Genomic DNA, 57,671 nt, shown 5'->3' on the forward strand with positions numbered 1-57,671 from the left:
CTGACCATCGCCTTTCTGGTCTGGCACGACCCCAGTGCCGCCCCCAAGGGGCAGGCCTATAGCATGGCACAGAAATTCGGATCGCTGAAACGGGTGGGTCCGGTTCTGATCCTGTTCTTTGCCGTCACCGGCACGATCTATTCCGGCATCGCCACCCCGACCGAGGCGGCAGGCATCGGCGCCTTCTGCGCCATGCTGATCGCTGCATGGGAACGCAAGCTGACCATTGCAAATAGCTGGCTGGCGTTGCGGTCTGCCGCGCAAACCACATGTATGATCCTGTTCATCATTCTGGGGGCGCATGTCTTTGGCTACTATTTCACCCTGACCCGCGTCACCAATGATCTGGCCGATTGGGTGGGGGCGCTGGAAGCCTCGCGCTGGGTTATTCTGGCGGTGATCCTGTTTGGCTATCTGATCCTTGGGTTTTTCATGGACCAAATCGCCATCCTGATCCTGACCGTTCCCGTGGTGCTGCCGCTGGTCTATCAACTGGGGTTTGATCCGGTGTGGTTCGGGGTTCTGATCGTCGTCACCGCCGAGGTGGGCATGGTCACGCCACCGATGGGGATGAATGTGTTCGTCGTCGCCCGATACACCCGCCGCCCGCTGGGCGAGCTGTTCCGGGGCGTCATGCCCCATGTCTGGGCGCATCTGATCGTTATTGCACTGCTGGCGGCCTTTCCGGCCATCATCCTGTGGCTGCCATCCACCATGCAGTGACAGTGTTCCAATAGGAGGAGGAGACTAAAATGAAACATACCAAACTGGGCCTTATTACCGGGCTTATGCTGAGCGTCAGCGCAGGCGCGGCTGTGGCCAAGGACGTCAGCCTGCGCGTGGCCGACAGCCTGCCGGTCGGCCACTATATCGCCGAAAACCTGCTAAAGCCGTTTCTGGCGGATGTAGAAAAATCCACCGATGGCGCGGTGGGGTTTGATTATTTCCCCGCACAGCAGTTGGGCAAGGCAAAGGACATGCTGTCGCTGACACAAACCGGCGTGGCCGACATTGGCTATATCGGGGCGTCCTATCTGGCGGATAAACTGCCGCTTAGTTCCGTGGCGCAGCTTCCCGGCACGTTCAACAGCGCCTGCGAAGGCACGATGGCCTATTGGGAAATCGCCAAACCCGGCGGTGTGCTGGATCAGGCCGAATACGCCCCCGAAGGTGTGCGCGCCCTGATGGCGCTGGCATTGCCGCCCTATCAGTTGTTTTCAGCCAAGGAAATTTCCGGCGTAGACAGCTTTCAGGGGCAGAAAATCCGCACCAGCGGCGGCTCGCAGGCGCTGGCGATGACCAAGCTGGGCAGCGTTCCGGTGCAAATGTCCGCCCCCGAAGCCCGCGAGGCCCTGTCGCGCGGCACCGTGGACGGGATCGTGTTCCCCTATGGGTCGGTCATGCCGTATGATCTGGCCCCGCATCTGAAAACCGCCACGCAGGGGCTAAACCTTGGGTCTTTCGTGCTGGCCTATATGATCAGCCAGTCGAAATACGACAGCCTGTCGCCCGAAATGCAGAAAACCCTGACCGAGGCGGGCGAACGCGCCACCAAACACGCCTGTGCCGTGATCGACGATATGGTTGGATCGGACAAGCAAAAGATCACGGATGCTGGCGTGACCTTTGTCACCCTGCCGGAAGCGGATGTGGCGAAAATCCGCGAAACGCTGAAATCCGTGGGCGATGAATGGGCCGCCGATCTGGATGGCCGGGGCCGTCCGGCGACCGAAGTCATGAAGGCCTTCATGGCGGCACTGCAATAAGCCCCTTGAATGCAAAAGGCCCCGGATGGTTCCGGGGCCTTTTTTTGCTGTATGGTGCGCGGCTTATTCCAACCGCATCAACAATCCGGCAATCAGTTTCGCGCGTTCCGCCAGACTGGACACGTCAATCTGTTCGCCCAGCGTATGCAGCCCCCTGCCCCGGACCCCAAGCGAATCCAGCGTCGGAATGCCCATATAGCCGGTGAAATTGCCATCCGATCCGCCGCCTGCGCTGGCGCTGGTCAGATCAAATCCCAATTCCGCGCACAGTTCCTTGGCCAGATCGAACATTGCCATCGTTCCCGGTTGATCGGGTTCCCAAACCGGGCGGGTGACACCGCGCGTCACCTCGAAGATCACGCCGTTTTCTTCGCCTTGCAGGGCCATCATCGCCGCCACGCCGCGATCCAGATCTTCCTGTGTCTTGGCCATGGTCAACGCCTGCGCCTCGCAACTGGAGGACACGCAATTCACCCATTGCCCGGCATGGATCACCCCAACGGAAAACGTGCAATCGTCCGAGGTCATCGCCTCGATTTCCAGTATCTTTTTCGCCATCGCGGCAATCGCAGATCGCCCATCCGCCAGCGCCGCCCCGGCATGGGACGGCTTACCCCGCGTCGACAGGTTGAACCGCGCAATCGCATAGCGCCCGATCACCGCGCCCCCATCCGGGCGGGCCGGTTCAGGAACCAGAACATATTTGTTCTTGGCCGCCTCTGCCTCGATCAGATCGCGGGTCGACGGCGTGCCGACCTCTTCGTCCGGGGTGAACAGAACGGTGATCGGCAGGGGCGATTGCATCCCCGCCGCCCCCAATGCCTTGATCGCTTCCAGACTGACGAAATTGCCGCCCTTCATGTCCTGAATGCCGGGACCATAGCAAATATCCCCTTCGCGTTTGAAGGGCAGCTTTTCCAGCGTCCCGATGGGATGCACGGTGTCCATATGCCCGGCAATCAGGATACCGGGCTGTCCGAAATCGGGATGCGGAAACCGGGCGCGGACCGATCCGCCGAACCCCATCCGCCCCGGAATACGATCCACGACCGCCCCCGCCACGGTCAAATCATAGGCCGCGATGTCCATCATCCGATCCACTGCCGCCGCGTCATAGGTGGGGCTTTCGCATTCGATCCACGGACGCAGCCGGTCCAGCATGTCGTCCGTGTCGAATTTCAAATCAAGCGGGTTCATCCTGCGGCCTCGGCTGTGGTGTTGTCCAATGGCATCCGCCGTTCCACCACCCGCGCCATGATCGACGCCCCAACCGGCAGCATTTCCGTTCCCAGCACGAAACCGGGATTATGCAGCGGCACGGTGCCGGTATGGCCCACACGGCAATAAGCACCGGGAACGACCTTGAGCATATCCGCGAAATCCTCGGAGCCGGTGGCGGGTTCATCGGTGCGGCTGATCATGTCTTCGCCCACAATGTCACGCGCCGCATCCATATAGGCATCCGACAGCGCGTCATCGTTCATCAGCACGTCAAAGACATTGCGCAGCTCTGCCGTGATTTCCACGCCATAGGCCTGCGCCATCCCGGCGCACAGGTCTTTCATCCGGGTTTCGGCGGTTTCATAGACTGAATCCTTGAAATACCGGATCGTCCCGCACAGATGCGCGGTTTCCGGCACAATGTTATAGGCGCTACCCGCATGGATTTGCGTCACCGACAGCACGCAAGCATCCAGCGGTGCCACGTTGCGGCTAACGATGGTCTGCAACTGCCCCACCAAAGACGAGGCAATCACCAACGCGTCCCGCGATTGCTGTGGCATGGCGGCATGGCTGCCCCGGCCCGTCACGGTGATGTCAAAAAACGCCGCCCCCGCCATTGCCGCGCCTTTGCAGATACCCACGCTGCCCGGTGCGCCATTGGGGGAATTGTGCATCCCGTACACTTCATCACAGGGGAAGCGATCAAACAGCCCGTCCGCCAGCATCCCGCGCGCGCCGCCCAGCCCTTCTTCGGCGGGTTGGAAAATCAGGATTGCGGTCCCGTCAAAATCACGGGTTTCCGCCAAATGTTTTGCCGCGCCCAACAGCATCGTCGTGTGGCTGTCATGGCCGCAGGCGTGCATTTTGCCCGGATTTTTCGACGAATACGGCAGGTTGGTCTGTTCGTGGATCGGCAGTGCATCCATATCGGCCCGCAGCCCCACACGTTTGCCACCTGTGCCTTTGCCCCGGACAATCCCGACAACGCCGGTTTTACCCACTCCGGTGTGGATTTCGTCCACACCGTATTCTTTCAGCTTTTCAGCGACGATGGCGCTGGTGCGCTCTTCTTCCATCCCGATTTCCGGGTGAGCGTGCAGGTCTTTGAAAATCTCGGTCAGCTCCTCGGTGCTGGCTTCGATCACGGGCAGAATGTTCATGGGGTTCTCCTTGGTATCTGTCATTGGGCGGGGGCGCTCAGGCCGCCCCCAATTCCCGGAAATTGGCAAAATCCCAGCTTCGGCCCGGTGCGGCCTCGATCAGGGAACGGGTATAATCATGCTGCGGGTTCGCCAGCACATCGGCGGCTGCCCCCTGTTCAACGACAACGCCGCGCTGCATCACCAGAACGTCGTCGCAAATCTGAGCCGCAACGCGCAGGTCGTGTGTGATGAACACGATCGTGATCCCCAGTTTTTCTTGCAACTCGTCCAGCAGGTCCAGCACTTGCGCCTGAACCGACACGTCCAGCGCCGAAACCGCCTCGTCCGCGACCAGAACATCGGGTTCCATCGCCACCGCGCGGGCAATGGCAATCCGCTGGCGCTGACCGCCGGAAAACTGGTGCGGGTAACGGTCCAGACTGTCGCGCGGCAGGCCCACGATCTCCATCAGTTCCGCCGCACGTTCGCGGGCGGCTGCGGGGGATTGGCCGTAATTCACCGGCCCTTCGACCAGACTGCGCCCCACCGTCCAGCGCGGGTTCAGCGACCGGAACGGATCCTGAAACACCACCTGCAAATGCTGGCGATGCGGCTTGAGCTGCTTGCGCGTCAACTGGGCAATATCGCTGTCACGCAGCCGGATTGCCCCGCTGGTGGGCTGGATCAGCCGCATGATACAGCGCGCAACGGTGGATTTTCCCGATCCGCTTTCCCCCACGATCCCCAGCGTCCGCCCCCGTGCCACATCAAATGTGACAGCTTTGGCCGCGTGGGTGCCGGGGTGGCGTTTGAATAAACCGCCGCCGCCATACACCATATTCAACTGTTCGACCCGCAGCACCGGATCACCACCCGGCGCCGGGCGCGCGGCGCGTGGGGTCAGGCTGGGAACCGCGGCCAGCAGCTTGCGGGTATAGTCCTTCTTGGGGTCGCGCAGCAGGGTTTCGATGGGGGCATGTTCCACCATATCCCCGTGGTTCATCACATAAACGGAATCCGCGATTTCCGCGACCACGCCCATATCATGCGTAATGAACAACACCGCCGTGCCGTGCTTTTCCTGTAGTTCGGCAATCAGGGACAGGATTTGTTTTTGCGTGGTCACGTCCAGCGCCGTTGTGGGTTCGTCCGCAATCAGCAGTTCAGGTTCCAACACCAGCGCCATTGCGATCATGATCCGCTGCCGCTGCCCCCCCGAAAGCTGGTGCGGATAGCTGCGGTACACCCGTTCCACATCCGGCAAATGGACCTGTTCCATGATGTCGATCACCCGGCGGCGGCGTTCGTCGGCGGGCAGTTTGGTGTGGCTTTCCAAAACCTCCTCGATCTGTTCACCGACCCGCAACACCGGGTTCAGCGCCGTCATCGGTTCCTGAAAGATCATCGCCACACGACGGGCGCGCATGTCCTGCATCGCGCCAGGGGATTGCGCCAACAGATCGGTGCCAGACAGCGAAATGCTGCCCCCTGTCACAAACAGCGCATCCTTGGGCAACAGCCCCATCACCGCCAGCGAGGTCACGGATTTCCCCGACCCGCTTTCGCCGACCAGACACACCGTTTCCCCCTGCCGGATGGTCAGGCTGATACCGTTCAGCACCGGCTTGGCCTTGGCGGCGGGTGGCAGGCTGACCACCAGATCAGAAATATCCAGTACGGTTTTCGCATCGTCGAAATTACGCGTTTTGAACAGCATGGGTTATTCCCCCCGTTTCTTCAGGCGCGGGTCCAGCATGTCACGCGCGGTATCGCCCAAAAGGTTGATCGACAGAATACACAGCGACAGCATCAGGCCGGGCCACAGGATCAGTTCGGGCTTGATACGGAAATACTGCCGCCCCTCGGCCATGATATTGCCCCAGGTCGGGATTTCCGTGGACACGCCCGCCCCCAGAAAGGACAGGATCGCCTCGGTCAGGATGGCAGAGGCAAGGATATAGGTGCCCTGCACGATCAGCGGCGCCATCGTGTTCGGCATCAAATGCTGAAACAGGATTTTCGGCATCGACGATCCCAGCGCCTGCGCCGCCTCGACATAGGGTTCTTCGCGGGCCGTCAGCACCACCGAACGCACCAGCCGCACCACACGCGGGATTTCCGGGATGGTGATCGCCATAATGACCGATGTGATCGACGGGCCGTTCAGCGCCACCAGCGCAATCGCCAACAGGATCGACGGGATCGCCATCAGGCTGTCCATGATGCGCATGATGATCGTGTCCAGCATACGGAAGAACCCCGCCACCAGACCGATCAGCAGGCCGATCAGCACGGACACCACCGCCGCACCGATCCCGATCAGCAATGACACCCGCCCGCCGATCAGCACCCGTGAATACAGATCACGGCCATAGGGATCGGTTCCCAGCGGATAATCCGGCATCGGGCCTTTCAGGCGCAACAACGGCTGCATTTCCAGCGGATCATGCGGGGCCAGCCACGGCGACAGAAGGGTGATGATCACAATTGCCAGCAGCACCAGCGCCGCCAACAGCGGGCCAACGCCCAGCTTTTTCAGGCCCGGTATCGAAAGCAACCGCAGCACCGATTGCATGGCCGAGGCCGGAGGAACAGAATTCATAGCCATCAGTAACGGATCCTCGGGTCGAAAATCGTATAGGAAATGTCGATAATCAGGTTCACCACGACATAGGTGCCACTGGTCAGCAGGATCATCGCCTGAATAACCGGGTAGTCCCGCGCCAGAATGGCATCGACGGTCAAACGCCCGATACCGGGGATGTTGAACACGCTTTCCGTGACCACCACACCCGAAATCAACAGGGCAAAGCCAGTGCCGATCACAGTCAGGATCGGGACGGCAGCATTGCGCAACGCGTGACGGAACAGCACTTTGCTTTCCCGCACGCCCTTGGCGCGGGCGGTGCGGATATAATCCTCGCCCAGCACTTCCAGCATTGATGCACGGGTCATCCGCGCAATCAGCGCCACATAGATCGTGGCCAGCGTAAGCGCAGGCAAAATCGCCCGGTCCAGAAAGGCCAGCACGCCCTTATCCGTGGGCGAGGCATAGCCCTGCACCGGGAACCAGTCCAACGAGATCGCAAACACCAGAATGAACAGATAGCCAATCACGAAAACCGGCACCGAAAAGCCCAGCACGGAAAAGCTCATGACGGCGTAATCCACCCAGGACCGATGCCGCCATGCGGCCACCACGCCCATTGGCACGGCAATCATCACGGCAATCACAATCGTCAGCAGCGCCATATTCAGGGTTGGGAAAATCCGCTGCCCGATCATCGTCGTAACATCGGTGCCGGAAATCAGCGATACACCCAGATCGCCCTGTAGCAACCGCCCCATCCATGTAAAGAACTGGACCAGCAGCGGATCGTTCAGGCCCATCGCCTCGCGGATACGGTTCAGTTGTTCGGGGGTCGCCATATCGCCCGCGATGATCGCGGCAGGGTCGCCGGGCGTCAGCCGCAGCAACAGGAACACGAAAATGGCGACGATCAGCATCACGGGAATGATAGCCAGAATTCGGCGGATGATATAGCCCAGCATCGACAGAGCAGCCTTTCGTCGGGATAGTTTTCAGGGGGATGGCGACAACCCTGCCGCCATCCGAAACAGGACCGCCCCAATCACAGGCCGGTCCCTTGGGCGCTCAGCCCTCTTTCTTCACGTTCCAGAACACCGGCACCGGCGAGGCCAGCATATCCACGATATTCGCGCGGCGCGCCTGCGGATTGATGTACTGCCCCAGCGGGATATACAGCACGTTTTCCAGCGTATGTGCCTGAATTTTCTTGGCTACGGCCTGCTGTTCTTCCAGCGATGCGGCTTCGACGAATTCAGCTTTCAGGGCTTCGATGGTGGGATCATCCGGCCAGCCGAACCATGCGTTATCCCCACGTCCGTTCAGCATCGGCGACACCAGCGGGCTGCTGATTTCAGGCACCAGCCAGTTGGTGAAGAAGATGTTCCAGCCCCCTTCGGCGGGCGGGTTCTGGCTGGCGCGGCGAGTCACAAGCGTTTGCCAGTCCATCGGCTGCATATCCACATTGAACCCGGCATTCCGCATGGCCTGCGCGGCAACCACCGGCTGCGCGGCCAGCGTCACCACATCGGTCGGGGCCATCAACACAATCGGGGTGCCATCATAGCTGGATTCCGCCAGCAGTTTCTTGGCCCCTTCGATGTCGCCGCCCGACGTCAGGGTTTCCGCACCCGTTGCGTCGGCCAGCGGGGTGCCGCAGCCAAAGATTGCGCCGCAAACTTCGTAGTAATCCGGGTTGCCGACCAGCGTAGCCAGAACCGCCTCTTGCGACAGGGCCATTTGGGCGGCTTGACGGACTTTGACATCATCAAACGGCGGATATTTGAAATTCATCCGGCCAATCGTCTGATACCCCATCGGTTCGCGCTTTTCATACACAACATCCGGGTCGCCATCCAGCAGCGGCAGCAAATCCACCTGAACCGCTTCGACATAGTCGATTTCACCGCCCAGCAGCGCATTCATCGCGGTTTGCACGTCCGGCATGGTGGTCCAGACCACCTTGTCTACGTTCACAACCTTGCCACCGGCCATGTTGTCCGCAGGTTCGGAACGCGGCACGTAATCTTCGTTTTTCACATAGGTGACGTTCACGCCGGGCTGGAATTCATCCACCACGAATTTGAACGGGCCAGACCCGATATGTTCCGAAATCGGTGTATCCGCCGGGGTGGCCGCAATCCGGGCAGGCATGATGAACGGCGGCAGTGCCGATTGCTTGCCAATCGTATCCAGCAGTGGGCCGAACGATTTGGTCAGTTTCCAGACCAGCGTTTTATCGTCCGTCGCGGTCAGGCTTTCGGTCACGTCCATGATCAGCTGACCACCAGCATCGCGCTTGGCCCAACGCTTCAGGGATGCTTCGGCATCTGCCATCGTGACCGGCGCACCATCGTGGAATTTCAGCCCATCGCGCAGGGTAAAGGTATAGGTCAGCCCGTCCTCCGAAACAGTCCAGTCCGCCATTTGCGGCTGCGGGGCGAATTTACCATCCACGGCCACCAGCACATCGTAAATCATATACGCATGGTTCCGGGTGATATGGGCGGTGGTGATCACCGGGTCCAGCACGCGCAGGCCGGAGTGCATCACGGCGGTGATGGTCGTTTCAGCCCAGGACGCCCCGGCTGCCAGCATCGCGGTCGAGGCCATCAGCGCGCCGGCCATCAGGCTTCGCGCGCGCAAGGCACCACGGGATCGGAAGGAATGAAAGGTCATAGTCTTCTCTCTCTGTTGCTAGTTGGTTTTATGGTTGCTCTGCCCTGCATTCTTTGGGCAGGTGCAGATGTCTGGGTGACGGAACGCCTGTATCTGTTCAGCTCACCTCTTGCTTTGCGGGTGTGAAACGCGCGCCCAGCGGTTCCAATTTCATGCCGGGGGCCAGTCGATTCCACGGCAGGCTGGCCGGGCTAAGCGGCATCGGACCGGGGGCGGTGCAGGTCAGGATCGTTTCGGCAATCGGATCAAAATCCGCCCGGAAATGGACAGAGCTTTTGTTCACCAAAATCGCCTGTTCCGTGGGTTCTATGCCGACGAAACGGTACATATTCTGATCGGCCATCTGCGCCTTGTGCGTCGTGACCGCCACCCGCACATCACCAATCCGCAAACAGGCCGACGGCCCCAGATCCATCGGTGCGCCGCCGTAATACGGCCCCGATGCCACGAATTTCCCATCCGACAGGGTTTCCACCACGAACCGCCCGACAAAGGGGCTGTCGCCCGGCACATCGGAAAACCCGCCCACGGCAATTTCGATTTCCGCGCCCTGCCCTGCGGCATGAGCGGCGGCAGCGGCGGTGGGGTCCACCATCAGGCCCAAGGCCGCCCGCTGGGCATTCGCCCGGACCAACGCCCGCAACATGCCCGTGGTGTTGGAATCCCCGCCCGCGCCGGGATTGTCCTGTGTGTCGGCAATCACCACCGGGCGGCTGGCGGTTTCGGCGATCCGCATCGCCTCGGCCACGCCCGCATCGGGATCATAGGATTTGCCCGCGAACTCCGCCTCAGCGGCATTGACATCCGCCAGCACCGCATCCGCCCCGGCATCGGCATCGGCCTGCGTGTCACTATAGGCCACAACCGTTGGCCCGCATTCGGGAAAATCCGCCGCCGGAAACCCAAAGAAATAAGACAAGCTGGACAAAGCCCCGCCTTCTTGTGCGGCCAAGCGATCATAAATCCCCTTCGCCGGTTCCGCGAATGTGCTTTGCCATGCGATCGGGATCAGGAAATCCAACCGCCGGAAAGCCTTGGCAAAGGGCTGTCCACGGGTCATCAGCCGGTTCAATTGCTCTGCCGCGCGGTGGCCGGTTTCGGCCATATCCACATGTGGATAAGTGCGGAACCCCACCAAAACATCGGCGGCATCCACCATCTGTTGCGTGATATTGCCATGCAGGTCCAAAGCGGACGCAATGAACACATCCGGCCCCACCACCTGCCGCACCCGCGCCAGCAATTCGCCTTCGCCATCGTCGACATGTTCGGCAACCATCGCGCCATGCAGGTCCAGAAACACCCCATCCAGCGGCAAGGCGGCGCGGATACCTTCGACGATTTCATCCGTGATCCGGTCATAGGCGTCGCGCGTCACCGCAGCGGACGGAATGGCCCCGCACCACAGCACCGGCACCATGTCCCAGCCCGCGGCCTCGCCATAGGTGACAGCCCCGCCAATCCCCAGATTGATATCGCGCCCGGCATCAATCAGCCGCTGGCCCCGCGCCAAGGGCATGTAGCCCCCGCCCTGAATGAAACTGTCCATATCCGCCGGACTGGGCGCAAAAGTATTCGTTTCATGCAGAAAACCGGCTAACGCCACTCGCTTCGCCATAAGACGGCCCACCCCATCGCTTTCGGTCCCCAAACGCATCCCAAGCTTCCCTAACGGAATGCGCCGCTTTTTCGATTCTTCTGTATTGCATTATAATACAGTTGCATCGTATTTTCAGCGTAGGGGTCGAATTATCCTCAAGTCAACAGAGATCGAGTAAAACGAGTACAAGATGTCACGAAATACCCTGCGCGCTGAATCCGGCGTCCGTTATTTAAGCGACGAGCAGCGCGCCGATCCGTTGTTCACCAACTCCATCGCCCGTGCACTTCAGGTTCTGGCCGCATTCCATCAGGCGGACCGCCCGCTTTCGCTCAGCGAAATTGCATCACGCGCCGGGGTGGATCGCAGCGCCGCCCAGCGAATTGTTCATACATTACGCAGCCTTGGTTATATTGCGCGTGATGCCGATGACCGGGGATTCCTGCCCGGTATTCGCATTCTGGATCACACGCTGGATTACCTGCGCCTGAATCCCCTGATCCAGAAAGCCACCCCCGTATTATTGGAACTGCGGCGCAACGTGCGCGAACGGGTTGACCTGTCGTTATTCGATGGGCAGCGCGTGGTTTACACCGCCCGGATGCAAAGCAAGCGGGAAACATTTTACGCCACATTGGTCGGTCATAGCGTCCCGACCTTCAGCTCCTCTGGGGGGTGGGCGATTCTGGCCCGCCTGCCCCAGGACGAGGCCCGCGACATCATCGAAGCCTCTGACCGCACCCCGTTCACCCCCCGCACCCTGACGGACACGGATGCCATCATGGAACAAATCCAACTGACCCAACAGCGCGGCTACAGCATCGCCGTTGAACAAATCCTGCTAGGCGAAGTCGCCCTTGGGGTTGCGATCAACGCCCCAAACGGCCGCCCGCTGGGCGCGATCCATGTGGCCGGATCATTGGCCGAATGGACGCCCGAAGAGTTTGCCAACCGCGTCGCCCCCCTTGCGTTGGAAGCGGCCCGCGCCATCAACCATTCCTGACCCGAAAGGCTTGTCCATGTCCGAATCCATGTCCGAAATCGCCCTTTCCGGCCTGTCGGCCCCTGTTACCCTGAAAATAGACCGTTGGGGGCTACCGCATATCAAGGCGGAAAATCTGCCCGATCTGTTTTTTGCCCAAGGGTTCAACGCAGCACGGGACAGGCTGTGGCAGATTGATCTGTGGCGCAAACGCGGGCTGGGGGTGCTGGCGGCGGATTTCGGCCCCGGTTATCTGATGCAGGACCGCGCCGCGCGGCTGTTTCTGTATCGCGGCGACATGGAACCGGAATGGGCCGCCTATGGCGAGGATGCGGAACTGATCTGCACCGCCTTTGCAAACGGGATCAACGCCGCTGTGGATCAGGTCTTGGCTGGCACCATGCCGCTGCCACAGGAATTTGCCGCCCTTGGCACCCAACCGGCCCATTGGTCCCCCGAAGATGTGGTGCGTATCCGCACCCATTGCCTGACGCGGAACGCGGGGTCCGAACTGGCGCGGGCGCAGGTGTTGGCGCTGGCCGATCCAGAAACCGACCTGCTGCGAGCGCCGCTGAACCCGCCGGTGGATGCTTCCGAATGGGCCGTGAATGCCGGGGGCGATTTGCCCGCCCATGCGCTGTCCGTGTTTGAACTGGCCACCGCGCCCGTCACATTCAGCCCCGATCGTCTGGCCGCCACGCTGGAAGACGCCCCGCGCTGGTCCCGCGTCAATCCGGCCAAAACCGTGATCCCGGCCCCATCTATGGAGGGGTCGAACAACTGGGTCATATCCGGCGACCGCACCGCATCGGGCCGGGCGATCATGGCCAGCGACCCGCACCGCGCCCATGCCGCGCCGTCACTGCGTTATATGGTGCATCTGACCGCCCCCGGTCTGGATGTGATCGGCGCTGGTGAACCCTCCAGCCCCGGCATCATGGCCGGACATAACGGCCACGCGGCCTTTAGCCTGACGATTTTCTGCGCCGATCAGGAAGATGTCATGGTCTATGACACCGACCCCGCCAATCCGCTGCGCTATCGTTACAAGGACGGCTGGGACCAGATGCAAACCGTGACCGAATGCTTTGGCGTGCGCGGCCACCCGGATCAGGTGCTTGATCTGCATTTCACCCATCACGGCCCGGTGGTCTGGCAGGACGCGGCCAGAAACCGGGCGCTGGCGTTGCGCACGGTGTTCACCGATCCCGGCACCGCCCCCTATATGGCCAGCCTGAAAACCATGCGGGCCACCAGTTTCAGCCAGTTTCGCCAACAGGCCGGAACATGGGGCGCGCCGTCGGTCAATCTGGTTTATGGCGATGTAAACGGTGATTTCGGCTGGCAGGCCGCTGGCTATGTGCCGCGCCGGGACGGCTGGCGCGGGCTGGTGCCGGTATCGGGCGATGGGCGGTTTGAATGGGCGGGCTACATGACCGCCGATGACCTGCCCCGACTGGACAATCCGGCACAGGGCTACGTCCATTCCGCCAATGAAATGAACCTGCCCGCCGAATGGCAAAACGGCCCCGCCGTTGGATTCGAGTGGTTCGAGGATCAGCGCGCCGCCCAAATCGCTGCCGCCTTGGCCGCGCGGAATGACCACGATGTTCCGGCCTCGACCGCGCTGCAAACCGATACGTTTTCACCCTTTGCCCCGCGTCTGATTGCGCTTCTGCCGCAGGACGCGCCAGGGGCCGATCTGCTGCGGCTGTGGAATGGCCGGTCTGACGCCGATTCAGCCCCGGCCCTGCTGTACGAGCTGTGGCTGTCGTCACATCTGCGCCCGGCCCTGCTGGCGCGGATCGCCCCGGACCCCGATTTGCGGCGCTTCCTGATCCCCGGCAATATCCCCGTGGTGACAGACCTGTTAGAGGGCAAACACCCCACCCTGTCCGCCCGCACCGGGCTGGACGATCCGGCCACCCGCGACGCCCTGCTGCGCGACACGCTGGCCGCCGCCCTGACCGACGCAACCGACAGGTTCGGCGCGCCGGAAAACTGGCGCTGGGGGGATCTGCATCACGGCTGGTTCGATCACGCCCTGACCCCGGTCAAACCCGGTTTCGATCTGGGACCGTGGCCCAAGGGGGGTGGCAACACGTCAATCATGCTGGCCCATCACGAGGCCAGCGATTACCGGGTGCGGATCGGGGCCTCTGTGCGGATGGTGATTGATGTGGGCGCGTGGGATAACAGCGTCTGGATCAACGCACCCGGCCAATCCGGGATGCAGGATTCCCCCCACCTACAGGATTTGGCCCCGCTTTGGGCCAAGGGGGACTATGTGCCGCTGGCCTATTCCGAACAGGCGGTGGACAAGGCGACCGCCGAAACCCTGACCCTGATCCCCGCATAAACAAAAAGGCGGGCCACTGGCCCGCCCCGTTTTCCCGGTCTGCGCCGACTTAGGCGCTGCGGTTCACCGCGGACACCACCGCTTCCAACGACGCCACGACGATGTTGGAATTCAGCCCCACGCCCCACAGCGTTTTGTCGCCCTGTTCGATCTGCATGTAGCAAATCGCCACCGCGTTCGACCCGCGCGATACCGAATGTTCGCTGTAATCCTGCACCGAAAATTCCACGCCCAGATGGCGCGACAGCGCATCCACAAACCCGTCAATCGGCCCGGTGCCGCTGCCAGTGATCGTGATTTCCTGACCGTTATCCAGAATCTTCGCCTCGACCACGCGCTGCCCTTTGATCTGCGTATCGGGCAGGGTCACATGGCTGATGAACTTGATCCGGCCCGCAGGCTGATCGACATAGCGTTTCAGGAACTGTTCGTGGATGCGGGCAGGCGACAATTCGGTGCCCTCAGTATCGGTGATCTCCTGAATATCGCGCGAAAATTCCACCTGAAGCCCACGCGGCAGGTTCAGCCCGTAATCCTGTTGCAGCACATAGGCAATGCCGCCCTTACCGGACTGTGAATTGATGCGAATGATCGCTTCGTAGCTGCGGCCCACATCTTCGGGGTCAATCGGCAAATACGGCACTTCCCACTGGGGTTTATTGGCCTTTTGCAGCGCCTTCATCCCCTTGTTGATGGCATCCTGATGCGACCCGGAAAACGCGGTATACACCAGTTCCCCAACATAGGGGTGACGTTCCGGCACAACCATCTGGTTGGCATATTCAAACACGTCTTTCATGCGCGGAATATCCGTGCAATCCAGCAGCGGGTCCACGCCCTGCGTGTACATGTTCAACGCCAGCGTCACCAAATCCACGTTGCCGGTGCGTTCGCCATTGCCGAACAACGTGCCTTCGACGCGATCCGCCCCAGCCATCAGCGCCAGTTCCGTCGCCGCCACGGCGGTGCCACGGTCATTATGCGGGTGCAGCGATATGATGATGGAATCGCGCTTGTCCAGATTGCGCGACATCCATTCGATAGCATCGGCATACAGGTTCGGCGTCGACATTTCGACCGTCGCGGGCAGGTTCAGGATCAGCTTGTTTTCCGGGGTCGGCTGCACGATTTCGGTCACAGCGTTGCAGATTTCCAGCGCCACGCTTAATTCCGTGCCGGTGAAGCTTTCGGGCGAATATTCAAACCGATAGCCGCCGCCTGCCTTGGCCGCCATATCGGTGATCATCTTGGCCGCATCCGTGGCGATCTGTTTGACACCAGCCACGTCTTTTTCAAACACCACCCGGCGCTGCAATTCGCTGGTGGAATTGTAGAAGTGAACAATCGGCTGATGGGCGCCTTCCAGCGCCTCGAACGTGCGGGTGATCAGTTCGGGGCGGCATTGCACCAACACCTGAAGGCTGACATCACGCGGCACATCGCCCTGTTCAATCACCCAGCGGGCAAAATCAAAATCCGTCTGCGAGGCCGAGGGAAACCCGATTTCGATTTCCTTGAACCCCATATCCAGCAGCAGCCGGAACATCCGTTCCTTGCGGTCCTGCCCCATCGGATTGACCAGCGCCTGATTGCCATCACGCAAATCGACAGAACACCAGGTCGGCGGCTGGGTGATGCGTTTGGACGGCCATGTACGATCCTGCAAATCCAGAATTTTGAAGGGTTCGTATTTCGCGGGCGCGCCCGTCATGGTCTTGTGCAAGCTGCCAGAGTTCATTTTTCCCCTCCAAGTTTTCGGGTCGTGGTCTGGTCGGTTCAGCCCGACCTGACCAGTAATCGCTACCGGCCTTGTTCTTTGCCTGTGTTGAGGGTGGGGTCAAGGCCCTGCCAAAAAAATGCCCGCCCGGCGGCGTGAAATTCGGGGGCAGCCAGTACAAACCAGTCGGCAAAACGGTATCGGTGGCATCTGCTACTTTACGGCTCACCACCACCGGGACAGACATTAACCCATTGTTAATACACGTTTCGCGTGCGAAACACCCGGCATTTTATGCGCGAATACTGTCCAACACCCGCGCCAGCATCGCCTGACAGGCGTTCAGTTGCGACAGGGTGATATATTCATCCGGCTTATGCCCCTGCCCCTCCATTGATCCGGGGCCGCACACCACCGCCGGAATACCCAGAGCGTCGAAAAAACCCGCCTCGGTCCCAAAGGCCACCTTGGTCACGGCATTGCTGTGCGCCCATGATTGCGCCAGTTTTGTCACCTCGGCATCTGGTGCGGTATCCAGCCCCGGATAGGATGACCCCGGTATGATTTCAATCCGCGCATCGGGGAACGCCGCGCGATACCGCCCAGCCACCTGAGCCGCCGCCGTTTCAATCCAATCCTGCAAATCATCCGGCGCATCCGCCGCCAGATGGCGGAATTCAAACGCCAGCTCGGCCCGATCCGGCACGATATTCAGCGCAGTCCCACCAGACAGCACGCCCACATGCACCGTGCTATATGGCACACCATAACCCGCATCCCGCGCGCCTTGCGTCGCAAGATCGCCCTGAATATCGCGCAGCGCCGCCATGAAGTCCCCCGCCAGATGCAGCGCATTCACGAATTGCGGGGCCAGCGCTGAATGCCCGCTTTGCCCATGACACACCGCCCGGAACGCCCGCTTGCCCTTATGCCCGATCGCCACCTGCATATCGGTGGGTTCCCCCACAATACAGGCCCGTGGGCGGCCAATCGCAGGCACCAGCGCGTCAATCATCCGTGCCATCCCGACACAACCGATTTCCTCGTCATAGGAAATTGCCAACTTCAGCGGCTCTTTCAGGGGGCGTTTCGCGGCGTGATCCGCCGCCACCAGCATCGCCGCCAGAAATCCCTTCATATCCGTGGTGCCGCGCCCATACAGCCGGTTGCCTTCGCGGGTCAGGCGAAACGGATCGCGGGTCCAGACCTGCCCTGCCACCGGCACCACATCCGTATGCGCCGACAACAGCACCCCGTCCCCCTCGGGGCCGATCTGCGCGAACAGCCCCGCCTTGTCGCCGCCCGGATCGGTCACGCGGGTGACACGAAACCCCCGCTGGGTCAGGAAATCTTCGATATACCCAATCAGCGGCAGGTTTGATCTGTCGTTGGTGGTTTCAAACCCAATCAGCCGCTCCAGAATATCCAGTATCACACGTCATCCCCTGTCAGGCTGCCCAACACGCCCAACACCTGCGCCGGGTCGGTTTCCGGGTTCACGATACACAAGCGGAATACCATTTGTCCCCGCCAGCGTGTCGGCAAACACAACAACGCCCCGGACCGGCGGTTCGCTTCGGCCCATGTTTCCATCTCTGGCTCGCTCATGCCCGAAGGCCGGAACAGGATCACCGTCAGGTCCGAGGTCAGCAGCAATTCCACCCCCGGCATGGCATCAATCCCCTTTGCGATGTCCTGCGTGATGGCACGGGTGCGGGCAATCGCCTGCCCATAAGCATCCGTCCCGTGGACCGCCAGCGAATACCACAACGGCAACCCCCGCGCCCGCCGCGTCAGGTGGATCGCGTAATCCGACGGGTTGAAATGCGCCTTGTCCACCGTATCCAGATATACCGCTTGTTGCCCATGCGCCGCCGCCCCCGCCGCCGCATCCCGATAGATCAGGGCGCAACTGTCATAGGGCGCAAACAGCCACTTGTGCGGGTCCACGATAAAGCTATGCGCCCATTCAATCCCCTGAAACAGTGGGCGCGCCGCCGGATCGGCCAGCGCCGCCAAGCCATATGCCCCATCCAGATGCAGCCACAGCCCGAAATCTTCGGCCAGATCGGCCAGCCCCGCAATATCGTCCACCGCGCCGCAATTAGTGGCCCCGGCGTTGCCCACGATGGCGAAAACCCGCTCTGGCCCGGCCTGTGTCAGGGCCGCCCGCGCGGCGTCACCGCCCATCCGGCCCTGTGCGTCGGGATCAACCGTGATCACGTCAACGTCCATCACCCGCGCCACGGCCTTGATCGAACTATGCGCTTCGGCGGAACACAGCAGCGCCCAACGCGCCGGGCGGTCCACCTGCCGCGCCCGCCAGTCGCGGGCCGCATGAAGCGCCGACAGATTGCCCAGCGTGCCACCCGCCACGAACACCCCGCCCGCGCTATCCGGCCAACCGGCCAGATCGGACAGCCAACGCAACGCCTGATTTTCCGCGTGGATCGCCCCCGCGCCGCCATCCCAGTTCCCCGCGAAGATTCCCGCGGCACCAAGCGCCGCATCGAAACTCAGCGCCGCCCGCGACGGGGCGGACGCCACAAAAGACAGGCTGGTCGGATGCCCAAACGGCCGCGTCGACGGCACAATCGTATCGGTAAACAGCCGAAATGCCGCGTCGGCCCCTATGCCGCCCGCGGTGATAGAGCCGCCCAAAACCGGGTCCAGCGCGGCAAAGCTTTGCGCCCCGTGCTTGGGGTCCGGCCCATCGGCAATGCGGGCGCGGGTCCAGTCCAGAATGGTGTCGGTCGCCTGTGGCGCAAATGGAAACGGGGTATCAGTCATCGGTCTTAGTCCTGCGCCAGCTCTGCGATTTCGCGCCGGAACGGCAGCGCATCGCCAATATCGTCACCATCCAGTTCACGGGCATAGCGATGCCCGGCATAGGTCGCCCAAGCAATCGGCCCCGGCGCGTTGGCATCCCCGATGATCTGCACCGTTTTGATCCCCGCATCGGCCCATTCCACCTGCCGGTCCTTCAAGGCGCGATACACGCCGTTGGTTTCGATCCGCGATGACACCAGCACCACCGCATCACAGGCCACGGGCGTCAATTGATCGGTATAGGTGCAATTCGTCACCACATGATCCGCGCCAATTTCCACCACACCCCGGTTCAGCACGATCTGCACCCCCATCTGTGCCAGACGGCGATGAATCGTATGCTGTTCCAGCGTGTTAACCGTCCAGTCCGACACATAGGCCGAAGGCGTCACCAGACTGACCAAGGCCCCGTTCGAGGCCAGCAATTCCGCCAGCACCCCACCCATGTAATAATGATCGTCATCATAGATCACCACCTTGCCCCCCGGCAGCCGCCCGGCCATCAGATCATCGGGCGTATAGACTGGCATGGCCGCATCGGTGGGAAACGGCACCACATGCTGACGGCTGACCCCATCGCGCCGCCATTTGGCCCCGGTCGCGATACAGATATTTTCAAATCCGAACTCCAGAATGCTGTCTGCATCCAGTGCGCTGTCGAAATAGGTTTCCACGTTGGGCTTCTGACCAATCTGATAGGCCCGGTAATCCACCACCCGCCCCCATGCCGACAGGCCCGGCAGCAACCGTTCCCGCGCCACCCGACCGCCCAGCGCGGTTCCCGCCTCGGCCAGTGCCACATCATAGCCGCGTTCGGCCAATGCGCGCGTCGCCTCTAGCCCCGCCGGGCCTGCGCCGACCACCAGCACGCTTTGACTGGTGCCTTTGGCGTTCATTCGTTCAGGATGCCAGCCCTTGCGCCATTCTTCCATAAAGGTAGGGTTCTGGGTGCAACGGCTGATACTCATGGTCATGTCGCCGGTGATGCAGATATTGCAGCCGATACATTCGCGGATATCCTCGATCCGGCCTTCGTCGATCTTTTTGGGCAAAAACGGGTCCGCGATGGACGGGCGGGCGCAGCCGATGAAGTCCAGCACCCCCTGCCGCACCATCCGCGCCATCACATCGGGGCTGGTGAAACGCCCCACACCAACAATCGGCTTGCTGGTCAGGTCATGAATGCCCCGCACCAATTGTTCCTGCGCGGCCTCTTCCTTGAACCGTGACGGACCGGAACAATCCTCCCATGTGCCTTGGGCCAAATCCCACAGGTCGGGTAAGTCCCGGTTCATTTCGATGAAATCGCGCAGCTCTGCATTGGAAAAGCCCAGATCGCCAATGGTTTCATCCAGACTGACCCGCAGTGTGATCCCCATGCTGTCGCCCACCGCATCGCGCATATCCGCGATCACCTCGTTTACGAAGCGGGCGCGATTTTCCAGACTGCCGCCATATTCATCGCTGCGCTGGTTGGTGGCGCGGCTTAGGAAATGCTGGAAAATCCCGAACCCATGCGCCCCATACAGGCAAATCAGATCGAACCCCGCCCGTTTCGACCGCTGTGCCGCGTTCACGAACCACCGGCGCAAGTCGCGGATATCCTGCTTATCCAGCGCCCGCGCCTGCACCGGATCGTTGGTAAAGGTGCGGATCGGCATGGCCGACACCGCCATTGGGACTTCCTTGGTATACAGGTTCGGCCCGTTGATCCCGGAATAGGCAAGCTGGATGCCCGCCAGCGCCCCGTGTTCTTTCATCTTTCCGGCCATTTTGCCCAGCATGGGAATGTCTTTGTCCTCCCACAGGCGTAATTCGATGAAAGGCGCGATTTCCGAACTGTGGTGCATTTCCGTTTGTTCGGTAAAAATCACCCCCCAGCCGCCTTCGGCTTTGATCCCACGCATGGCCGCTGCGGCGGACGGGTCGCGATAGCCACCGCCATTGCAATGCGGCACCTGATAAAAGCGGTTCTTGGCCGTCACCGGGCCGATCTGCATGGGTTCAAACAAAACATCGTAGCGAGGGTCGCGCAATTTCAGGCTCCGTCAGGTCAAAGGAAGGGGTCGGATCAGGATACGACCCGCGCCCGAAACCGAAAGACAAGCCTGCGAAAGCGTTGATTAGGGGCAGGCTAAGCCGTCCCTTGCATCGGCACTGGCGTCCACCCGGCCCAGACCCGGCAAATCCCCCCGCGCCACTGCCGCCCGGCTGTGCTGAAGAAAGGCGCGGACCGCGTTGGATTTATCCGCATCGCGCGGCATCAAAAGCCCCATCTTCATCGCCCGCACTGGTCCCGTCATCGGAATGAATTGCAACGGTTTGCCATCCGGTGACAGGCTGTTCAGCGGGCGCACATTGGCGATGGAATAGCCATAGCCATTCGCCACCAGACTGCGCATCACCGCCATATCGCGCGTGCGTTCGGCAATCCGCGGCTTGGTTCCGGTTCCGGCAAAGAACGACAGGAAATAATCCGCGCTCAGCGGCAGGTCCAGCAGCACCATCGGATGATCCCGCAAATCGGCCACCGAAACCCCGGCCCGACCGGCCAGCGGGTGTGCCTCATTCACCAACACGAAAGGCGGTAATTCCACCAGCGGGGCGAATTGCAGATCGGCGGGAACCTCCAGATCATAGGTCAGCGCTACGTCGATTTCCGACCGGCGCAGCCCGCTGATGATATCCGCTTGGTTCAATTCATATTGGCGCAGCCGTACATCGGGGTAATCCGCCTCGAAACTGCGGCGCAGCGCAGGCAGCACCATTTGCGCGAATGTCACCAGACAGCCCACCGACATCGGACCCCGGACAGACCCGGAAATATCCCCGGCAATATCCATCAAAAGCCCCGCCTCGCGCAGGACCACACGGGCCTGTTCCAGCATTTGCCGCCCGCCCTGCGTCAGCGATAGCCCCTGTGCGTGTTGGCGCACGAAAAGCGGCAGGCCGAATTCCTGTTCCAACTGGGTGATGGCCGCAGAAATCGACGGCGAGGACACATTGATCCGTTCCGATGCCTTGGCGATACTGCCGGTATCACCAACAGCCACGAAATATTCAAGCTGCCGGAGCGTATATCTCAGCATCTGGGGGCCTTGTCCTGTCGCGTTGACCCCAGCATTGACCGCGATCCCCGCAGGTTTCAAGGGCGGGCACCGATTTGTGGGCCGCCCCGAAACCCGTTGCGTATTTTCACCGCGCGGCACAATCCCGGCTTATTCGTCCCCCGGCACGCCATAAGACGGCGCTTCGCGCGGATCCAGCGCCCGCTGAATATAGGCGTCCAACTGCGGTTTATAGATGTCCCACGCGGTCGCTATCGCCTCGATCGGGCAATCTTCGGTCCAGTCACAGCGCAGATCGGCCACAGGCCAGGCCACCCGGTCCACCAGCATCATACCCGCCGAATGCACCGGACCGGCCTCGCCCCCGGCGGCCAGACCGGCCCGCATGGCCGCGATCAGCCGGTCGCCCAGATGCCCCCGCGCTGTCACGAACCCATCCACGATGGCCTGCGGCACGCCGTCATTCGCCAGCAAATTCCCGCCCGAGGCCACGTTATCCCCCTGCGCCTGCGTCCAGATGCCCAGACTGTTCGGCCCGGAATGAATGGCGGTTCCGCCCTGCGCGTCCACGGCCAACACCTGCCGATATTCGATGAAACTGCCGCGCTTTTGCACCTCGGCCACGGCTTCGGCGGCGCTTAGCCCGTCTTGCATCAAATCCAGCGCCAGCGGACCCAGCCGGGGATCGGTCACGTTTTGCGAGGCCACAGCCCCCACCCCGGCCCGCGCATAGGCGCAGCGCGCCGCAACTGCCGGTGACGACGATGAAATCGCCACCCCAAACATGCCGGTTTCCGCGCAGCGCGCCACAAGCGAAAATGTCATGGGCTTACTCCGGGATTACAGCGGTGGCGTCGATTTCCACCAGCCATTCGGGCCGCGCCAAGGCCTGCACCACCAGCCCCGTCGAAACCGGGTACACGCCTTTGATATATTCGCCCATCGTGCGATAGACCGCCTCGCGGTGGCGGACGTCGGTGATATAGACCACCACCTTTACCAGATGTTCCATATCGCCGCCCGCTTCTTCGATCAGTTGGCGGATGTTTTGCATGACCTTGTGGGTCTGCTCCACCGGATCGTGGCTGTCGATATTCACCGCATCGTCCAGATTTTGCGGGCATTGCCCCCGCATCCAGACGGTTTTGCCGCCCTGTGTGACCACGGCCTGACACAGATCGTTGTCCAGCTTCTGTTCGGGATAGGTGTCTTTGGTGTTGAATTTGCGAATGCGGGTATGGGCCATTGGGGTCTCCGGCGATGGATGGGCAGATTTGGTCAGGATTTCATACCTGCCTGCCCGGATGAAAGAACGGACTGGCTTATTGCTGATTAGGCCGGGCCTAAGCGTATCCCAACATGGCTTAGTCATACCCCAAGCAATGCTTTCGCAAATCATGCTTTCCGGGGTCGGACCCGCGCTTTTAGGGTGGGCGGATGACCCTGACAGACATAGCCCGAAAGGACCCCACGAATGGCCCCCACGAAAATTGATACGCTGGTTGTCGGCGCCGGACAGGCCGGTATCGCCATGAGCGAACACCTGTCCCGCAACGGGGTGGCGCATGTCGTGCTGGAACGCGACCGGATCGCGGAACGCTGGCGGTCTGAACGCTGGGATTCGCTGGTGGCGAATGGCCCGGCATGGCACGATCGGTTCCCCGGCATGGAATTTCCCAACTGCGGCCCCGATGATTTCGTCGCTAAAGACTCCGTGGCCGATTATTTCGTGGACTACGCCAAAATGATCGACGCCCCGGTAAAATGCGGCGTCACTGTGCAAAGCGTGGTCAAGAACGAAGGGGCCGAGGGCTTTCGCGTCACCACCAGCGAGGGGGACTATGACGCGCTGAACGTGGTGGCCGCGACCGGGCCTTTTCAGGTGCCGGTGATCCCGCCGATGATCCCCGACAGCGTTGGCATCCCGCAAATGCACTCGGCCGCGTATCGCAACCCCGATCAACTGCCCGAAGGGGCGGTGCTGGTGGTGGGGGCCGGATCGTCCGGCGTTCAGATCGCGGATGAATTGCTGCGGGCGGGCAAAACGGTTTACCTGTCGGTCGGGCCACATGACCGCCCCCCGCGCAGCTATCGCGGGCGGGATTTCGTGTGGTGGCTGGGTGTGCTGGGCAAATGGAACGCCGCCACCCCGCCGCAAGGGGCCGAACATGTCACGATTTCCGTCAGCGGCGCACATGGCGGGCATACGGTGGATTTCCGGCAACTGGCCGAACGCGGCATGAAACTGGTCGGGCGTACCGAAAGCTATGACAACGGCACCCTGCATTTCGCCGATGATCTGGCCGATAATATCAACGCGGGCGATGCGAATTACCTGTCCGTTCTGGACGAGGCAGACGCCTATATCGCCCGCAACGGGCTGGACCTGCCCGAAGAACCCGCCGCCCGCCGGATCGGCCCGGACCCCGATTGCATGACCCATCCGCTGCGTGAACTGGATTTGGCACAGGCTGGGGTTGGCGTGATCCTGTGGGCCACCGGATTTGCACAGGACTATAGCTGGCTGCAACTGGACGTGTTCGACGACAACGGAAAGCCCAGACACCAGCGCGGCGTATCACCTGAACCGGGCATTTTCTTTTTGGGGCTGCCGTGGCAATCACGGCGCGGGTCGTCGTTCATCTGGGGGGTGTGGCACGATGCCAAACATGTGGCCGATCAGATCGTCACCACGCGCGGCTATATGGAATATCACGTAGCCGCCGGAACCGGGGCACAGGGCACATCCGCCGCCTGATATGCGCCCCTGTTTCCGGGCGTTTGGTTCCATATCAACGGGCCGCCAGAATACGGCCCGTTGATCCGTTTACGATCAAGCGATCAGAACACACCCAGCAAGGTCGACGTCAGGGTCGAATGACGCCCTTCGGCAACAGAGCTGGCCAGACTGTTCAGCGGTGCCTTGGTGCCTGCGGCGCCCAGCGGCAGGCTCAGCCCGACGCGGATGGTATCCAGATCTTCATCGAACAGACCGTCCACGCTGAGCGAGGTGCGGGCCAGTTCCATCGTCAGCAGCACAGGCCGCCCGGAAATATCGAAGCGGTAGCCCGCCCCCAACCCAACCGAGGTTGCATCAAGGCTGTCGCCCATAACATCCAGCGACGCCATATCCAGACCGCCGAAAACCATCCAGCGATCATTCAGCATATGGGTTGCCGACAAACCAATTGCAGTCAGATCGACATCGGGAATGCCTGCCCCCGACAGGCGCGACAGTCCCGCCCGCAGCGTCATGTTGGTCCGATCAGATACCGCAAAAGACATGCGCAGCCCTGCGTCTTTCAGGTCCAGACCAGCGGGCATTTCCGGGTCGGTTTCCGATTTCCCGGCATACAGCTCCACCGCGACGCGGTCCGTTTTATAGCCCATCGTCAGACCGAAGGAACGCATCGAAATATCTTCGTTGATAATCGTCAGTTCCATCGCAGATTTTTCGGCATATGCCCCCAGCGACCAGTGATTGCCAAAGGCATAGCTGGCTTCCAGATCATAGGTGGACATCTGAAGCTGCCCCGGCAGACCGTCAGTGTCATGGTTCGACAGGCCAACGCCGCCGCTCAGGCTGAAACCGTTGGCAAAATTCGCGGACCCGGCGAAATCCAGCGTGGCACCGCTTAGATCGTCGCTCAGGCCGGGAATATCCGTCGAGCTGTAGCCCAGTGTCAGCATCCCGCTCATTTCCTGTGCGGATGCAGCGGCAGGAAGCATTGCCGCGATGAGTGCAATCATTTTTTTCATTGTGGTTCTCCAAGACTATATTCCAAACGGAATACCTTCTCGAGAGCTACAACCTGTGGGTGCGCGACCTCAAATGTGCATAGGAACCAATGCCCTATCCTTTGAAACGGTGACTTAGGGGCCACAAGTTCCGTGATCTTTCATCGCCTGTTGTAAATCGTCCAACGCATCAGAATTCACAGCCCCGATCCAACCGACCAGCCAGTTTAACGCATCGCCCGGTATTTCCGTGATAAAGCTGCGGCTTTCCGGGTTGATGCCGGACAATTCCGACAGGACATTAGCCATCCGCACCACGGCGTAATCCGCATCATTCCCGACCAGATAGGCGCAGGCCACCTGTGTCACGGCCGGATCAAGCGCGCTTTTCTTCATCAAATGGCGGCGTATATCTGCCGGGTCCAGGCTGGACAGGGACACAGACCGGAAATCAATCAGAACAGGCCGCCCCACGGTTTCAGGCGGTATCTTTTCTGAATTTGTCTGAAGCGAAATCAGTTCCTCAAGGGTAAATGGGTCAGCGGCGCGGATAAAATGCAATCCAAGCGCGTCGAAATAGCGATGATACAGCACGTTGGGCTGCTCCTGAAATCGGGGCCAGAAAAATAAAGCGGCCGTTCATTTGGAAACCAAAAACAACAATGCGGACAGGATTGCGGTCTTCGGATTTAAATTCCACCCGTAAAGACCTGCATCCCTTCCAGAAAGGCACTTGCCCATAGCTTTGGCAGAAGCCTTCCCTAACGGCAACCGATGACTTGCAATCTGTGCCGGGACTTTCCCTTTACATTCAGGGCGGTGCATGTTGTGCTTAGGGCGCAGCCCGGAGCATTGACGCCTAATCAGGGGAATACATCCGGGAAATCAGCCATGCGGGCTGGTGACTGGCCGTGAACCCGAAGATCCGCGGTCCGAAAAGTCGAAAAGATCTGGGAGGGAAACCCCTACAATGTCTCACATTCTCAAAGGTGCAATTGGCGCCGGCCTTTTGGTATTCGCAGCAAACCAAGGTTTAGCACAAGATTGCGGTGAAATCTCGATCGCGGAAATGGATTGGGCGTCAGCGGAACTGATGGCCAATGTCGACTCGATCATTCTGAGCGAAGGGTATGGCTGCGACGTGGAACTGGTCCCCGGTGCGACCACCACCACCTTTGCGTCCATGTCCGAAAAGGGACAGCCCGACGTGGCCCCCGAACTGTGGATCAACGCGGTGCGCGACATGCTGATGGCCGCACAGGCCGAAGGCACGCTTGTCACCCTGAACGATGGCCCGATCACCGATCTGGGCGAAGGCTGGTGGCTGACCCCTGAATTTGCCGCCAAACACCCCGAACTGGACACCGTGGAAAAGGTGCTGGCGCATCCTGAACTGTTCCCCTACGCCGAGGACGAAAGCAAAGGCGCCTTTGTCGGCTGTCCGGCGGGCTGGGGCTGCCAGTTGGTGAACGCCAACCTGTTCCGCGCCTTTGACATGGAAGCAAAGGGCTGGGTTCTGGTTGATCCCGGTTCGGCTGCGGGTCTGGACGGGTCGATGTCCAAAGCGGTGGAACGCAGCGAGCCCTGGTTCGGATATTACTGGTCGCCCACGTCGATGATCGGCAAATACAACATGGTCAAACTGCCGTTCGAGGCCGAATGGGCCGGGCGGGACAACTGGGACGGCTGTATTGCACTGGCCGAACAGGATTGCGCCGACCCCAAGCCGACCTCGTGGACCGTGTCCGAGGTGAACACCGTCGTCACCGACGATTTCATCGGCAAGGCCGGACCCGCGCAGGACTATTTCAAAAAGCGCGTGTTCCCCGGTGCCATCATGAACAACATGCTGGTCTTCATGAGCGAAAATCAGGCCACGGGCGAAGATGCTGCTTATGAGTTCCTTGCGACCCAAGAAGATGTCTGGACCAAGTGGGTTCCGGCGGATGTTGCCGCCAAAGTGCGCGACGCGCTTTGACCCTGTGATCCCATCAGAAGGGCCCGGTCACGAAGCCGGGCCCTTCGTCTATCTGTAAAGGCAGGACAAACTCATGGATTTTCTATTGGAGTTTCCGTCACTGGGCCGATCGGACCTGAGCGCATTGCGCCGGGGCATCGACGGCACATTCCGCGAATTCACCCGCGCCTGGGGGGAATCGATTGAAAACTTTTTCGACCCGCTGCTGGCGTTCCTTGTCTGGTTTGAAAAGCTGCTGCAAGCGACCCCGTGGCCCATCATCATCCTGATCCTTGCCGGGCTGGCATGGGCCGGGTCGCGGTCATGGAAGATCACGCTGGGCAGTGTGGTCGCCTTTGTCGTCATCGGCTTTCTGGGCATGTGGGAGGACACGATGTCCACCCTTGCAATCATATCGGTTGCCACATTCCTGTGTATTCTGGTGGGTATCCCGCTGGGCATTCTGATGGCGCGGTTTGACCGGGCGCAGGCAATCATCACCCCCATTCTGGACGTGATGCAAACCATCCCCAGCTTCGTTTATCTGATCCCCGTGGTGATGCTGCTGGGCATCGGCAAGGTGCCGGGGCTGCTGGCCGTGTGCATTTATGCGCTGCCGCCGCTGGTGCGTCTGACCAATCTGGGCATCCGTCTGGTGGACAAAAGCGTGATGGAGGCCGCCGAGGCCTTTGGCGCATCGAACAAGGAAAAGCTGTTCGGCGTACAAATCCCGCTGGCGCTGCCCAATATTTTTGCCGGGATCAACCAGACGATCATGATGGCGCTGTCGATGGTGGTGATCGCCTCGATGATCGGTGTGCAGGGTTTGGGCGTGCCGGTGCTGCGGGCGATTTCCAATCAATATCTGGCGCTGGGTCTGATGAACGGTCTGGCCATCGTGGCGCTGGCGATCATCTTTGACCGGGTCAGCCAAACCTATGGCAAACGCCTGCAATCCTATCGGGAGGCCGGGCATGGCTGACGACACCAAGATTTCCATCCGCAACCTGTACAAGATTTTCGGCGACAATCCGCAAACGGCGCTGAAACAGGTCCATGGCGGCATGGGCAAGGACGAACTGCTGGACAAGACCGGGCATGTGCTGGGCCTGAATGACATTTCGTTGGATATTCCCGCGAACAAGCTACAGGTCATCATGGGCCTGTCCGGGTCGGGCAAATCCACGCTGATCCGTCACCTGAACCGCCTGATCGAACCCACTGCGGGCGAAATCTGGATTGATGGCGATGACGTGATGGCGATGGGACCAAACCAGTTGCGTGATCTGCGCCGGTTCAAGATGTCGATGGTGTTCCAGAACTTTGCCCTGCTGCCGCATCGCAAGGTGTTGGAAAATGTCATCTATGGGCTGGGCATTCAGGGCGTGGACGAATCCGAGGCCACGAAACGCGCCGCGCATTGGCTGGACCGTGTCGGATTGGCCGGGTACGAGGATTACTATCCCGGTCAGCTATCCGGCGGGATGCAACAGCGTGTGGGGCTGGCCCGCGCGCTGGCCACCGATGCCGATATCCTGCTGATGGACGAGGCGTTTTCGGCGCTGGACCCGCTGATCCGCACGGATATGCAATCCATCCTGCTGGAACTGCAACAAGAGCTGAACAAAACCATCGTGTTCATCACGCATGATCTGGACGAGGCCATGCGGATTGGCGACACCATCGCCATTCTGCGGGATGGGTGTCTGGTGCAATCTGGTGACGGGCAAGACATCGTTCTGCGCCCGGCGGATGATTACATTGCGGAATTCACCCGCGAAATCAATCGCAGCAAGGTGATCCGCATTCGCGCCCTGCAACGGCCGATTGCCGGGGATGCCCCTGTGGGTGAACCGCTGCCATCCTCGACTGTGCTGGCGGATGCGCTGGAAAAACTGGTCGCGGCCCCTGCGCAGGCGCTGCCTGTGGCGGATAAATCCGGCAAGGTTGTGGGTCAGGTGCATCTGAATGATGCGGTCAAGGCGCTGCACGCCTGATCCCAGCCCAGCACACCAACACAAAAGGCGGCGCTAAATGCGCCGCCTTTTATTGTTTATGCAAGCTGATCAGGCCGCTTTGTCCAATGCAGACGTTTCGACATCAGCCGCCACAAATTCCGCATGTAGCGCCTTGATCACCGGGGCCAGATCGTCGCGTTCCAAAATGAACTGCACATCCACATTACGCGGCCCCTGCGATGCGCCCAGCGCCGCCAGCCCATTCGCGGCAATCGCCTGCAATCCGCGTGTCAGCACCGCCAGCCCCGTCAGATCGCGCCCAATAGCCGAAGCCATCGCCAGCGGACGAGCCGAGATTTCCGCCGTGGGATACAGGCGCGTCAGATCCTTTTCCACCCGGCGCATCACCTTTAGCGAAGCGTCCAGATAATGCGTGATCGTATTCGCGTTCGACGTCTTCGACACGATCCGCACGTTATGGCGGGTCAGCACCTCCAGAATGGCGGCGTCATAGCCTTTGACCCCCACCATGTCCTGCTCAAACAGTTCCAGCGCGACAATATCCAGCCCCGTCACCATTTCCACCGCCGGTTCCGTTGCGGGCTGATCGTCGATCAACGTACCGGGATCGTCAGGTTCAAAGGCATTGGTCACACGCAGGGGCACATCCGCCTGACGCAGCATTTTTGCCGCGCGAGGGTGGATCGCTTCCATCCCCATATTCGACATCTGATCAGCCACGTCATAGTTGGTATGGCCCAGCTTGCGCACAGCGCCCTGCCCCACCAGATTGGGATCAGCCGACGACAGGTGAAATTCCTTGTGGATGATCGCCTCGCGGGCGCTGATCAACGCCGCCAGACGCGAAAACGTCACCTCGGAATAGCCCCGGTCAAATTCCCGCATCAGCCCTTCGGCACATTGGGCATAGCCCGTGACAATCGGCATTTCCTGCTGGGGGTCCACGTCCTGCATGGCGCGGGTGATCCGGTCGTCCAGCGAAATATCGCCTTCGTCCCGCCAGCCCGACAGGTCCACGAACCGGGCATTCACCCCGGCGCGTTGCAGCATCAGCGTGGTCACAAAGGCCGAATGCGCCTCGCCCAGACCAGACAGCAATTCACGGATTTGCAGCATATGTTCTGACAGCCGGAAATGGCCGTAGCTGCACAGGCGTTGCAGGTCGATCAGGCAATTACGCGCGCCGTCGATCCGTTCCGCCACAAAGGCCCGCGCCTGTTCAACATCCGCCGGATGATCCAGCACAGCGGCATGGGCCGTTTCCATCGCGGCCTCAACACGGGTCAACGCGTCATGCCAGCCGTGGCCGGTATCGGCGTTGGCAAATTGCGCATAGACCCCCGGTTCGCCGGTCTTTTTATGTTCCAGCAACAGGTTGGTGATGCCACCAAAGGCCGACACCACGAACACACGGCCATAAAGATCGGCCCCCTGACGCCCGCCGATGAACAGCGTATCCCGCAGTTCACCGACACGGGACATCGACGTGCCCCCGATTTTTTCAACAGTATGATGGGTCATGTTTGCCCTTTCGGTCAGTCGGCAAGCTCCTCTGCCGGGGCATAGGAACCGTCCTCGCGGTGGACTTCCTTGCCCGTCACCGGCGGATTAAAGCAGCAAGCCATGTGCAGTTCTTCCTCGGCGCGCAGAATATGTTTGTCGTGCAGGTTCAGCGCATACATCACGCCGGGCTTGATCGCGTGGGTTTCCCCCGTGGCCAGATCGGTGATCGAGCCCTTGCCCTTCATGCAGTAAACGCTTTCGAAATGGTGCTTATAGTGAAAGGTATGTTCCGAACCCGCCTCTAGCACCGTGATATGGAACGAAAACCCCATCCCGTCATCGGCCAGCAGCATCCGGGTCGAGGTCCATCGCGCATCGGCCACATGGCGGTCTGTTTTCTTTAGCTCGTTAAAATCGCGTACAATCATTTGCGTTACTCCGCTGCAAGTTTCAGTTCACCCAGCACATCGCGGGCGGCTTGTGTCAGAATGTCGAACCCTTCGCGGAACAGGCTGGCCGGGGTGGTCAGCGGCGCAAGGATTTTGACAACCTCATCATTCGGGCCAGAGGTTTCGATCACCAGCCCCATCTCATAGGCGCGGGCGCAGATACGCGCCGCCAGTTCCCCGGACCCAACATCAACCCCCTGCATCAGACCCCGCCCTTTCAGGACAGCCCCCGGCACCAGATCGGCAATGTCCGACAGCGCCGTTGTCAGCAGCATGGATTTTTCCGCCAGTTCCCGCTGGAACGCATCCGTGGCCCAGAATTTTTCAATCGCGGCGCGGGCCGTAACAAAAGCGTGGGTGTTCCCCCGGAACGTGCCGTTATGTTCAGCAGGCCCAAACACGTCATGCTGCGGGCGCACCAGCATCAACGCCATCGGCAGGCCGAAGCCCGAGATGGATTTTGCCATCGTCACGATGTCGGGCTGAACGTCCATTTCCTCGAATGAAAAGAACGTGCCGGTGCGGCCACAGCCCGCCTGAATATCGTCAATGATCAGCAAGGCACCGTGTTTATGGGCGATGTCCTGCATCTTGCGCACCCAATCGGCCGAGGCGGCGTTCAGCCCGCCCTCGCCCTGCACGGTTTCAAACAGGATGGCGGCGGGGGCGTCGATCCCGCCCGATGGGTCGCCCAGCATCTGATCCAGCAACGCCGCGCTGTCCACACCTTCGGCATAGCCATCAAAGGGCATCCGGGTCACGCCTGCCTTGTCCATTGCGGCGCCACCCCGGTGATAACCGTTGCCCGTGGCAGCCAAGGCGCCCATCGTGACCCCGTGGAACCCATTTGTGAACGCGATGATATTCGTGCGGCCCGTCACCTTGCGGGCCAGTTTCATCGCCGCTTCCACCGCATTCGCGCCGGTGGGTCCTGTGAACATCACCTTATGATCCATATGGCGCGGCTTCAGGATGTGATCCTCGAACGCCGTCAGAAACGCGCCTTTGGCCCCGGTGTGCAGATCCAGCCCATGCGCCAGCCCGTCGCTGGCGATATGATCTATCAGCGCCGCTTTCAGATCGGGATCGTTATGGCCATAATTGAGTGACGAACAGCCCGCCAGAAAATCAATGAAACGGTTGCCATCGGCATCGAACAATTCGGACCCGCGGGCGGTATCGAAAACCGCAGGCATCCCACGGCAATAGGACCGCGCCTTGCTTTCGCGGCGCGTAAAGATAGACGTATTCTGTACCATGTCGTTGGGCATGGGGTGTCCTTTCGGAAAAATCGGGAATGTATCGGGCGATGCTCAGGCGGCGCGTTTCAGCGCGTCATGTTCCTGCGGCAGCGTGATCGTCACCATATGTTCAGTGTCGTGCTGCCCGTCAAAATGGGCATCGCGGGTGAAATGGGGCGCGTCGGACAGATCGCCGCCAATCGACCGGGCAAAGCTGCGAAACAGCCCCCAAGAGGCATCGTTGTCCTTGGTGATCGTGGTTTTCAACGCGCGCGCCCCATCGGTTTCAGCGCGGTTGATCAGGTCAAACAGCATGGCCTTCCCCAGCCCCAGACCCCGCGCTTTTGGGCTGACAGCCACCTGCCAGACGAAAAACGCATCGTCATTCGGAATCATATGCCCGGAAATCCAGCCCAGAATGTCGCCATCCACTTCGGCGACAACGCAGGTATCGCGGAAATGATCGGCCTGAATAAGGTTACAGTACATGGAATTTTCATCCAGCGGCTTACACGCGCGGATCAGTTCCCAGATTGCCGCCCCGTCCTGCGCGGTTGGCTTGCGCAGCCGGGGCGCACGCGTTCGGGGACCAGATGTATCTTCCTTGACCATATCCTTGGGCATATTGCTTCTCCAATTTTTATTCGCAACACTAAGTATATCATCAGGATAAAAATTTCAACACGCTAAGTAAATTTATCCGAATTTAGCGCATTTACGCTGCAACTATGGATATTAAGGCAGTATTTACTTCGCAATCCCCTTCAAAATCGCTACACAACACAAAGCATATTTTCACAGTTGGTCAAAATACTTCGCGGATTGAAGGATCACCCCGATCATGCAAGGATGGGCGGCCATGACTGACCAGCCTTCTGACACCCAGCGCCATCGCACCGATGACAGCCTGATTGCCTTGCGCCGCATTCTGCGGGCAACGGAACAATATTCGCGCGAACTGGCGCAGGCCGCCGGGCTGACGCCCGCGCAATTGCGGGTGTTGCAAATCACCGCAACGCGCGGCGGATCGACCACACCCAAGGACATGGCCACGCAAATGCGGGTCAGTCAGGCGACGGTCACGGCGCTGGTGGATAAACTGGTGGCACGCGGCATGGTGCAGCGGCAGCGATCGGAAACCGACCGGCGGCAAACCAATGTGGTAATCACCCCCGATGGCTGGGACGCAGTCAAAGACGCTCCCGACGCGCTGCAACAGCGTTATGTCCGGGCATTTGAAAAGCTGAAGGATTGGGAACAGGCGCAGCTTTTGGCGTCACTGGAACGGGTCGCCGCCATGCTGGACGCCGGGGATATTGATGCCTCGCCGGTGCTGACCACCGGCGAAATCACCCCACCGGGCAAACCGGGGTAATCAGCCCGCCCCAGCCTCTTTCGTCAGGATGCGATTGGCGGCGGCTGCGATTTGCGCCCGCAACCAAACATGGGGCGCGGAAACATGGGTGCGGGCCGTCCAATACAGATCAATGCTGATCTCTGCCAAAAAGGGACAATCCCGGATCACCACCTGCGCCCCAAAGCTTTCGGCAATCCGGCGCGGAACCGTGGCAATCATATCTGTGCCAACCAGAATATCCGGTAGGTTTGCGGGGCTTGGCACCTCCATCACGGCGTTTGGGTAATGGCCTTGAGCTTCCATCACCACCAGAAACCGCGACCGGAACGACCCGCCGTAATTCACCACCACCTGCGGCGCGGCCACAAATGTATCCACATCCTGCACCGTCCGCGCCAGCGGGTTGGCGGGGTCCATGATGCAAACGTAATCCTCGGGCAGCAGACCGCGCCTGAAAAAGCTGGGTTCCTCAAGCCGGATCGGCCCGATCAGCATGTCGCTGTCACCACGCATCAGTTGTTCCTTGCCCCGCACTGTGGATGAAATGATGCGGATCGCCATCCCCGGCGCTTTTTGCCGAAGGGTTCGCATGACCTTGGGGATCAGGGTGACACGCTCGTAATAATTGCAGCTTATCCCGATCTCCAGCTTGGCCACAGCCGGATCGAACTGACGCGGGGCGGTCAGCGCCTCGAACCTGTCCAGCATGGCGCTGGTTTGGGCCACCACTTCCTCGCAGCGGTCGGTTGGCACGATCCCCGCCCCCTGCCGCACAAATAGCGGATCGCCGAACGCGTCGCGCAGGCGGGCCATCGTGTAGCTGACGGTGGATTGCGTCACCCCCAGGCTTTCCGCCGTTCGGGAAAAGCTGCCATGCCCATGCACCAGCCGCAAAACCCGCAGGGCCGAAAAATCCAGCGCAAAAGGATCAGTTGCCATTTCAAACCCATATCGAATATTTCGATTTGGTTTATCAAATCCATCAGATTGCCCAATGTCAAACCCGCCGCTACGCTGCCCCCCACATTTGCGACTTTGGGAGGAGGAGCGATGACAACGGATGTGATGTCCAACGTGCCGGTGGACGACCGGATCACGATCGCGGAACTGACAGCAGACCCTTATTCGATTTACCGCAAATTGCGGGCTGAAACCCCCGTGCTGCGGATCAACAGCATCAATCGGATCATGCTGACCAAGGCGGCGGATACCAAACACGTCAAGGACAACTGGGAACTGTTCAGCTCGGACGATCCGCTGACCCCGATGAAACGCGCCTTTCTGGCCCATACCCTTATGCGCAAGGATGGCGAGGCGCATAAACGCGAACGCAACGCGATGGCCCCGGCCTTTTCACCCCGCAATATCAAAGGCTGCTGGAACGAGATTTATACGCAGGTCGCCAAGGATTATGTGGGCCGCCTGCCCCGTGGCGAAACCGTGGATTTGTTCAGCGGGCTGGCCGCCCCCTATGCGGCGCGCTGCCTGACCTATCTGCTGGGCATCCCCGAAGCATCCGATGCGGATATGATGCGCTGGTCGCAAACGCTGATCGACGGGGCGGGGAATTTCGGCAATGTGCCGGAACTCTTTGAACGCTCGGACGCGGCCAATGCGGAAATGGATGCGCTGTTTGATACCTGCGTGGCACGGGTCAAAGCGGACCCCGATCAATCCGCCCTGTCGGTCATGGTCAATGCCGACGATCCGATTGAACGCAGCCAGATTTATTCCAACGTCAAAATCGCCATTGGCGGCGGTATCAACGAACCACGCGATGCGCTGCTGACCATTCTGTATGGGCTGTTCACCAATCCCGATCAACTGGACGCCTGCAAGGCAGATGCCCTGTGGGACGCCGCGTTCGAGGAAGGCGTGCGCTGGGTCGCGCCGATTCAGGCCAGTTCGCGGCTGGTGATGCAGGACACCGAAATCCGGGGCCACGCCATTGCCAAGGGCGAGGTGGTAATGACCGTTCAGGCGTCTGCCTGTCACGACGAAGATCTGTACGACAGGCCCGAGGAGTATAACATCTTCCGCCCGAAAACGCCGCATCAGGCCTTTGGGAACGGGCCGCATTTCTGCCAGGGCACCCATATCGCGCGGCGGATGCTGGCGCAGATCGTGCTGCCGATGCTGTTTGACCGCTTCCCGAACATGACGCTGCCCGACCCGGCGCAGGTCAAATTCTGGGGCTTTGGCTTCCGTGGGCCGCTTAGCCTGCCGGTCACGCTGAACTGATCCAAAACCCGGACAGGCGACCCGCCTTTCCAACACAACAAAACATAAAAACACGCGCCAACAGGGAGAAACGCGATGAAACGTCGTACAATCATGAAAACCATGGCTGCTGCTGTGCTGGCCTCGGGGCTGGCACCGGGGCTGGCCGCCGCGCAAGAGGTCACGCTGCGGCTGCACCAATTCCTGCCGCCGCCCGCCACGGTGCCGAAACACATCATCAAACCCTGGGCCGCCCGGATCGAAGAAGCCACCGGCGGCAAGGTAAAGTTTGAACATTACGACGCAATGGCGCTGGGGGGTAAACCGCCGGAACTGATGGATCAGGCCATTGATGGCGTCGCCGATGTGATCATGACGGTGGTGGGCTATACCCCCGGACGGTTCCCAAAAACCGAAGTGTTTGAACTGCCCTTTATGATGACGAACCCCGTGGCCACCGCCAAGGCGTTTCAGGAACTGGTGGAAACCGATCTTCAGGACGGCGAATACAAAGACGTCAAGGTGCTGGGCGCGTGGGTGCATGGCCCCGGCGTGATCCATGCCGACCGCCCCATCGAAACCGTCGAGGACATGGAAGGCCTGAAAGTGCGCGGCCCGACCCGCGTGATCAATGATATGCTCAAGGAACTGGGGGCCACCCCCATCGGGATGCCCCTGCCCGCCATCCCCGAAGCCCTGTCCAAGGGCGTTGTCGGCGGCACGGTGATCCCGTGGGAAGTCACCCCAGCCATCAAACTGGCCGAACTGGTGCATAACCACACCGAATTTACCGGGGACGAAGCCCTGTATACCGCCACCATCGTCATGGTGATGAACAAGGACAGCTATGCCAAGCTGCCCGATGACATCCGCGCCGCGATTGATGCGGAATCGGGGCAGAAACTGGCGGAATTCGCGGCTCAGGTGATGTGGGATCACGACAAACCGGGCCGCGACATTGCGGTAAAAGCGGGCAACACCATCATCCAGCTTTCCCCGGAACAAGTGGAGCGCTTCAAGGCCGCCTCGCAGCCCGTGATTGATCGCTGGGTGGCCGAAATGGACGCCAAGGGGATCGACGGCAAGGCCCTGATCGCGCAGGCCAAGGCACTGATCAAAAAACACGGCGGCTAAACATACCCTGAAACATGAACATCGCCGGTCCCGCTTTGGTCCGGCGATTTTCCGTTCCGGGCGTAACGTAACGGCATCTGCCCCCTGCCCGCGCCCCACGGTTTTCGGCTATGCAGGGCAAAACACTGATACATCCGGAGCGCCCATGACTCATCCAACCCGCACCCGCCGCGCGGATTACGCCGATTTTTACCAAATCCAGACCCGCTGGATGGACAACGATATGTATGGCCACATGAATAACGTGGTGCATTATTCGCTGTTCGATACGGCGGTGAACGGCTGGCTGATTGCCAAGGGCGCATTGGATCCGATGCGCAGCGACAGCTATGGGCTGGTGGTGGAAACCGGCTGTAAATACTATGCCGAAATGGGATTTCCCGATCTGGTCACAGCGGGCATTCGGATTACCAAACTGGGGTCATCGTCCGTTCGGTACGAGGTGGGACTGTTCCGCAACGACGCGGACGAAGCCGCCGCCGAAGGGTTCTTTGTCCATGTTTATGTAAACCAGGACAGCCACCGCCCCACCCCGATCGAAGGGGAAAGGCGGGCCATTCTGGAAACCTTGCTGGTCGATCAGTCCTGATCGGCGGGGTCTTGCGGGGCATCGGGGTCGGCCTGACCGACCCCTTTGAAGATGAACTTGAAGGGCAACGCCCACAAGAAACCCAACCCCACATAGATCAACAGCTCGACCGGGATCGAAGGCCGGTCCAGCATGTTCACAATCGTCACTGCCACCACGATATAGGCGGGCATCCCGACCAGCAGGATCAGCATTGCCAGACGGCGGCGGGTTTTATACGCCAGCGACATCAGTCCGCGAACGGATCGGTGACAAGGATCGTGTCGTCCCGTTCAGGGCTGGTGGACAGCAACGCCACCGGACATTCGATCAGCTCTTCCACGCGCTTGACGTATTTGATCGCGTTGGCAGGCAGATCGGCCCAGCTCCGGGCGCCTTCGGTGGATTCGGACCAGCCGGGCATTTCCTCGTAAATGGGTTTGCAGCGGGCCTGTTGGTCGGCGGCGGTGGGCAGGTAATCCATGCGCTGACCGTCCAGATCGTAGCCAACGCAGATTTTCAGGGTTTCAAACCCGTCCAGCACGTCCAGTTTGGTCAGCGAAATGCCGTTGATCCCGGAAATCGCACAGGTCTGACGCACCAGCGCCGCATCGAACCAGCCACAGCGGCGCTTGCGCCCGGTGGTGGTGCCAAATTCATGGCCACGCGTCCCCAGACGTTCGCCATCGGCATCGTCCAGCTCGGTCGGGAACGGCCCTTCGCCCACACGGGTGGTATAGGCTTTGACGATCCCCAGCACGTAATCAATGGACCCCGGCCCGATCCCCACGCCCGTCGCGGCCTGACCGGCAATCACGTTGGACGAGGTCACAAACGGGTATGTCCCGAAATCAATATCCAGCAGCGACCCCTGCGCCCCTTCAAACAGGATACGCTTCCCGGCTTTGCGCTTTTCGTTCAGCACTTTCCACACCGGGGCCGCATAGGGCAGGATTTCCGTGGCGATCTGTTTCAACTGGGCAATCAGCCCGGCGCGGTCCACCTCGGCGATCCCCAGACCTTTGCGCAGCGGATCATGGTGCTGCAAGGCGCGGTCAACGCGGGCTTCCAGCGTGGCATCGTCTGCCAGATCGGCCACACGAATGGCACGGCGGCCCACTTTATCTTCGTAGCACGGGCCAATGCCGCGGCCAGTGGTGCCGATCTTGGTGCCCTTGCTGGCGGCTTCTTCGCGGGCGCGGTCCAGTTCGCCGTGGAACGGCAGAATCAGCGGCGTATTTTCCGCGATCATCAGGGTTTCAGGGGTGATTTCCACGCCCTGCGCACGGATCGTTTCGATTTCTTGCAGCAGGTGCCACGGGTCCAGCACCACGCCGTTGCCGATCACCGACAGCTTGCCGCCGCGCACCACACCCGAAGGCAGCGCGTGCAGTTTGTAGACCTTGCTATCAATAACCAGCGTGTGGCCGGCATTATGGCCGCCCTGAAACCGCGCGATCACATCAGCGCGTTCGGACAGCCAGTCCACGATCTTGCCTTTACCCTCATCGCCCCACTGGGCGCCGACGACGACGACATTTGCCATTGCTGGTCCTCTTTTAATGCGGATCAAACCCGCGCCCGTATATAGGGCAGTTCATCCCAGCGAAACCGGAAATTCATCGCAGGGCTGGACAGCGGCATCGGTTTGCGTAATCCATACAGGCGCATATTTGGAATTTTAGCAGTATCAGGGCTTGTTATGGGCTTTTTTCTTCGTTGGCTGGTGGCCTTCATCCTGTTGTCCGCAACGTTCAACCCTACGAACTGGAATTATGCCAAATGGGCCAGCCTGCACTTTCAGGATCAGTTGCCCATGACCGTATTGCTGGGGCTGCTGCTTTTGGTGGGATATATCATATACTTACGCGCGACGCTGCGTTCCATTGGGGCGTTTGGCATGTTTCTGATCATGGCCATTCTGGGGGCGTTGCTGTGGGTGCTGTATGATTATGGCCTGCTGAACATTCATAACCAGAAAATGAACACATGGCTGGGGCTGTTCGCGCTGTCCATCGTGCTGGGCGTCGGCCTGAGCTGGAGCCTGATCCGGCGCCGCCTGTCCGGGCAGGCCGATATTGACGATGTAGACGAATAAACCCCCGCCTAAGCCCCCCGGCCAAATCCGCACGCCATTCCCGAAAACGACTCGGCCCGGCGCTGTGCGAGAAATCGGTAAACCAGCCTCGACACCCGCCCGATCCGGTGGAATATACGTCTGGATCAGAATTGAATCGTCACGCCCCGGAAAGTCGGGTTGCGGGCGGAACCTCTTTTGCCTAAATAGGCGCGGACAGAACTCTCAGGCAGGCTGCAATGGAAAACGTTGTTCTCATCATCCACCTTCTTCTGGCGCTGGCGCTGATCGGCATCGTGCTTCTGCAACGCTCGGAAGGCGGCGGTCTTGGGATGGGCGGCGGCGGTGCGGTTTCCAGCCGCGCGGCAGCAACCGCCTTGGGCAAAGTGACTTGGATTCTGGCAGGGGCATTTATTGTCACCTCGCTGGCACTGACCATCATTGCTGCTGAAAAATCAGCGGGTAGCTCGGTTCTGGATCGCGTGGGCGGTTCCGCCCCGGTTGCAGAAGACACCCAGACCGAACCGGCACAGCCCGGCAACGCTTTGCTGCCGCCGTCGTCGAATGACAGCGGACCGTTGACGCCCCGCGCGGACTAACCACAACAGCTTGTTTTTTAGCGGATGGCCGCAACTGCATCTTGCGGCCATCTTGCGTATTCTATGCGAATCTAGTATGGCTCAAGTCCCGTGGTGCTGCGGTTTTTAAACCGTTGGGGCTAAGCTTTTGGCAGGGATGCCAGACGGAAACACGGGAGTAGCCGGAATGGCGCGTTATATCTTCATCACTGGCGGCGTTGTGTCCTCTCTGGGCAAGGGTCTGGCTTCGGCGGCGCTGGGGGCGTTGTTGCAGGCACGGGGATTTTCGGTGCGTCTGCGCAAGCTGGACCCCTATCTGAACGTCGACCCCGGCACGATGAGCCCCTTTGAACATGGCGAAGTGTTCGTGACCGATGACGGCGCGGAAACCGATCTGGATCTGGGCCATTACGAACGCTTCACCGGCGTACCTGCGCGCAAGACCGACTCGGTCAGTTCGGGACGAATCTATTCCAACGTGTTGGAAAAGGAACGTCGCGGCGATTATCTGGGCAAAACCATTCAGGTCGTTCCCCACGTCACCAATGAAATCAAGGATTTCCTGGCCGTTGGCGATGACGAGGTGGATTTCATGCTGTGTGAAATCGGCGGCACCGTGGGCGACATCGAAGGCCTGCCCTTCTTTGAAGCCATCCGCCAGTTCAGCCATGACAAACCGCGCGGCGAATGTATCTTCATGCACCTGACGCTGTTGCCGTATCTGGCGGCGTCGGGCGAATTGAAAACCAAACCGACCCAGCACAGCGTCAAGGAATTGCAATCCATCGGGATCGCGCCCGATGTGCTGGTGTGCCGTAGCGAACAGCCGATCCCGGAAAAAGAACGCGAAAAAATCGCCCTGTTCTGTAACGTCCGCAAAGAAGCGGTGATTGCCGCCTACGATCTGAATTCGATCTACGAAGCGCCGCTGGCCTATCACCGCGAAGGGCTGGATCAGGCGGTTCTGGATGCGTTCAACATTTCCCCCGCCCCGCGCCCCGATCTGTCCAAATGGGAAGACGTGGCAGACCGTATTCACAACACTGATGGCGAAGTCAAAGTGGCCATCGTGGGCAAATACGTCCAGTTGGAAGATGCCTATAAGTCAATCAAAGAAGCGTTGACCCACGGCGGCATGGCCAGCCGGGTCAAGGTAAAGGTCGAATGGGTCGATTCGGAAACCTTCGATAAGGAAGACCCAGCCCCCTATCTGGAAGGGTTCCACGCCATTTTGGTTCCCGGCGGCTTTGGCGAACGCGGGACCGAAGGCAAAATCAAAGCGGCGGAATTCGCCCGCACCCGGAAAATCCCCTATCTGGGGATTTGTTTGGGGATGCAGATGGCTGTCATCGAAGCCGCCCGCAACGTTGCCGGGATCGAAACCGCCGGGTCCGAGGAATTTGACCACGAGGCCGGAAACAAGCGGTTTGAACCCGTGGTGTATCACCTGAAAGAATGGGTGCAGGGCAACGCCAAGGTACAGCGTAAGGCCAACGATGCCAAAGGCGGCACAATGCGTCTGGGCGCCTATGATGCGGTACTAACCGAAGGATCGCGCGTGGCGCAGGTCTATGGCGGCACCGCCATCGAAGAACGCCACCGTCACCGCTACGAGGTGGACATCAAATACCGCGAAAAGCTGGAAAGCTGCGGGCTGGTGTTTTCTGGCATGTCCCCCGATGGGCGTTTGCCGGAAATCGTGGAATGGCAGGACCATCCGTGGTTCATCGGCGTACAATATCACCCCGAATTGAAATCCAAACCCTTTGATCCGCATCCGCTGTTCAAGGATTTCATCCGGGCTGCCGTGGAAAATTCCCGTCTGGTTTGATCACTAGAACGGAAATACAAATCGAAAAACGGGGCCAGATGGCCCCGTTTTTGTTTTCTCAGACTTGTGGGGACTTCACCCCCACAACGGTTCCATCAGCATCCGCAGAAACGCGGGGCGTGAATCTTTTTGCGGGGTCATCACAATGGTGCGCAAACCATTGTCCGAAATGGCCTCGAACTTGCGCTCATCGAACACCCAGCGTCCCTGCGTCCCACGCGCGCGATCCCGGCGCTGTGCGTCAATCCAACCCTGTGCCTCGGCCCGGACGGAGGCCAGCCCGATTTCAGGATTGGGCAGGTAGAAGCCGCAGCAAATCTTGCGATACAGACACTCCAGCATCGAAAAGCGGGCGCTGTCCCGCAAGGGAACATCCTCTTTGGCCATGTGGTTGAAATCCTGCGGGCGCCCGTTCAGAAATACCTGAACCGCCGTTGCCAGATCTAACCCGACCTTGGACATCAACCGGCCCAGCACGCGCATATCCCCGCTGTCCCAATCAAATTCTATCGCTGCCCGCGCCACCGCAGACAGGTCATCCTTTGACGCAACCGCCAGCGCCCCGTCCCAGTCTTGTTCATACATTCGGTTCATGGCCGAACTCCTGCTGGAGATACTATTCCCTAGGTTGTAATTAGGATTGATGGACAGAATGCGGGCAAAATGTGGCCGATCAAAGGCACCCCCGCTGTCGCTGCACCGCAACAAAACCGGGCGAAATGTTTGCCTGAGATGTGTTTTTCTTTTTGCAAGAATCACTTCGCCGCGTAATTTCCTTGTATGTTTGCACATCTGTTTCGATCAGCCAAAGGCAGCAAAGACAAAGACTTACCAGAACCAGACGAAAAACTGGCCCTGGGAACGCTGCTGGTGCGCGTGGCAAAATCCGATCGGAATTATAACCTTCAGGAAATTCAGCGAATCGACCGGATATTTTCGCAAATGTTCGGGCTGAACCCCGTTGCGGCGGCCAAAATGCGGGCCACCTGCGAAAAGCTGGACCAACACGCGCCGCATATAGATGTGTTTTCTGAAATGATCCGCGAAGGCGTGGATTTCGATGAGCGCCTCGCCGCGCTGGAGGCCATGTGGCAGGTTGCCTTGGCCGATGGGCATGAAAAACCCGAAGAACTGGATGTGGTGGACCGCGCTCGACATGCGCTTGGCCTGTCCGAAGCCGATAACCTTCACGCGCGGGTCAATGCGTTGCGGGTGACGGGGGATGCTCCCTGATAAGTGATTGGCGCGGGGCGGAAATACCCTTATATCCGCCCTATGTTTGCTGATTTTCTAAAACGGCTGGTTCAGCCCTCTCCTGCTCGTTTACCCGATGCCGATGCGCGGCTGGCGCTGAGCGCGCTACTAGTGCGTGTCGCCCGATCCGATGGGCATTTCGATGCCAATGAACGGGCGCGCATTCTGGCCATATTGTCCACCCGCTATGGGTTGGATCAGACCGGGGCGGCGACGCTGTTGGCCGATGCGGAACAATTGGAAAGCGAAGCCCCGGATACTGTGCGGTTCACCCGCGCGATCAAAGACGCCGTGGCCTATGAGGACCGCGCCGCCGTCATCGAAGCGCTGTGGCAGGTCGTGCTGGCCGATGGCAACCGCGACGACGCAGAAGACGCGCTTTTGCGGCTGGTGGCGAATCTGCTGGGCATCAATGACCGCGACAGCGCCCTGATCCGGCAACGTGTCGAAAGCCGGGGATAAGGCTACGAATTCGTCAAAGGCTGGGCATTTAGCCATTGACCACGGGTAAACTGTATCGTTTTCCCGCGCATTTCGGCGCTTTGTACGTTGCGTCACGGCAAAATTTACTCCCTACTACCGGGCTAAAGATGGATAACAAAAAGACCGGGGCGGACGTGTCCGACAAAGAACCAGTCATTGAAATTCGGGGGCTTCACAAAGCCTATGGGTCGCTGGAAGTTCTGAAGGGCGTGGATATCACCGCCCATCGGGGCGATGTGGTGTCGTTGATCGGATCTTCGGGGTCCGGCAAATCCACGATTCTGCGCTGTGCAAATCTGCTGGAAGACAGCCAACAGGGTGACATCCTGTTCAAAGGCGAACCCGTCACATGGAAAGGCACCGGCCACGGGCGGCACCCCGCCGACCCGAAGCAAGTGCTACGCATCCGCACCAATCTGTCGATGGTGTTTCAACAGTTCAATCTGTGGGCGCATATGACCATCCTGCAAAATGTGATGGAAGCCCCCCTGACCGTTCTGGGCCGTGACCGGGCCGAGGTGGAAAAAGCCGCCCGCGCCTATCTGGACAAGGTGGGGATCGGGGATAAATGCGATGTCTACCCGGCGCAATTGTCGGGTGGGCAGCAGCAACGCGCCGCCATCGCACGGGCGCTGTGCATGGAACCGCAGGCCATTCTGTTCGACGAACCCACCAGCGCGCTGGACCCCGAACTGGAACAAGAAGTGGTCAAGGTCATCAAAGACCTTGCTGCCGAAGGCCGCACCATGCTGATCGTGACACATGACATGAAAATGGCGCATGATGTCAGCGATCACGTCGTTTTCCTGCATCAGGGACGCATCGAAGAAGAAGGTGCGCCCGAAACGCTGTTTGGCAATCCTCAAACCGAACGGCTGCAACAATTCCTGTCGGTCACCTCGCACCTGTAAGGTGACTGCCGGGAAACACGTTCAACATCACGGGAGTGAACCATGAAAAAACTGATCCTGACCACCACCGCGCTGGCGCTGACCGCGGGCATGGCCTTGGCCGATACTGTGCGTCTGGGGACCGAGGGCGCCTACCCTCCGTATAACTTCATCAACGATGCCGGTCAGGTTGACGGGTTCGAGCGTGAACTGGGTGACGAGCTGTGCAAACGCGCCAGCCTGACCTGTGAATGGGTCACGAACGAATGGGATTCGATCATCCCGAACCTTGTGTCCGGCAACTATGACGCCATCATCGCGGGCATGTCGATCACCGATGAGCGCAAGGAAAAAATCGACTTTACCCAGCCCTATACCCTGCCTGACCCGTCCGCCTATGTCGCGCTGAGCGCAGATGTTGATCTGACGAATGCCGTGATCGCGGCACAGGCCAACACCATTCAGGCGTCTTTCGTGGCGGCTGCGGGTGCGCAACTGGTGGAATTCGCCACTGCGGATGAGGCACTGGCCGCTGTTGTGAACGGCGAAGCGGATGCCGTTCTGGCGGACAAAGCCAGCCTGGTGGATCAGGTCACATCGAATGACCAACTGGTTTTCCTTGAAAAAGAAGAACTGATCGGTGGCGGGATCGGCATGGGCCTGCGCAAATCCGATGCCGAACTGCGCGGCCAATTCGACGCGGCGATCCAGTCGATGAAGGATGACGGCACGCTGAACGCGCTGATCACCAAATGGGAAATCGGCGCCACCTTCTAAGGTTGCCTTTCGTGAAACCGGCGGGGGCGTAGCACGCCCCTGCCCCATTGGGACCGCGCGATGTTTCCCTACTGCACTGACCCTTCGACGTTAGAGGGGCTAAGCTGGCTTAGCTGCTACCTGACGACCAGCAAACACATGATGCTGTTCTATTCGTTGGGAACGGTGTTGCTGTTGCTGGCAATCACGGCCCCAACGGCGCTGGCCTTTGGGTTTCTGGGGGCAACATCGGCCAAGTCGCATTTTGCGCCGCTGCGTTGGATCGGAAAGACCTATATCGCCATCGTGCGGGGTGTGCCGGACATCGCGTTCTTCCTGTTCTTTGTCATCGCGCTGGACCAGCTCTTTGAATGGGTCCGGCATGAAATCAAATGCCCCGACTGGGATCAGCCGATCCGGCAGGGCAATGATTTCGTGGTCTGTGCCGCTGCCAAACTGCCGCTGGGCGATGCGCCGCAATGGGTGCACGAAGTTTACGGGTTTTCGCTGGCGGTGCTGACCTTTGCCATCGTGTTCGGGGCTTTTGCGGCCAATGTGCTGTTCGGGGCCATGCGGGCCGTCCCCCATGCGCAGATGGAAACCGCCTATGCCTATGGCATGTCAAAACGTCAGGCATTCTGGCGCGTTTTGGTGCCGCAAATGTGGGTTTATGCCCTGCCCGGCCTGTCAAACCTGTGGATGGTGCTGATCAAGGCCACGCCGCTGCTGTTCCTGCTGGGGGTCGAAGACATCGTATATTGGGCGCGGGAACTGGGGGCATCAAAAACCCCACGCTTTACCGACTATCCCCACCCGGATTGGCGGATGTGGTATTTCCTTGGCCTGCTGGTGTTTTACCTGCTGTTCACCAGATTGTCTGAAATCGTGCTGGAAAAAATCATGCGCCGCCTGTCCCACGGACAGGCCACCGCCGCAGGCGAAGCCATGCGGAGGGCTGACGCATGAGCTGCTGGCAAACCATACAGGATTACGGCCTGCGTTCGATCGGAATCGGGGAACGGTTACTGCCGAAAACCGATTTTACCCTGTGCCATCAGGTCACGCTGATCGGATCGGGGATGCTGTGGAATATCTATTTCGGAATTGTGGCGCTGCTGGCCGGGTTCTTTTTGGCGAATGCCTTGGCCGTTGCGAAAAACTCGGGGTCGGCGTGGTTTCGTAAACCTGCGGAATGGTTCATCTTTGTCTTTCGCGGCTCGCCGTTGTTTATCCAGTTCTTCTTTGGCTATTTCCTGTTTTTGTCGCTGAAAAAGCTGGTCCCCGCCGCAGCCCCGTTCACCGATGCGTGGCTGGGGGCGCTGGTGGTGCTGTTTTTCAACACCGCCGCCTATTCCGCTGAAATCTTCTATGGCGCGCTGCGCACGGTCCCCAAGGGCGAATCCGAAGCTGCCGATGCCTATGGGTTCAGCGGATGGAAAAAATTCCGCCGGATCATCTGGCCCACCTCTATGCGGCTGGCGTGGCCCGCCTATACGAACGAGGCGATTTTCCTGTTTCACGCAACGACGCTGGTGTTCTTTTCCGGCTTCCCCGCATGGCGACAAGAAGGCGATGCACTGTATTACGCCAGCTATTTTGCGGAAAAAACATTCAATCCTTTTATCCCCTATCCGATCCTTGCGGGATATTTCATCCTGTTGACGCTGATCGTTGTGGGAGTGTTCGGATTGATCAACAAACGGCTGAACCGCCACCTGCCGCAGGAACATCGTCGTAAAATCCGCTTGCGTCTGCGACTGATCCGGTAGTATCAAATATTTGATCAAATTATTCAGATGCCGGTAACTACCTTTAACACTGGTACAGTTACAGCCACTTTCTGACGCATAAGATTTGATCATATATAAACAAACAGGGACCAAGGGCATGGCCCCGGCACGTATGTGACGCAGTTTACACTTGCGTCTGGCCTGCGGGGACGGCCTCATCAAGTGATGATGATGAAGAATTGGCTAAGAAAGCACCCAGAGGTGCGCACGATCCGCGTGGCCGCAGCAGACCTGAACGGTCAACCGCGTGGCAAACGCGTCCCCACCCGTTTTGCCGATAAGGTGGTCGAAGACGGTACGCGGTTTCCGCTGTCCGTCCTGAATCTGGACATCTGGGGCGAAGATATTGATGACAGCCCGCTGGTTTTCGACAGTGGCGATGCCGATGGCGTTCTGAAACCCACCGAACGGGGGTTCATGCCGATGCCGTGGCTGGAAGCCCCCACCGCATTGTTGCCGATCTGGATGTTCCGCGAAGATGGCCGCCCCTATGACGGCGACCCGCGCCATGCGCTGCGGTCGGTCGTGGAACGGTTCAAGGCACTGGGCCTGACCCCGGTTGTGGCGATGGAAATGGAATTTTTCCTGATCGACGATTCGGGCCGCAACCTTCAGGTGCCGGTCAGCCCGCGATCCGGCAAACGCCGCAAGGCCGCTGAAACCCTGTCCATCCGGGCGCTGGATGCGTTCGATACCTTCTTTACCGATCTGTATGACGCCTGCGAAGAAATGGACATTCCCGCCGACACCGCCATTTCCGAGGCTGGGCTGGGGCAGTTTGAAATCAACCTGATGCACTGCGACGACGCCCTGCGCGCCGCCGATGACGCATGGTTGTTCAAGATGCTGGTCAAGGGGATGGCCCGCAAACACGGGTTTGCCGCGTCTTTCATGGCCAAACCTTATGAGGATTACGCCGGGTCTGGCCTGCACACCCATTTTTCGCTGATCGACAAGGACGGCAAAAACGTCTTTGACGATGGCGGCCCGAAAGGCACCGATATGCTGCGTCATGCGGTGGCGGGCTGTATGCGGGCAATGCATGACAGCACGCTGATCTTTGCCCCCCATTGGAACAGCTATGACCGGATGGTGCCCGGCGCCCACGCCCCGACCGGGATTTGCTGGGCCTATGAAAACCGCACCTCGGCCATTCGTATTCCATCGGGCAGCCACAAGGCGCGGCGGCTGGAACATCGCGTGGCGGGCGGCGACGTGAACCCCTATCTGTTGCTGGCGGCCATTCTGGGCGCGGCACTGACCGGGATCGAAGATCAGCTTGAACCGCCTGCCCCGATCACCGGCAATGCCTATGCGCTGGACCTGCCCCGCATCCCGGACACATGGGGCGTTGCCATTGATGCGTTTGACAACAGCGACATCATGAAACGCATTTTCAGCCCGGAAATGATCCGTAACTTTGTTCTGACCAAACGGCAGGAACTGTTCTACATGGATGAACTGACCCCGGATGAACGGGTTGTCATTTACCTTGATACGGTCTGATGAATTTCGGGGGCCGGGCGACCGGCCTCCTCTTGTCGGGTGATTATGACGCGACTAGATTCAAGCTATCAACGCAACTGGTGATTTATGAAAATCGGCATACTGCAAACCGGCTATGCGCCGGACCCCGTGATTGAAACCTCGGGCGATTACCCGGCCATGTTCGCCCGCCTGCTGGATGGGCATGGCTTTGATTTCCACACATGGGAGGTGGTGGACAACCAGTTTCCCGACGGCCCGGACGACGCCGATGCCTGGCTGATCACTGGATCACGCCACGGCGTTTACGAGGATCACCCGTGGATCGCCCCGCTGGAATCCCTGATCCGCGCCATCCGTGACAGCGGCAAACCGCTGGTCGGCGTGTGTTTCGGCCACCAGATCATCGCACAGGCATTGGGTGGCAAGGTCGAAAAATTTCGGGGTGGCTGGGCGACCGGGCGGCAGGATTACGACATGGGCGGGCAACCGCTGCGCCTGAACGCATGGCATCAGGATCAAGTGGTGCAACGCCCCGAAGGGGCGCAGGTTCTGGCCTCGAACGGCTTTTGCGAAAACGCGATGCTGGCCTATGGCGATCAAATCCTGACCATCCAGCCCCACCCCGAATTTACCAGTACCGTGATCGAAGGGCTGCTGAACCACCGCGCCAAAGATGTTGTGCCGGACGACCTGATTGCCCGCGCCACCGAAAACCTGACGCAACCTGTGGACAATGCCGACCTTGGACAAACAATGGCCGCTGTCCTGAAAGGGGAAAAAATATGACCGATTGGATCAACAGCATCCCCGAAGCCGCGCAGGCCTATCTGGCCGAACGGCGGCTGGACGAGGTGGAATGTATCATTTCCGACCTGCCCGGCATTGCCCGAGGTAAGGCCGTACCAGCCGGGAAATTCGACAAGCAGGAATACTTCCACCTGCCGGATTCGATCTTTTACCAAACCATTACGGGCGACTGGGGCGAAGCTGCGGGCGACGAGGGCTTTATCGAGCGCGACATGATCCTGCGCCCCGATATGTCCACCGCCACCGCCGCACCGTGGACCGGCGACTGGACGCTTCAGGTGATCCACGACGCCTATGACCGCAAGGGCCGCCCGATCCCCTATGCGCCGCGCAACGTGCTGAAACGTATTGTGGACTTGTACCGCGCTCAGGGCTGGGAACCTGTGGTGGCCCCGGAAATGGAATTCTATCTGGTGGCCCGCAATCTGGACCCGGCCAAACAGATCGAACCGATGATGGGGCGCTCTGGCCGTCCTGCGGCAGCGCGACAGGCCTATTCGATGTCGGCGGTCGATGAATTCGGCCCGGTGATCGACGACATTTATGACTTCGCCGAGGCGATGGGGCTGGAAATTGACGGTATCACGCAGGAAGGCGGGGCCGGACAGTTGGAAATCAACCTGCGCCACGGCAACCCGGTGAAGCTGGCGGACGAAGTGTTTTACTTCAAACGCCTGATCCGCGAAGCTGCATTGCGCCACAATTGTTTCGCCACCTTCATGGCCAAACCCATCGCGGATGAACCCGGCAGCGCGATGCACATCCACCATTCGATCATCGACATGGAGGATGGCACCAACCTGTTTTCCGGCCCGCAAGGTGGTGAAACCGATGCGTTTTTCCACTTTATCGCCGGGTTGCAGAACCACCTGCCGTCTGCCATCGCGATGCTGGCGCCCTATGTGAATTCGTACCGCCGCTATGTCCGTGACCATGCCGCGCCGATCAATCTGGAATGGGGCCGCGACAACCGCACCACGGGCATTCGCGTACCGCTGTCCGGCCCTGCATCGCGCCGGGTGGAAAACCGGCTGGCGGGGATGGATTGCAACCCCTATCTGGGGATCGCAGCATCGCTGGCCTGTGGCTATCTGGGCCTGATGGAAGAAAAACGCCCAGAAAAGCAATTCAAGGGGGACGCCTATGACGGGGAAGAGGACGTGCCGCGCGTGTTGGGGCAAGCCTTGGATATTTTCGACGACGCCAAGCAGTTGCACGAGCTGATCCACCCCGATTTCGCGCGGGTCTATTCGATCGTCAAACGCACGGAATACGAAGAATTCCTGCAAGTGATCAGCCCGTGGGAACGCGAACACCTGTTGCTGAACGTCTGACCAAACGGGGCCGCCTGACGGCGGCTCTGGATATCTCGCGCCTTACGGCGCGCGGGGTCTCAGGGGGCGTTGCCCCCTTTTGGCCTGACGGCCAATTCACCCCCAGAGTATTGATAATCAAAAAGAAAGGGTGCTGATGGACCTGCTTTATTCCAATGACACGCGCGGGCAATATCCCGACAGTTGGTATGCCGCGACCGCCAATGCCCTGCCGCCGTTCGAGATGCTCAAGGGCGAGGTGACAGCCGATGTCTGCGTGATTGGGGGTGGATATACCGGGCTATCGGCGGCGCTGCATCTGGCCGAAGCGGGGCTGGACGTGGTGCTGCTGGAGGCCCATCGCGTTGGGTTCGGCGCATCGGGGCGTAATGGCGGGCAATTGGGCAGCGGTCAGCGTCAGGATCAGGAAGTTCTGGAAAAAATGGTGGGGCGGGATGCGGCCCACCAGCTTTGGGATCTGGGCGAAGAGGCCAAGGATCTGGTCAAAGGGTTAATTTCAAAGCACGCAATTGACTGTCACCTGCGGCCCGGCATCGCGTGGACCGGGTTCAACGGGGCGGACGTCCGGCATTTGCATGACTATGTCGATCTGATGCAGCGCGATTATGGCTATGACGACATCAGCGCCCTGTCAGCGCAGGAATGCGCGGAAATTTGCCCCTCGCCCGCCTATAAGGGGGGACTGCTGGATATGGGGGCCGCGCATTTGCACCCGTTGAATTTTGCGCTGGGACTGGCCGGAGCCGCCACCAAAGCCGGGGCGCGCATTTTTGAAAAGACCCATGTGCATCAGGTGGTTGAAGGCAGTCCAAATGTCGTCCGCACGGATCAGGGACAGGTGCGGGCCACCCATGTCATTCTGGCCTGCAATGGCTATCTGGGTGGGTTGAACCGCAAGGTTGCCGCGCGGGTCATGCCCATCAACAATTATGTGGTGGCCACAGAACCCTTGGAGGACATGGGCAAAACCGTGCTGGCGCGTGACATTGCCATCGCCGATACGAAATTCGTGGTGAATTATTTCCGAATGTCCCATGACGGGCGATTGTTGTTTGGCGGCGGTGAAAGCTATGGCTATCGCTTCCCCAAGGATATTGCCACCAAGGTGCGCAAACCGATGCTGGAAATTTTCCCGCATCTTCGGGATGTACGGATCGACTATGCCTGGGGCGGCACGCTGGGGATCACGATGAAGCGGCTGCCCTATCTGGCGCGTGTGGGCAAAACGGCGCTGTCGGCCTCGGGCTATTCGGGGCATGGCGTAGGCACCGCTGTTCATGCCGGGATGCTGATGGCAAAGGCCGTTCAGGGCGACAGCGAAGGGTTTGATATCATGTCAAAAATCCCGACCATTGCTTTTCCGGGGGGCACGGCGTTCCGTACCCCGCTGCTGACGCTGGCGATGACGTGGTACGCGATGCGGGACCGGCTGGGGGTGTAATCCGCCAAAACCCCCGCTGATTACCCCCCACGTCATCGGAAATTCATTTGGTCTTTGCTCAAATTTCCTTTAGAAATCTTGAAAAGATAATTCAGGAAATCCGAAAATGACGCTACCGCCGAATGTTTATGACGCCGAACCGATCCCCGAAACCGCACGGGCCGAGATTGAACGTCTGCTGCAATCCGGCGATCTGTTCCGCTATACCGCGCCGGAAAATGCGCCGGTGACATTGTTGGAACGCGATTTTGCGGCGTTCATGGGCGTGAAATACGCACTGGCGGTATCCAGTTGTTCAGCCGCGCTGTTCCTGTCGCTCAAGGCGCTGGGGTTGCCGCGCGGGGCGCGGGTGCTGATCCCGGCCTTTACCTTTGCGGCGGTGCCGTCATCCATCGTTCATGCCGATTGCGTGCCGGTTCTGGCCGAGGTGAGCGAGAATTATCGCCTGAATATCGACGATTTCGCCGCCAAGCTGGATGACAATATCGACGCGGTGATCATCAGCCATATGCGCGGCCATACCTCGGATATGGATGCGATCATGGCGCTGTGTCAGGCGCGGAATATTCCGGTGATCGAGGACGCGGCCCATTCGCTGGGCACCACATGGCATGGGCAGAAAATCGGCACGATTGGCGATGTGGGCTGTTTTTCGTTCCAAAGCTACAAATTGCTGAACGCGGGCGAAGGCGGGGTTTTGATCACCAATGACCCCGATATTGTGGCCCGTGCCGTGATCATGTCCGGTGCTTATGAGCATAACTGGAAAAAGCACCATGCCCAGACGGGCGAGGACGCCCAAGCCCTGACCGAGGCTTTTGGCCGCTGGCAGAACCAGTTACCGCTGTACAATCTGCGTCTGAACAACCTGTCAGCGGCCATTGTCCGGTCGCAATTGGACGAGGTGGCCCGACGCGTCAGTGACGGGCGGCGCAATCATGATTATGTAGCGGCCCGGCTGAATGAATCACCGTGGATTCAGGTGCCCGAGAAGCTGGACCCCGAAGACCGCGCCCCGGATTCGATCCAGTTCAATCTGGTTGGCATGAACGAGGACGAGGTCCGCGCCTTTGAAGGGGCCGCCGCAAAGCACGGTGTCAAGGTGCAGATATTCGGGCTTAGCACTGATAACGCGCGGGCCTTCTGGAACTGGCAATTCATGGATATGATCCCCGACTTGCCCGAAACCCGCGCCATGCTGATGAAAGCCTGCGATGCCCGGTTGCCTGCGCGGCTGCAACTGCCGGAACTGGACCTGATAGCCGATGCCCTGATCCGTGCAGCACAGGATGTTATGGGCAATCTGCGCGCCTATGGCTAAGGCCTGTCCCGCTTGACCCAGTGGCACGACCCGGCGCAGGGTTGTGCTAGTCACAGGCAGGAGAGCGGGCATGACAGATTACAGCGCAGGCGCGGCATGGATGAACGGGAAAATCATGCCGATCGGTCAGGCATCCATCGGGGTGCTGGACTGGGGGCTGACCCATAGCGATGTGACCTATGACGTGGTGCCAGTCTGGCGCGGCGGCTTCTTTCGGCTGGATGATTATCTGGATCGCTTCATGACCTCGATGGCGGAATTGCGTCTGGAACCGGGGATTGACCGGGCGGGTATACGTGCGGCGCTGGTGCAGATGGTTGCGGCATCCGGCCTGCGCGATGCCTATGTGGCTATGGTCTGTTCGCGCGGCGCCCCCATTGTGCCGGGAACGCGGGACCCACGGTACTGCGCCAATCATTTCTTTGCGTGGTGTGTGCCATATGTGAACATCATCCCCCCTGAACGTGTGGCCGAAGGTGTATCCGTCTATATTCCCGATGATATTCACCGCATCCCCGAAGATTCCGTTAACCCGCGCGCGAAAAATTACCATTGGGGGGATTTCACACAGGGGTTATTCGCCGCCAAGGATCGGGATTTCGATACGGTTTTACTGACCGATCACGCCGGAAACGTGACCGAAGGGCCGGGATTTAACGCCTTTATCATCAAGGGAAACCGGGTTGTGACCTCGGATCATGGGGTTTTGCACGGGCTGACCCGGCGCACGGCGATTGAAATGTGTCAGGTCGAAGGGTTCACCGTGGAAACCCGCCCCCTGCCCTTGACCGAATTTCTGGAAGCGGACGAGGTATTCCTGACCACCTCATCGGGTGGGGTGATGCCTGTCGCACGGGTGAACGATAGGCTGTTCGGGAACGGTGCGCCGGGGCCGCAAGGCATGGCCCTGCGCGACACCTATTTCCGGTGGATGGAGCGCGAAGATTTCCGCGACGACATCCCCTATGACTCCTAAAACGGCCCCTCGCAGGATTGATCGAATAAGCCACCATCAAAGCGATGCGCTGGTATCTGCCCCTGAGGGGGACGATCAGATTGCAAGATAACGGTTGGTGATTTCCTGATTGGCGCGCAATTCCTGAATCGTGCCGACATAAACAATCTGCCCTTTGTCGATCACCACAGCGTCTTCGGACAGGCCCAGACAGAAGTGCATGTTCTGTTCGGCCAGAATGATCGTGACGCCGGTGCTGCGCAAACTGCGGATAAGCCTGCCGATTTCCTGCACGATGATCGGTGCCAGCCCTTCGGAGGGTTCATCCAGCAGGATCAGATCAGGGTTCCCCATCAGGCACCGGGCCATCGACAGCAATTGCTGTTCGCCACCGGACATCATTCCGGCCTTGCGCCCGCGCATCCCCGCAAGGATCGGAAAAGCGTCATAGATGGTGTCTATGGTCCAGTCGGTTTGTCCGTCCGGTCCCGGTTTGGCGGCAATGCGCAGATTGTCATCCACCGTATGTTGCGGGAAAATCTGCCGGTCTTCGGGGACCAGCCCGATACCATGCCGGGCCACGGTATGAGGCTGGCGGCCATTCAGCCGGTCATCGCCATAGTGGATGGACCCGCTGCGCACCGGGGTTACGCCCATGATCGCCTTCATCGTCGTAGTTTTGCCGGCGCCATTGCGCCCCAGTAGCGCCAGCGTCCGGCCCTTGCGCACACCAAAGGACATATCAAACAGGATATGAGAGGCACCGTAGAATACGTTTACCTTATCCAGAACAAGCTGGTTTTGCGTGTCGGTCATACCGCGTCCTTTACCGTATCGGTTTCTGAACCAAGATAGGCTTTGATCACTTCGGGATTGCCGCGGATTTCATGGGCCTTGCCCGAGGCCAGCACGGCCCCGTATCGCAAGACGTGGATGATTTCGGCGGTTTTGAACACCAGATCAATATCGTGTTCGATAAAAATCAGCGTCATGTTCCGGCTTTTCCACAGGTGTTTCACCGTGTCCATCATCTGCCATCGTTCCTCTGGCCCCATGCCTGCGGCGGGTTCGTCCAGCAGCAAAACCTTTGGGTTCAGCGCCAGCGCCAAACCGACATCCAGCAGCTTCTGATCGCCGTGGGAAATTTCCCCCGACAGGCTACGGGCTACGGGTTCCATCCCCAGAAGCGCCAGTAATTCTTCGGTCTGGTGGCGGACATTGAGGGGGGGAAAGGCGCTATGCAGTTGGAACGCAGTGCGATTATGTGCGCTGACGGCGGTAGCCAATGCCTCTTCTACTGTCATGGAGGGGAAGATGCTGGCGACCTGAAAGGCCCGCCCGATCCCCTTGCGGACGATGGCCGCCGGTTTAAGACCTGAAATGTTTTCGCCGTCGAACATGATCCGCCCACTGGTGGGCACCAGATGGCCAGTGATCTGGTTAAACAGCGTGGTTTTGCCCGCGCCATTCGGCCCGATGATCGCACTGAGCGACCCTGCGGGGAAATCAAGCGTGACATCATCGGTGGCGGTCAGCCCGCCGAACTTTTTCACCAGATGATCAAGATGCAGCATCTTTCGTCCCCTTTGCTGTCTTGGTCAGTGCCTGCGATGTGATTTGATCCCCTGAGGTGCCGCGTTTGCGGCGCGTGGCGCGCACGTCCAGAATCCAATCCAGAATGCCCCGCCGCAACACCAGCACCACGAACAGGATGGCAATGCCTTTGGCCAGATCCGTGTGGGTGGTGTAGATCAGCGTGATGTCATTGATGGCCCGCATCACGACGACGCCCAGAAGCGGTCCATAGAAACTGTGCAATCCGCCCAGCATGATCATGAAGATCGCTTCGCCGGATACGGCCCAGCCCGCCCATTCCGGGTAGGCCGCCGAGGTGAAGATCGCCAGAATAACCCCGCCCAGCCCAGCAATCATGCCTGCGATGGTAAAGGCTGCGACTTTGACCCGGTAGGTATTGATCCCCAGGAACGCCGTGCGGGTTTCATTGTCCCGCACCATACGCAGCGTAGCCCCAAAAGAGCTGAGCGTTACCAACCGGATCACCAGCAGCCCGGCCATGAATAAAAAGGCCGAGAAGACATAGCGGTCTTTGACCTCGACCAGATTGAGGCCTAGGAATTCGGGGCGTGGGATACCACCAGTCAGGCCCTGATCGCCGCCAGTATATTGCACCAGCCCCTGAATGGCCGACACTAACAACATCTGAAAGGCCAGCGTCAGGAAGGCAAAGTAGATTTCGGACAGACGGGCGCAGATCAGCCCGACGAAAAGCGCGAACCCCCCGGTGCCCAGCAGGGCGACAAGTGTGGCGATCGGAACCGCCCAGCCACCAAGGGCCGCCACGACGCCATCCGCCTGTAGCAACATCCCGAAGATATACCCGCCCGAGGCAAAATAGGCAGCATGGCCGAAAGACACCAGACCCGTGTAACCCACCAGAAGGTGCAGCGACATAACCAGCAGACCGGATGCGAACAGCCCGGTCATCGTGTCCAGCAACCATGTACCGGGATAGATCACGCCGATCAGGATCAACACCGCCAGACCGA

The 57,671-nt window shown here is 59.8% G+C and carries 54 protein-coding genes (2 of these 54 cut by a window edge); 27 read left to right on the top strand and 27 right to left on the bottom strand.

What is annotated here, in order from left to right; translation table 11 throughout:
* Both FN828_RS04270 and FN828_RS04275 read left to right on the top strand, forming a co-directional pair.
* Positions 1-723: the 3' portion of a TRAP transporter large permease gene (locus FN828_RS04270; protein ID WP_142492155.1), read on the top strand. 564 nt of this gene lie to the left of the window's left edge; the window shows 723 of its 1,287 coding nt (coding positions 565-1,287); its start codon lies beyond the left edge, outside the window; the stop codon is at positions 721-723.
* Positions 724-752: 29 nt separating this feature from the next.
* Entirely contained in the window at positions 753-1,766 is a 1,014-nt protein-coding gene (locus FN828_RS04275) for a TRAP transporter substrate-binding protein (RefSeq protein WP_142492156.1), read from the top strand.
* Between the two features lie 63 nt (positions 1,767-1,829).
* Here FN828_RS04275 and FN828_RS04280 read toward each other — a convergent pair whose 3' ends face one another.
* From FN828_RS04280 to FN828_RS04310, 7 genes are all read right to left on the bottom strand, one after another.
* Positions 1,830-2,963 (bottom strand): M20/M25/M40 family metallo-hydrolase, encoded by a 1,134-nt coding sequence (locus FN828_RS04280; protein WP_142492157.1) that lies wholly within the window; start codon positions 2,961-2,963, stop codon positions 1,830-1,832.
* Positions 2,960-4,150: a M20 aminoacylase family protein gene (locus FN828_RS04285; protein ID WP_142492158.1), complete on the bottom strand. Its 1,191-nt coding sequence runs from the start codon at positions 4,148-4,150 to the stop codon at positions 2,960-2,962. The genes FN828_RS04280 and FN828_RS04285 overlap by 4 nt, the downstream gene beginning before the upstream one ends.
* A 37-nt stretch (positions 4,151-4,187) precedes the next feature.
* On the bottom strand, positions 4,188-5,849 hold the full coding sequence (locus tag FN828_RS04290; RefSeq protein WP_142492159.1) for an ABC transporter ATP-binding protein: 1,662 nt from the start codon (positions 5,847-5,849) through the stop codon (positions 4,188-4,190).
* Between the two features lie 3 nt (positions 5,850-5,852).
* Positions 5,853-6,740 carry an ABC transporter permease gene (locus tag FN828_RS04295; protein ID WP_142492160.1) on the bottom strand — a complete coding sequence of 296 codons (888 nt, stop codon included), beginning with the start codon at positions 6,738-6,740 and terminating at the stop codon, positions 5,853-5,855.
* Complete coding sequence (locus FN828_RS04300) at positions 6,740-7,684, bottom strand: ABC transporter permease (RefSeq protein WP_142492161.1); 945 nt, start codon at positions 7,682-7,684, stop codon at positions 6,740-6,742. The genes FN828_RS04295 and FN828_RS04300 overlap by 1 nt, the downstream gene beginning before the upstream one ends.
* Before the next feature lie 103 nt (positions 7,685-7,787).
* A complete protein-coding gene (locus FN828_RS04305; protein WP_142492162.1) occupies positions 7,788-9,398 on the bottom strand; it encodes an ABC transporter substrate-binding protein in 1,611 nt (536 codons plus the stop codon).
* A 97-nt stretch (positions 9,399-9,495) separates the two neighbouring features.
* Complete coding sequence (locus tag FN828_RS04310) at positions 9,496-11,055, bottom strand: M81 family metallopeptidase (protein WP_235891396.1); 1,560 nt, start codon at positions 11,053-11,055, stop codon at positions 9,496-9,498.
* A gap of 133 nt (positions 11,056-11,188) precedes the next feature.
* Between FN828_RS04310 and FN828_RS04315 the strand changes: the two genes are divergently transcribed.
* Positions 11,189-12,001, top strand: coding sequence for an IclR family transcriptional regulator (locus FN828_RS04315; RefSeq protein WP_142492163.1), 813 nt, complete (start codon positions 11,189-11,191; stop codon positions 11,999-12,001).
* A 16-nt stretch (positions 12,002-12,017) separates the two neighbouring features.
* A complete protein-coding gene (locus tag FN828_RS04320) occupies positions 12,018-14,339 on the top strand; it encodes a penicillin acylase family protein (RefSeq protein ID WP_142492164.1) in 2,322 nt (773 codons plus the stop codon).
* A 49-nt stretch (positions 14,340-14,388) separates the two neighbouring features.
* On the opposite strand, the gene leuA is transcribed toward FN828_RS04320, so the two are convergent.
* The 7 genes from leuA to FN828_RS04355 form a co-directional block, all read right to left on the bottom strand.
* Positions 14,389-16,077 (bottom strand): 2-isopropylmalate synthase, encoded by a 1,689-nt coding sequence (leuA, locus tag FN828_RS04325; RefSeq protein ID WP_142492165.1) that lies wholly within the window; start codon positions 16,075-16,077, stop codon positions 14,389-14,391.
* Positions 16,078-16,348: 271 nt separating this feature from the next.
* Positions 16,349-17,491, bottom strand: coding sequence for an acetylornithine deacetylase (gene argE, locus FN828_RS04330; protein WP_142492166.1), 1,143 nt, complete (start codon positions 17,489-17,491; stop codon positions 16,349-16,351).
* Entirely contained in the window at positions 17,488-18,846 is a 1,359-nt protein-coding gene (locus FN828_RS04335; RefSeq protein WP_142492167.1) for a pyridoxal phosphate-dependent decarboxylase family protein, read from the bottom strand. Before FN828_RS04335 ends, argE begins: the two co-directional genes overlap by 4 nt.
* A gap of 5 nt (positions 18,847-18,851) precedes the next feature.
* Positions 18,852-20,921 carry an oxidoreductase gene (locus FN828_RS04340; protein WP_142492168.1) on the bottom strand — a complete coding sequence of 690 codons (2,070 nt, stop codon included), beginning with the start codon at positions 20,919-20,921 and terminating at the stop codon, positions 18,852-18,854.
* Between the two features lie 87 nt (positions 20,922-21,008).
* Entirely contained in the window at positions 21,009-21,974 is a 966-nt protein-coding gene (locus FN828_RS04345; RefSeq protein ID WP_142492169.1) for a LysR family transcriptional regulator, read from the bottom strand.
* 129 nt (positions 21,975-22,103) lie between these two features.
* Positions 22,104-22,778: a DUF1028 domain-containing protein gene (locus tag FN828_RS04350; RefSeq protein ID WP_142492170.1), complete on the bottom strand. Its 675-nt coding sequence runs from the start codon at positions 22,776-22,778 to the stop codon at positions 22,104-22,106.
* Positions 22,779-22,782: 4 nt separating this feature from the next.
* Positions 22,783-23,199, bottom strand: coding sequence for a RidA family protein (locus tag FN828_RS04355; RefSeq protein ID WP_142492171.1), 417 nt, complete (start codon positions 23,197-23,199; stop codon positions 22,783-22,785).
* A gap of 228 nt (positions 23,200-23,427) precedes the next feature.
* On the opposite strand from FN828_RS04355, the gene FN828_RS04360 reads away from it, so the two are divergent.
* Entirely contained in the window at positions 23,428-24,711 is a 1,284-nt protein-coding gene (locus tag FN828_RS04360; RefSeq protein WP_142492172.1) for a flavin-containing monooxygenase, read from the top strand.
* Between the two features lie 83 nt (positions 24,712-24,794).
* Here the strand turns inward: FN828_RS04360 and FN828_RS04365 are convergent, their stop codons facing one another.
* Positions 24,795-25,712, bottom strand: coding sequence for a porin (locus tag FN828_RS04365; protein WP_142492173.1), 918 nt, complete (start codon positions 25,710-25,712; stop codon positions 24,795-24,797).
* Positions 25,713-25,826: 114 nt separating this feature from the next.
* Complete coding sequence (locus FN828_RS04370; protein ID WP_142492174.1) at positions 25,827-26,285, bottom strand: hypothetical protein; 459 nt, start codon at positions 26,283-26,285, stop codon at positions 25,827-25,829.
* Positions 26,286-26,661: 376 nt separating this feature from the next.
* Here FN828_RS04370 and FN828_RS04375 point away from each other — a divergent pair, with 376 nt between their 5' ends.
* The 3 genes from FN828_RS04375 to FN828_RS04385 all read left to right on the top strand — a co-directional run bounded on the left by FN828_RS04375 (position 26,662) and on the right by FN828_RS04385 (position 29,645).
* Positions 26,662-27,669 carry a glycine betaine ABC transporter substrate-binding protein gene (locus FN828_RS04375; protein WP_142492175.1) on the top strand — a complete coding sequence of 336 codons (1,008 nt, stop codon included), beginning with the start codon at positions 26,662-26,664 and terminating at the stop codon, positions 27,667-27,669.
* Between the two features lie 73 nt (positions 27,670-27,742).
* Entirely contained in the window at positions 27,743-28,630 is an 888-nt protein-coding gene (locus tag FN828_RS04380) for an ABC transporter permease (RefSeq protein ID WP_142492176.1), read from the top strand.
* Positions 28,623-29,645, top strand: coding sequence for a quaternary amine ABC transporter ATP-binding protein (locus tag FN828_RS04385; RefSeq protein WP_142492177.1), 1,023 nt, complete (start codon positions 28,623-28,625; stop codon positions 29,643-29,645). Before FN828_RS04380 ends, FN828_RS04385 begins: the two co-directional genes overlap by 8 nt.
* Positions 29,646-29,714: 69 nt before the next feature.
* On the opposite strand, the gene FN828_RS04390 is transcribed toward FN828_RS04385, so the two are convergent.
* Genes FN828_RS04390 through ectA form a run of 4 tightly spaced genes read right to left on the bottom strand, consistent with a single transcriptional unit; the run spans position 29,715 to position 33,444 of the window.
* Entirely contained in the window at positions 29,715-31,148 is a 1,434-nt protein-coding gene (locus tag FN828_RS04390) for an aspartate kinase (RefSeq protein ID WP_142492178.1), read from the bottom strand.
* A 14-nt stretch (positions 31,149-31,162) separates the two neighbouring features.
* Positions 31,163-31,558, bottom strand: coding sequence for an ectoine synthase (locus tag FN828_RS04395; protein WP_142492179.1), 396 nt, complete (start codon positions 31,556-31,558; stop codon positions 31,163-31,165).
* Positions 31,559-31,563: 5 nt separating this feature from the next.
* Positions 31,564-32,850, bottom strand: a complete 1,287-nt coding sequence (gene ectB, locus FN828_RS04400; RefSeq protein WP_142492180.1) for a diaminobutyrate--2-oxoglutarate transaminase — start codon at positions 32,848-32,850, stop codon at positions 31,564-31,566.
* Between the two features lie 42 nt (positions 32,851-32,892).
* Complete coding sequence (gene ectA / locus FN828_RS04405; RefSeq protein WP_142492181.1) at positions 32,893-33,444, bottom strand: diaminobutyrate acetyltransferase; 552 nt, start codon at positions 33,442-33,444, stop codon at positions 32,893-32,895.
* Positions 33,445-33,679: 235 nt separating this feature from the next.
* On the opposite strand from ectA, the gene FN828_RS04410 reads away from it, so the two are divergent.
* Positions 33,680-34,195, top strand: a complete 516-nt coding sequence (locus FN828_RS04410) for a MarR family winged helix-turn-helix transcriptional regulator (RefSeq protein WP_142492182.1) — start codon at positions 33,680-33,682, stop codon at positions 34,193-34,195.
* Here FN828_RS04410 and FN828_RS04415 read toward each other — a convergent pair whose 3' ends face one another.
* Positions 34,196-35,116 (bottom strand): LysR family transcriptional regulator, encoded by a 921-nt coding sequence (locus FN828_RS04415; RefSeq protein ID WP_142492183.1) that lies wholly within the window; start codon positions 35,114-35,116, stop codon positions 34,196-34,198.
* Positions 35,117-35,242: 126 nt separating this feature from the next.
* On the opposite strand from FN828_RS04415, the gene FN828_RS04420 reads away from it, so the two are divergent.
* The 3 genes from FN828_RS04420 to FN828_RS04430 all read left to right on the top strand — a co-directional run bounded on the left by FN828_RS04420 (position 35,243) and on the right by FN828_RS04430 (position 38,120).
* Entirely contained in the window at positions 35,243-36,418 is a 1,176-nt protein-coding gene (locus tag FN828_RS04420) for a cytochrome P450 (RefSeq protein ID WP_142492272.1), read from the top strand.
* Between the two features lie 75 nt (positions 36,419-36,493).
* A complete protein-coding gene (locus FN828_RS04425) occupies positions 36,494-37,531 on the top strand; it encodes a TRAP transporter substrate-binding protein (protein ID WP_185958926.1) in 1,038 nt (345 codons plus the stop codon).
* 145 nt (positions 37,532-37,676) lie between these two features.
* Complete coding sequence (locus FN828_RS04430; protein WP_142492184.1) at positions 37,677-38,120, top strand: acyl-CoA thioesterase; 444 nt, start codon at positions 37,677-37,679, stop codon at positions 38,118-38,120.
* Here FN828_RS04430 and FN828_RS04435 read toward each other — a convergent pair.
* Positions 38,111-38,350 (bottom strand): DUF2842 domain-containing protein, encoded by a 240-nt coding sequence (locus FN828_RS04435; RefSeq protein WP_142492185.1) that lies wholly within the window; start codon positions 38,348-38,350, stop codon positions 38,111-38,113. The genes FN828_RS04430 and FN828_RS04435 overlap by 10 nt on opposite strands.
* Entirely contained in the window at positions 38,350-39,645 is a 1,296-nt protein-coding gene (locus FN828_RS04440) for an adenylosuccinate synthase (protein WP_142492186.1), read from the bottom strand. Before FN828_RS04440 ends, FN828_RS04435 begins: the two co-directional genes overlap by 1 nt.
* Before the next feature lie 156 nt (positions 39,646-39,801).
* Here FN828_RS04440 and FN828_RS04445 point away from each other — a divergent pair, with 156 nt between their 5' ends.
* The 3 genes from FN828_RS04445 to FN828_RS04455 all read left to right on the top strand — a co-directional run bounded on the left by FN828_RS04445 (position 39,802) and on the right by FN828_RS04455 (position 42,585).
* On the top strand, positions 39,802-40,197 hold the full coding sequence (locus tag FN828_RS04445; RefSeq protein WP_142492187.1) for a DUF6524 family protein: 396 nt from the start codon (positions 39,802-39,804) through the stop codon (positions 40,195-40,197).
* 218 nt (positions 40,198-40,415) lie between these two features.
* Entirely contained in the window at positions 40,416-40,775 is a 360-nt protein-coding gene (gene secG, locus FN828_RS04450) for a preprotein translocase subunit SecG (RefSeq protein WP_142492188.1), read from the top strand.
* A 166-nt stretch (positions 40,776-40,941) separates the two neighbouring features.
* Positions 40,942-42,585 (top strand): CTP synthase, encoded by a 1,644-nt coding sequence (locus FN828_RS04455; RefSeq protein ID WP_142492189.1) that lies wholly within the window; start codon positions 40,942-40,944, stop codon positions 42,583-42,585.
* Positions 42,586-42,660: 75 nt separating this feature from the next.
* Here FN828_RS04455 and FN828_RS04460 read toward each other — a convergent pair whose 3' ends face one another.
* The gene (locus FN828_RS04460) at positions 42,661-43,179 is read right to left on the bottom strand and encodes a hypothetical protein (RefSeq protein ID WP_142492190.1); all 519 of its coding nucleotides are present in this window, start codon (positions 43,177-43,179) and stop codon (positions 42,661-42,663) included.
* 186 nt (positions 43,180-43,365) lie between these two features.
* Between FN828_RS04460 and FN828_RS04465 the strand changes: the two genes are divergently transcribed.
* From FN828_RS04465 to FN828_RS04520, 12 genes are all read left to right on the top strand, one after another.
* Positions 43,366-43,818, top strand: a complete 453-nt coding sequence (locus tag FN828_RS04465; protein ID WP_142492191.1) for a tellurite resistance TerB family protein — start codon at positions 43,366-43,368, stop codon at positions 43,816-43,818.
* Positions 43,819-43,860: 42 nt separating this feature from the next.
* The gene (locus FN828_RS04470; RefSeq protein ID WP_142492192.1) at positions 43,861-44,301 is read left to right on the top strand and encodes a tellurite resistance TerB family protein; all 441 of its coding nucleotides are present in this window, start codon (positions 43,861-43,863) and stop codon (positions 44,299-44,301) included.
* 128 nt (positions 44,302-44,429) lie between these two features.
* On the top strand, positions 44,430-45,233 hold the full coding sequence (locus tag FN828_RS04475) for an ABC transporter ATP-binding protein (RefSeq protein ID WP_185958927.1): 804 nt from the start codon (positions 44,430-44,432) through the stop codon (positions 45,231-45,233).
* A 42-nt stretch (positions 45,234-45,275) separates the two neighbouring features.
* The gene (locus FN828_RS04480) at positions 45,276-45,989 is read left to right on the top strand and encodes a transporter substrate-binding domain-containing protein (RefSeq protein ID WP_142492193.1); all 714 of its coding nucleotides are present in this window, start codon (positions 45,276-45,278) and stop codon (positions 45,987-45,989) included.
* Positions 45,990-46,049: 60 nt separating this feature from the next.
* The gene (locus FN828_RS04485; protein ID WP_142492194.1) at positions 46,050-46,934 is read left to right on the top strand and encodes an ABC transporter permease; all 885 of its coding nucleotides are present in this window, start codon (positions 46,050-46,052) and stop codon (positions 46,932-46,934) included.
* Positions 46,931-47,737 (top strand): ABC transporter permease, encoded by an 807-nt coding sequence (locus FN828_RS04490; protein WP_142492195.1) that lies wholly within the window; start codon positions 46,931-46,933, stop codon positions 47,735-47,737. Before FN828_RS04485 ends, FN828_RS04490 begins: the two co-directional genes overlap by 4 nt.
* 192 nt (positions 47,738-47,929) lie before the next feature.
* Positions 47,930-49,264, top strand: a complete 1,335-nt coding sequence (locus FN828_RS04495) for a glutamine synthetase family protein (protein ID WP_142492275.1) — start codon at positions 47,930-47,932, stop codon at positions 49,262-49,264.
* Positions 49,265-49,351: 87 nt separating this feature from the next.
* Entirely contained in the window at positions 49,352-50,032 is a 681-nt protein-coding gene (locus tag FN828_RS04500; RefSeq protein ID WP_142492196.1) for a type 1 glutamine amidotransferase, read from the top strand.
* Complete coding sequence (locus tag FN828_RS04505; protein WP_142492197.1) at positions 50,029-51,387, top strand: glutamine synthetase family protein; 1,359 nt, start codon at positions 50,029-50,031, stop codon at positions 51,385-51,387. Before FN828_RS04500 ends, FN828_RS04505 begins: the two co-directional genes overlap by 4 nt.
* Positions 51,388-51,523: 136 nt before the next feature.
* Positions 51,524-52,828 (top strand): NAD(P)/FAD-dependent oxidoreductase, encoded by a 1,305-nt coding sequence (locus FN828_RS04510; protein WP_142492198.1) that lies wholly within the window; start codon positions 51,524-51,526, stop codon positions 52,826-52,828.
* Between the two features lie 106 nt (positions 52,829-52,934).
* On the top strand, positions 52,935-54,149 hold the full coding sequence (locus tag FN828_RS04515) for a DegT/DnrJ/EryC1/StrS family aminotransferase (protein ID WP_142492199.1): 1,215 nt from the start codon (positions 52,935-52,937) through the stop codon (positions 54,147-54,149).
* A gap of 70 nt (positions 54,150-54,219) precedes the next feature.
* Positions 54,220-55,125 (top strand): aminotransferase class IV, encoded by a 906-nt coding sequence (locus tag FN828_RS04520; RefSeq protein ID WP_142492200.1) that lies wholly within the window; start codon positions 54,220-54,222, stop codon positions 55,123-55,125.
* 75 nt (positions 55,126-55,200) lie between these two features.
* Here the strand turns inward: FN828_RS04520 and FN828_RS04525 are convergent, their stop codons facing one another.
* The 3 genes in view from FN828_RS04525 to FN828_RS04535 are tightly spaced (each overlapping or abutting the next) and all read right to left on the bottom strand, a layout consistent with a single transcriptional unit that may run on beyond the window.
* Positions 55,201-55,920: an ABC transporter ATP-binding protein gene (locus tag FN828_RS04525; RefSeq protein WP_142492201.1), complete on the bottom strand. Its 720-nt coding sequence runs from the start codon at positions 55,918-55,920 to the stop codon at positions 55,201-55,203.
* On the bottom strand, positions 55,917-56,678 hold the full coding sequence (locus tag FN828_RS04530) for an ABC transporter ATP-binding protein (protein WP_142492202.1): 762 nt from the start codon (positions 56,676-56,678) through the stop codon (positions 55,917-55,919). Before FN828_RS04530 ends, FN828_RS04525 begins: the two co-directional genes overlap by 4 nt.
* Positions 56,665-57,671 carry the 3' portion of a branched-chain amino acid ABC transporter permease gene (locus FN828_RS04535; protein WP_142492203.1) on the bottom strand. Its footprint extends 46 nt past the window's final position, so 1,007 of the gene's 1,053 nt are visible here — the last part of the coding sequence; its start codon lies beyond the right edge, outside the window; it ends in the stop codon at positions 56,665-56,667. Before FN828_RS04535 ends, FN828_RS04530 begins: the two co-directional genes overlap by 14 nt.

The organism is Thalassovita litoralis (assembly GCF_900182725.1).
GTDB lineage: Bacteria > Pseudomonadota > Alphaproteobacteria > Rhodobacterales > Rhodobacteraceae > Thalassobius > Thalassobius litoralis.

Excerpts from the sequence above, each read along its gene's own strand:
- FN828_RS04500 (WP_142492196.1), top strand. The coding sequence starts at position 49,352 with ATGAAAATCGGCATACTGCAAACCGGCTATGCGCCGGACCCCGTGATT.
- FN828_RS04445 (WP_142492187.1), top strand. The coding sequence starts at position 39,802 with ATGGGCTTTTTTCTTCGTTGGCTGGTGGCCTTCATCCTGTTGTCCGCA.
- FN828_RS04430 (WP_142492184.1), top strand. The coding sequence starts at position 37,677 with ATGACTCATCCAACCCGCACCCGCCGCGCGGATTACGCCGATTTTTAC.
- FN828_RS04295 (WP_142492160.1), bottom strand. The coding sequence starts at position 6,740 with ATGGCTATGAATTCTGTTCCTCCGGCCTCGGCCATGCAATCGGTGCTG.
- FN828_RS04335 (WP_142492167.1), bottom strand. The coding sequence starts at position 18,846 with ATGACTGATACCCCGTTTCCATTTGCGCCACAGGCGACCGACACCATT.
- FN828_RS04345 (WP_142492169.1), bottom strand. The coding sequence starts at position 21,974 with ATGCTGAGATATACGCTCCGGCAGCTTGAATATTTCGTGGCTGTTGGT.
- FN828_RS04350 (WP_142492170.1), bottom strand. The coding sequence starts at position 22,778 with ATGACATTTTCGCTTGTGGCGCGCTGCGCGGAAACCGGCATGTTTGGG.
- FN828_RS04455 (WP_142492189.1), top strand. The coding sequence starts at position 40,942 with ATGGCGCGTTATATCTTCATCACTGGCGGCGTTGTGTCCTCTCTGGGC.
- FN828_RS04530 (WP_142492202.1), bottom strand. The coding sequence starts at position 56,678 with ATGCTGCATCTTGATCATCTGGTGAAAAAGTTCGGCGGGCTGACCGCC.
- FN828_RS04410 (WP_142492182.1), top strand. The coding sequence starts at position 33,680 with ATGACTGACCAGCCTTCTGACACCCAGCGCCATCGCACCGATGACAGC.
- FN828_RS04510 (WP_142492198.1), top strand. The coding sequence starts at position 51,524 with ATGGACCTGCTTTATTCCAATGACACGCGCGGGCAATATCCCGACAGT.
- FN828_RS04290 (WP_142492159.1), bottom strand. The coding sequence starts at position 5,849 with ATGCTGTTCAAAACGCGTAATTTCGACGATGCGAAAACCGTACTGGAT.
- ectB (WP_142492180.1), bottom strand. The coding sequence starts at position 32,850 with ATGCCCAACGACATGGTACAGAATACGTCTATCTTTACGCGCCGCGAA.
- FN828_RS04460 (WP_142492190.1), bottom strand. The coding sequence starts at position 43,179 with ATGAACCGAATGTATGAACAAGACTGGGACGGGGCGCTGGCGGTTGCG.
- FN828_RS04480 (WP_142492193.1), top strand. The coding sequence starts at position 45,276 with ATGAAAAAACTGATCCTGACCACCACCGCGCTGGCGCTGACCGCGGGC.
- FN828_RS04365 (WP_142492173.1), bottom strand. The coding sequence starts at position 25,712 with ATGAAAAAAATGATTGCACTCATCGCGGCAATGCTTCCTGCCGCTGCA.
- secG (WP_142492188.1), top strand. The coding sequence starts at position 40,416 with ATGGAAAACGTTGTTCTCATCATCCACCTTCTTCTGGCGCTGGCGCTG.
- leuA (WP_142492165.1), bottom strand. The coding sequence starts at position 16,077 with ATGAACTCTGGCAGCTTGCACAAGACCATGACGGGCGCGCCCGCGAAA.
- FN828_RS04525 (WP_142492201.1), bottom strand. The coding sequence starts at position 55,920 with ATGACCGACACGCAAAACCAGCTTGTTCTGGATAAGGTAAACGTATTC.
- FN828_RS04495 (WP_142492275.1), top strand. The coding sequence starts at position 47,930 with ATGAAGAATTGGCTAAGAAAGCACCCAGAGGTGCGCACGATCCGCGTG.
- FN828_RS04440 (WP_142492186.1), bottom strand. The coding sequence starts at position 39,645 with ATGGCAAATGTCGTCGTCGTCGGCGCCCAGTGGGGCGATGAGGGTAAA.
- FN828_RS04320 (WP_142492164.1), top strand. The coding sequence starts at position 12,018 with ATGTCCGAATCCATGTCCGAAATCGCCCTTTCCGGCCTGTCGGCCCCT.
- FN828_RS04420 (WP_142492272.1), top strand. The coding sequence starts at position 35,243 with ATGTCCAACGTGCCGGTGGACGACCGGATCACGATCGCGGAACTGACA.
- ectA (WP_142492181.1), bottom strand. The coding sequence starts at position 33,444 with ATGCCCAAGGATATGGTCAAGGAAGATACATCTGGTCCCCGAACGCGT.
- FN828_RS04305 (WP_142492162.1), bottom strand. The coding sequence starts at position 9,398 with ATGACCTTTCATTCCTTCCGATCCCGTGGTGCCTTGCGCGCGCGAAGC.
- FN828_RS04355 (WP_142492171.1), bottom strand. The coding sequence starts at position 23,199 with ATGGCCCATACCCGCATTCGCAAATTCAACACCAAAGACACCTATCCC.
- FN828_RS04465 (WP_142492191.1), top strand. The coding sequence starts at position 43,366 with ATGTTTGCACATCTGTTTCGATCAGCCAAAGGCAGCAAAGACAAAGAC.
- FN828_RS04315 (WP_142492163.1), top strand. The coding sequence starts at position 11,189 with ATGTCACGAAATACCCTGCGCGCTGAATCCGGCGTCCGTTATTTAAGC.
- FN828_RS04520 (WP_142492200.1), top strand. The coding sequence starts at position 54,220 with ATGACAGATTACAGCGCAGGCGCGGCATGGATGAACGGGAAAATCATG.
- FN828_RS04280 (WP_142492157.1), bottom strand. The coding sequence starts at position 2,963 with ATGAACCCGCTTGATTTGAAATTCGACACGGACGACATGCTGGACCGG.
- FN828_RS04485 (WP_142492194.1), top strand. The coding sequence starts at position 46,050 with ATGTTTCCCTACTGCACTGACCCTTCGACGTTAGAGGGGCTAAGCTGG.
- FN828_RS04285 (WP_142492158.1), bottom strand. The coding sequence starts at position 4,150 with ATGAACATTCTGCCCGTGATCGAAGCCAGCACCGAGGAGCTGACCGAG.
- FN828_RS04375 (WP_142492175.1), top strand. The coding sequence starts at position 26,662 with ATGTCTCACATTCTCAAAGGTGCAATTGGCGCCGGCCTTTTGGTATTC.
- FN828_RS04385 (WP_142492177.1), top strand. The coding sequence starts at position 28,623 with ATGGCTGACGACACCAAGATTTCCATCCGCAACCTGTACAAGATTTTC.
- FN828_RS04435 (WP_142492185.1), bottom strand. The coding sequence starts at position 38,350 with ATGTCGCTGGCGTATAAAACCCGCCGCCGTCTGGCAATGCTGATCCTG.
- FN828_RS04490 (WP_142492195.1), top strand. The coding sequence starts at position 46,931 with ATGAGCTGCTGGCAAACCATACAGGATTACGGCCTGCGTTCGATCGGA.
- FN828_RS04470 (WP_142492192.1), top strand. The coding sequence starts at position 43,861 with ATGTTTGCTGATTTTCTAAAACGGCTGGTTCAGCCCTCTCCTGCTCGT.
- FN828_RS04515 (WP_142492199.1), top strand. The coding sequence starts at position 52,935 with ATGACGCTACCGCCGAATGTTTATGACGCCGAACCGATCCCCGAAACC.
- FN828_RS04390 (WP_142492178.1), bottom strand. The coding sequence starts at position 31,148 with ATGACCCATCATACTGTTGAAAAAATCGGGGGCACGTCGATGTCCCGT.
- FN828_RS04415 (WP_142492183.1), bottom strand. The coding sequence starts at position 35,116 with ATGGCAACTGATCCTTTTGCGCTGGATTTTTCGGCCCTGCGGGTTTTG.
- FN828_RS04425 (WP_185958926.1), top strand. The coding sequence starts at position 36,494 with ATGAAACGTCGTACAATCATGAAAACCATGGCTGCTGCTGTGCTGGCC.
- FN828_RS04310 (WP_235891396.1), bottom strand. The coding sequence starts at position 11,055 with ATGCGTTTGGGGACCGAAAGCGATGGGGTGGGCCGTCTTATGGCGAAG.
- FN828_RS04360 (WP_142492172.1), top strand. The coding sequence starts at position 23,428 with ATGGCCCCCACGAAAATTGATACGCTGGTTGTCGGCGCCGGACAGGCC.
- FN828_RS04505 (WP_142492197.1), top strand. The coding sequence starts at position 50,029 with ATGACCGATTGGATCAACAGCATCCCCGAAGCCGCGCAGGCCTATCTG.
- FN828_RS04380 (WP_142492176.1), top strand. The coding sequence starts at position 27,743 with ATGGATTTTCTATTGGAGTTTCCGTCACTGGGCCGATCGGACCTGAGC.
- FN828_RS04300 (WP_142492161.1), bottom strand. The coding sequence starts at position 7,684 with ATGCTGGGCTATATCATCCGCCGAATTCTGGCTATCATTCCCGTGATG.
- FN828_RS04395 (WP_142492179.1), bottom strand. The coding sequence starts at position 31,558 with ATGATTGTACGCGATTTTAACGAGCTAAAGAAAACAGACCGCCATGTG.
- FN828_RS04275 (WP_142492156.1), top strand. The coding sequence starts at position 753 with ATGAAACATACCAAACTGGGCCTTATTACCGGGCTTATGCTGAGCGTC.
- FN828_RS04475 (WP_185958927.1), top strand. The coding sequence starts at position 44,430 with ATGGATAACAAAAAGACCGGGGCGGACGTGTCCGACAAAGAACCAGTC.